Origin of the sequence: Paenibacillus sp. MMS20-IR301 (genome assembly GCF_032302195.1) — a bacterium.
Classification (GTDB): Bacteria; Bacillota; Bacilli; order Paenibacillales; family Paenibacillaceae; genus Paenibacillus_AQ.
Map to the genome: position 1 here is coordinate 5,147,672 of NZ_CP135275.1, position 57,069 is coordinate 5,204,740.

56 protein-coding genes and 1 pseudogene (2 of these 57 only partly in view) are annotated in these 57,069 nt (G+C 53.1%); 13 read left to right on the forward strand and 44 right to left on the reverse strand.

Annotated elements, in window-relative coordinates; genetic code table 11:
• From queG to LOS79_RS21925, 3 genes and pseudogenes are all read right to left on the reverse strand, one after another.
• Positions 1-206 (reverse strand): annotated as a pseudogene (queG, locus tag LOS79_RS21915) (tRNA epoxyqueuosine(34) reductase QueG); its annotated part reaches 988 nt to the left of the window's first position; the annotation flags it as partial.
• A gap of 48 nt (positions 207-254) precedes the next feature.
• Entirely contained in the window at positions 255-884 is a 630-nt protein-coding gene (lepB, locus tag LOS79_RS21920; RefSeq protein WP_315412315.1) for a signal peptidase I, read from the reverse strand.
• Between the two features lie 200 nt (positions 885-1,084).
• Positions 1,085-1,504, reverse strand: a complete 420-nt coding sequence (locus LOS79_RS21925; RefSeq protein WP_315412317.1) for a GNAT family N-acetyltransferase — start codon at positions 1,502-1,504, stop codon at positions 1,085-1,087.
• A gap of 479 nt (positions 1,505-1,983) precedes the next feature.
• Between LOS79_RS21925 and LOS79_RS21930 the strand changes: the two genes are divergently transcribed.
• Positions 1,984-2,592, forward strand: a complete 609-nt coding sequence (locus LOS79_RS21930; RefSeq protein WP_315412318.1) for a superoxide dismutase — start codon at positions 1,984-1,986, stop codon at positions 2,590-2,592.
• Positions 2,593-3,174: 582 nt separating this feature from the next.
• Here LOS79_RS21930 and mutY read toward each other — a convergent pair.
• Both mutY and acpS read right to left on the reverse strand, forming a co-directional pair.
• The gene (gene mutY, locus LOS79_RS21935; protein WP_315412320.1) at positions 3,175-4,449 is read right to left on the reverse strand and encodes an A/G-specific adenine glycosylase; all 1,275 of its coding nucleotides are present in this window, start codon (positions 4,447-4,449) and stop codon (positions 3,175-3,177) included.
• A 647-nt stretch (positions 4,450-5,096) separates the two neighbouring features.
• Positions 5,097-5,501, reverse strand: a complete 405-nt coding sequence (gene acpS, locus LOS79_RS21940; RefSeq protein WP_315422375.1) for a holo-ACP synthase — start codon at positions 5,499-5,501, stop codon at positions 5,097-5,099.
• Positions 5,502-5,643: 142 nt separating this feature from the next.
• Between acpS and LOS79_RS21945 the strand changes: the two genes are divergently transcribed.
• Positions 5,644-6,462, forward strand: coding sequence for an alpha/beta hydrolase family protein (locus LOS79_RS21945; RefSeq protein WP_315412322.1), 819 nt, complete (start codon positions 5,644-5,646; stop codon positions 6,460-6,462).
• Between the two features lie 265 nt (positions 6,463-6,727).
• Here LOS79_RS21945 and nadE read toward each other — a convergent pair whose 3' ends face one another.
• From nadE to LOS79_RS21960, 3 genes are all read right to left on the reverse strand, one after another.
• Positions 6,728-7,537, reverse strand: coding sequence for an NAD(+) synthase (gene nadE, locus LOS79_RS21950; protein WP_315412323.1), 810 nt, complete (start codon positions 7,535-7,537; stop codon positions 6,728-6,730).
• A 129-nt stretch (positions 7,538-7,666) separates the two neighbouring features.
• Positions 7,667-8,101 (reverse strand): BrxA/BrxB family bacilliredoxin, encoded by a 435-nt coding sequence (locus LOS79_RS21955; RefSeq protein ID WP_315412324.1) that lies wholly within the window; start codon positions 8,099-8,101, stop codon positions 7,667-7,669.
• Positions 8,102-8,286: 185 nt separating this feature from the next.
• Positions 8,287-10,002 carry a two-component system sensor histidine kinase NtrB gene (locus tag LOS79_RS21960; protein WP_315412326.1) on the reverse strand — a complete coding sequence of 572 codons (1,716 nt, stop codon included), beginning with the start codon at positions 10,000-10,002 and terminating at the stop codon, positions 8,287-8,289.
• Between the two features lie 176 nt (positions 10,003-10,178).
• Here LOS79_RS21960 and LOS79_RS21965 point away from each other — a divergent pair, with 176 nt between their 5' ends.
• A complete protein-coding gene (locus tag LOS79_RS21965) occupies positions 10,179-11,444 on the forward strand; it encodes a BaiN/RdsA family NAD(P)/FAD-dependent oxidoreductase (RefSeq protein WP_315412328.1) in 1,266 nt (421 codons plus the stop codon).
• 98 nt (positions 11,445-11,542) lie between these two features.
• Here LOS79_RS21965 and LOS79_RS21970 read toward each other — a convergent pair whose 3' ends face one another.
• Entirely contained in the window at positions 11,543-12,793 is a 1,251-nt protein-coding gene (locus LOS79_RS21970) for an ABC transporter permease (RefSeq protein WP_315412329.1), read from the reverse strand.
• Positions 12,790-13,545, reverse strand: coding sequence for an ABC transporter ATP-binding protein (locus LOS79_RS21975; RefSeq protein ID WP_315422377.1), 756 nt, complete (start codon positions 13,543-13,545; stop codon positions 12,790-12,792). Before LOS79_RS21975 ends, LOS79_RS21970 begins: the two co-directional genes overlap by 4 nt.
• Positions 13,546-13,868: 323 nt before the next feature.
• Between LOS79_RS21975 and LOS79_RS21980 the strand changes: the two genes are divergently transcribed.
• Entirely contained in the window at positions 13,869-14,336 is a 468-nt protein-coding gene (locus tag LOS79_RS21980) for a MarR family winged helix-turn-helix transcriptional regulator (protein ID WP_066374506.1), read from the forward strand.
• A 171-nt stretch (positions 14,337-14,507) separates the two neighbouring features.
• Here the strand turns inward: LOS79_RS21980 and LOS79_RS21985 are convergent, their stop codons facing one another.
• From LOS79_RS21985 to LOS79_RS21995, 3 genes are all read right to left on the reverse strand, one after another.
• Positions 14,508-16,013: an MDR family MFS transporter gene (locus LOS79_RS21985; RefSeq protein WP_315412333.1), complete on the reverse strand. Its 1,506-nt coding sequence runs from the start codon at positions 16,011-16,013 to the stop codon at positions 14,508-14,510.
• Positions 16,010-16,600, reverse strand: coding sequence for a GNAT family N-acetyltransferase (locus tag LOS79_RS21990; protein ID WP_315412335.1), 591 nt, complete (start codon positions 16,598-16,600; stop codon positions 16,010-16,012). The genes LOS79_RS21985 and LOS79_RS21990 overlap by 4 nt, the downstream gene beginning before the upstream one ends.
• A gap of 164 nt (positions 16,601-16,764) precedes the next feature.
• A complete protein-coding gene (locus LOS79_RS21995; RefSeq protein WP_315412336.1) occupies positions 16,765-17,064 on the reverse strand; it encodes a hypothetical protein in 300 nt (99 codons plus the stop codon).
• A 217-nt stretch (positions 17,065-17,281) separates the two neighbouring features.
• On the opposite strand from LOS79_RS21995, the gene LOS79_RS22000 reads away from it, so the two are divergent.
• Positions 17,282-17,761, forward strand: coding sequence for a GAF domain-containing protein (locus tag LOS79_RS22000; RefSeq protein WP_315412337.1), 480 nt, complete (start codon positions 17,282-17,284; stop codon positions 17,759-17,761).
• Between the two features lie 87 nt (positions 17,762-17,848).
• Here the strand turns inward: LOS79_RS22000 and LOS79_RS22005 are convergent, their stop codons facing one another.
• The 3 genes from LOS79_RS22005 to LOS79_RS22015 all read right to left on the reverse strand — a co-directional run bounded on the left by LOS79_RS22005 (position 17,849) and on the right by LOS79_RS22015 (position 22,678).
• Positions 17,849-20,281: a glycogen/starch/alpha-glucan phosphorylase gene (locus tag LOS79_RS22005; RefSeq protein ID WP_315412338.1), complete on the reverse strand. Its 2,433-nt coding sequence runs from the start codon at positions 20,279-20,281 to the stop codon at positions 17,849-17,851.
• Between the two features lie 105 nt (positions 20,282-20,386).
• Positions 20,387-21,490 (reverse strand): glucose-1-phosphate adenylyltransferase subunit GlgD, encoded by a 1,104-nt coding sequence (gene glgD, locus LOS79_RS22010; protein WP_315412339.1) that lies wholly within the window; start codon positions 21,488-21,490, stop codon positions 20,387-20,389.
• 24 nt (positions 21,491-21,514) lie between these two features.
• Positions 21,515-22,678, reverse strand: a complete 1,164-nt coding sequence (locus tag LOS79_RS22015) for a glucose-1-phosphate adenylyltransferase (RefSeq protein WP_315412340.1) — start codon at positions 22,676-22,678, stop codon at positions 21,515-21,517.
• 460 nt (positions 22,679-23,138) lie between these two features.
• Between LOS79_RS22015 and LOS79_RS22020 the strand changes: the two genes are divergently transcribed.
• The 3 genes from LOS79_RS22020 to LOS79_RS22030 all read left to right on the forward strand — a co-directional run bounded on the left by LOS79_RS22020 (position 23,139) and on the right by LOS79_RS22030 (position 26,025).
• On the forward strand, positions 23,139-23,825 hold the full coding sequence (locus LOS79_RS22020) for a response regulator transcription factor (protein ID WP_315412342.1): 687 nt from the start codon (positions 23,139-23,141) through the stop codon (positions 23,823-23,825).
• The gene (locus LOS79_RS22025) at positions 23,822-25,396 is read left to right on the forward strand and encodes a sensor histidine kinase (RefSeq protein ID WP_315412344.1); all 1,575 of its coding nucleotides are present in this window, start codon (positions 23,822-23,824) and stop codon (positions 25,394-25,396) included. The genes LOS79_RS22020 and LOS79_RS22025 overlap by 4 nt, the downstream gene beginning before the upstream one ends.
• A 62-nt stretch (positions 25,397-25,458) precedes the next feature.
• The gene (locus tag LOS79_RS22030) at positions 25,459-26,025 is read left to right on the forward strand and encodes an FAD-dependent oxidoreductase (protein ID WP_315412345.1); all 567 of its coding nucleotides are present in this window, start codon (positions 25,459-25,461) and stop codon (positions 26,023-26,025) included.
• Positions 26,026-26,162: 137 nt separating this feature from the next.
• Here LOS79_RS22030 and LOS79_RS22035 read toward each other — a convergent pair whose 3' ends face one another.
• The 10 genes from LOS79_RS22035 to LOS79_RS22080 all read right to left on the reverse strand — a co-directional run bounded on the left by LOS79_RS22035 (position 26,163) and on the right by LOS79_RS22080 (position 36,112).
• On the reverse strand, positions 26,163-27,149 hold the full coding sequence (locus LOS79_RS22035) for a glycosyltransferase family 2 protein (RefSeq protein ID WP_315412346.1): 987 nt from the start codon (positions 27,147-27,149) through the stop codon (positions 26,163-26,165).
• A 79-nt stretch (positions 27,150-27,228) separates the two neighbouring features.
• Complete coding sequence (locus LOS79_RS22040) at positions 27,229-29,283, reverse strand: glycosyltransferase family 39 protein (RefSeq protein WP_315412347.1); 2,055 nt, start codon at positions 29,281-29,283, stop codon at positions 27,229-27,231.
• A 266-nt stretch (positions 29,284-29,549) separates the two neighbouring features.
• A complete protein-coding gene (locus LOS79_RS22045) occupies positions 29,550-30,095 on the reverse strand; it encodes a DUF1697 domain-containing protein (RefSeq protein ID WP_315412348.1) in 546 nt (181 codons plus the stop codon).
• Positions 30,096-30,140: 45 nt separating this feature from the next.
• Positions 30,141-30,965: a phosphotransferase family protein gene (locus tag LOS79_RS22050; protein ID WP_315422379.1), complete on the reverse strand. Its 825-nt coding sequence runs from the start codon at positions 30,963-30,965 to the stop codon at positions 30,141-30,143.
• On the reverse strand, positions 30,955-31,251 hold the full coding sequence (locus tag LOS79_RS22055) for an antibiotic biosynthesis monooxygenase family protein (RefSeq protein WP_315412349.1): 297 nt from the start codon (positions 31,249-31,251) through the stop codon (positions 30,955-30,957). The genes LOS79_RS22050 and LOS79_RS22055 overlap by 11 nt, the downstream gene beginning before the upstream one ends.
• Before the next feature lie 22 nt (positions 31,252-31,273).
• Positions 31,274-31,900 carry a BTB/POZ domain-containing protein gene (locus tag LOS79_RS22060; protein WP_315412350.1) on the reverse strand — a complete coding sequence of 209 codons (627 nt, stop codon included), beginning with the start codon at positions 31,898-31,900 and terminating at the stop codon, positions 31,274-31,276.
• 164 nt (positions 31,901-32,064) lie between these two features.
• Positions 32,065-33,180 (reverse strand): GerAB/ArcD/ProY family transporter, encoded by a 1,116-nt coding sequence (locus LOS79_RS22065; RefSeq protein WP_315412351.1) that lies wholly within the window; start codon positions 33,178-33,180, stop codon positions 32,065-32,067.
• A 27-nt stretch (positions 33,181-33,207) separates the two neighbouring features.
• Positions 33,208-33,411, reverse strand: coding sequence for a hypothetical protein (locus LOS79_RS22070; protein ID WP_315412353.1), 204 nt, complete (start codon positions 33,409-33,411; stop codon positions 33,208-33,210).
• Positions 33,412-33,413: 2 nt separating this feature from the next.
• Entirely contained in the window at positions 33,414-34,568 is a 1,155-nt protein-coding gene (locus LOS79_RS22075; RefSeq protein ID WP_315412354.1) for a Ger(x)C family spore germination protein, read from the reverse strand.
• Complete coding sequence (locus LOS79_RS22080) at positions 34,565-36,112, reverse strand: spore germination protein (RefSeq protein ID WP_315412355.1); 1,548 nt, start codon at positions 36,110-36,112, stop codon at positions 34,565-34,567. The genes LOS79_RS22075 and LOS79_RS22080 overlap by 4 nt, the downstream gene beginning before the upstream one ends.
• Positions 36,113-36,346: 234 nt before the next feature.
• Here LOS79_RS22080 and LOS79_RS22085 point away from each other — a divergent pair, with 234 nt between their 5' ends.
• Positions 36,347-36,739 carry an MGMT family protein gene (locus LOS79_RS22085; RefSeq protein ID WP_315412356.1) on the forward strand — a complete coding sequence of 131 codons (393 nt, stop codon included), beginning with the start codon at positions 36,347-36,349 and terminating at the stop codon, positions 36,737-36,739.
• Here LOS79_RS22085 and LOS79_RS22090 read toward each other — a convergent pair.
• From LOS79_RS22090 to LOS79_RS22125, 8 genes are all read right to left on the reverse strand, one after another.
• Entirely contained in the window at positions 36,715-37,416 is a 702-nt protein-coding gene (locus LOS79_RS22090) for a DUF1361 domain-containing protein (RefSeq protein ID WP_315412357.1), read from the reverse strand. The genes LOS79_RS22085 and LOS79_RS22090 overlap by 25 nt on opposite strands.
• 267 nt (positions 37,417-37,683) lie before the next feature.
• Positions 37,684-39,462: a SulP family inorganic anion transporter gene (locus tag LOS79_RS22095; RefSeq protein ID WP_315422381.1), complete on the reverse strand. Its 1,779-nt coding sequence runs from the start codon at positions 39,460-39,462 to the stop codon at positions 37,684-37,686.
• 117 nt (positions 39,463-39,579) lie between these two features.
• Positions 39,580-39,906, reverse strand: a complete 327-nt coding sequence (locus LOS79_RS22100; RefSeq protein ID WP_315412359.1) for an ArsR/SmtB family transcription factor — start codon at positions 39,904-39,906, stop codon at positions 39,580-39,582.
• Between the two features lie 112 nt (positions 39,907-40,018).
• Positions 40,019-40,396: a hypothetical protein gene (locus LOS79_RS22105; protein WP_315412360.1), complete on the reverse strand. Its 378-nt coding sequence runs from the start codon at positions 40,394-40,396 to the stop codon at positions 40,019-40,021.
• A gap of 212 nt (positions 40,397-40,608) precedes the next feature.
• Positions 40,609-41,796 carry a pyridoxal phosphate-dependent aminotransferase gene (locus tag LOS79_RS22110; RefSeq protein WP_315412361.1) on the reverse strand — a complete coding sequence of 396 codons (1,188 nt, stop codon included), beginning with the start codon at positions 41,794-41,796 and terminating at the stop codon, positions 40,609-40,611.
• A 78-nt stretch (positions 41,797-41,874) separates the two neighbouring features.
• Positions 41,875-42,171: a putative quinol monooxygenase gene (locus LOS79_RS22115; RefSeq protein ID WP_315412363.1), complete on the reverse strand. Its 297-nt coding sequence runs from the start codon at positions 42,169-42,171 to the stop codon at positions 41,875-41,877.
• 69 nt (positions 42,172-42,240) lie between these two features.
• Positions 42,241-42,876: a nitroreductase family protein gene (locus LOS79_RS22120; RefSeq protein ID WP_315412364.1), complete on the reverse strand. Its 636-nt coding sequence runs from the start codon at positions 42,874-42,876 to the stop codon at positions 42,241-42,243.
• A 39-nt stretch (positions 42,877-42,915) separates the two neighbouring features.
• Positions 42,916-43,344, reverse strand: a complete 429-nt coding sequence (locus LOS79_RS22125; protein ID WP_315412365.1) for a MarR family winged helix-turn-helix transcriptional regulator — start codon at positions 43,342-43,344, stop codon at positions 42,916-42,918.
• Positions 43,345-43,453: 109 nt separating this feature from the next.
• On the opposite strand from LOS79_RS22125, the gene LOS79_RS22130 reads away from it, so the two are divergent.
• Positions 43,454-44,233, forward strand: coding sequence for a carbon-nitrogen family hydrolase (locus LOS79_RS22130; protein WP_315412366.1), 780 nt, complete (start codon positions 43,454-43,456; stop codon positions 44,231-44,233).
• Between the two features lie 1,145 nt (positions 44,234-45,378).
• Here LOS79_RS22130 and LOS79_RS22135 read toward each other — a convergent pair.
• Entirely contained in the window at positions 45,379-46,266 is an 888-nt protein-coding gene (locus LOS79_RS22135; RefSeq protein WP_315412367.1) for a lipoate--protein ligase family protein, read from the reverse strand.
• Between the two features lie 441 nt (positions 46,267-46,707).
• Here LOS79_RS22135 and LOS79_RS22140 point away from each other — a divergent pair, with 441 nt between their 5' ends.
• Complete coding sequence (locus LOS79_RS22140) at positions 46,708-47,607, forward strand: CHAD domain-containing protein (RefSeq protein WP_315412369.1); 900 nt, start codon at positions 46,708-46,710, stop codon at positions 47,605-47,607.
• A 97-nt stretch (positions 47,608-47,704) separates the two neighbouring features.
• Here LOS79_RS22140 and LOS79_RS22145 read toward each other — a convergent pair whose 3' ends face one another.
• The 4 genes from LOS79_RS22145 to LOS79_RS22160 form a co-directional block, all read right to left on the reverse strand.
• Positions 47,705-48,046, reverse strand: a complete 342-nt coding sequence (locus LOS79_RS22145) for a thioredoxin family protein (protein ID WP_315412371.1) — start codon at positions 48,044-48,046, stop codon at positions 47,705-47,707.
• Between the two features lie 36 nt (positions 48,047-48,082).
• A complete protein-coding gene (locus tag LOS79_RS22150) occupies positions 48,083-48,499 on the reverse strand; it encodes a MerR family transcriptional regulator (RefSeq protein WP_315412372.1) in 417 nt (138 codons plus the stop codon).
• 188 nt (positions 48,500-48,687) lie between these two features.
• Positions 48,688-49,323 carry a ThuA domain-containing protein gene (locus LOS79_RS22155; protein ID WP_315412374.1) on the reverse strand — a complete coding sequence of 212 codons (636 nt, stop codon included), beginning with the start codon at positions 49,321-49,323 and terminating at the stop codon, positions 48,688-48,690.
• A gap of 57 nt (positions 49,324-49,380) precedes the next feature.
• Entirely contained in the window at positions 49,381-50,103 is a 723-nt protein-coding gene (locus LOS79_RS22160; RefSeq protein ID WP_315412375.1) for an SDR family NAD(P)-dependent oxidoreductase, read from the reverse strand.
• 225 nt (positions 50,104-50,328) lie between these two features.
• On the opposite strand from LOS79_RS22160, the gene ytxJ reads away from it, so the two are divergent.
• Both ytxJ and LOS79_RS22170 read left to right on the forward strand, forming a co-directional pair.
• Positions 50,329-50,655 (forward strand): bacillithiol system redox-active protein YtxJ, encoded by a 327-nt coding sequence (gene ytxJ, locus LOS79_RS22165; RefSeq protein ID WP_315412376.1) that lies wholly within the window; start codon positions 50,329-50,331, stop codon positions 50,653-50,655.
• Positions 50,652-50,894: a glutaredoxin family protein gene (locus tag LOS79_RS22170; protein WP_315412377.1), complete on the forward strand. Its 243-nt coding sequence runs from the start codon at positions 50,652-50,654 to the stop codon at positions 50,892-50,894. The genes ytxJ and LOS79_RS22170 overlap by 4 nt, the downstream gene beginning before the upstream one ends.
• A gap of 352 nt (positions 50,895-51,246) precedes the next feature.
• Here the strand turns inward: LOS79_RS22170 and LOS79_RS22175 are convergent, their stop codons facing one another.
• The 5 genes from LOS79_RS22175 to LOS79_RS22195 form a co-directional block, all read right to left on the reverse strand.
• The gene (locus LOS79_RS22175) at positions 51,247-51,435 is read right to left on the reverse strand and encodes a hypothetical protein (protein WP_315412379.1); all 189 of its coding nucleotides are present in this window, start codon (positions 51,433-51,435) and stop codon (positions 51,247-51,249) included.
• 139 nt (positions 51,436-51,574) lie between these two features.
• Positions 51,575-54,352 carry an alpha-mannosidase gene (locus LOS79_RS22180; RefSeq protein WP_315412381.1) on the reverse strand — a complete coding sequence of 926 codons (2,778 nt, stop codon included), beginning with the start codon at positions 54,350-54,352 and terminating at the stop codon, positions 51,575-51,577.
• A gap of 15 nt (positions 54,353-54,367) precedes the next feature.
• Positions 54,368-55,189 carry a carbohydrate ABC transporter permease gene (locus tag LOS79_RS22185; protein WP_315412382.1) on the reverse strand — a complete coding sequence of 274 codons (822 nt, stop codon included), beginning with the start codon at positions 55,187-55,189 and terminating at the stop codon, positions 54,368-54,370.
• Between the two features lie 21 nt (positions 55,190-55,210).
• A complete protein-coding gene (locus tag LOS79_RS22190; RefSeq protein ID WP_315412383.1) occupies positions 55,211-56,077 on the reverse strand; it encodes a carbohydrate ABC transporter permease in 867 nt (288 codons plus the stop codon).
• Between the two features lie 66 nt (positions 56,078-56,143).
• Positions 56,144-57,069, reverse strand: partial view of an extracellular solute-binding protein gene (locus LOS79_RS22195; RefSeq protein ID WP_315412385.1) — the 3' portion only. Its footprint extends 454 nt past the window's final position; only the last 926 of its 1,380 coding nucleotides appear in the window; its start codon lies off the right edge, out of view; the stop codon is at positions 56,144-56,146.

Genomic DNA, 57,069 nt, shown 5'->3' on the forward strand with positions numbered 1-57,069 from the left:
TTGTCCAAATCCGGCTCCTCAAACCCCGATTCGTACCCGTTATCCCGGTGCTCCTGCAAAATATTTTTCAAATATAAAAACGGCTCCGCTGTGGTGAACCCGATATCATCAATACCGAGCGCAGGTGCGGCAGCCTGGATTTCAGCCTTCAGATTCTCCCACTTGGAAGGGGGCGGTGCATACGGTGACTGGAAGCTGGTATTCATTCCCGCCTCTCCTTTTCTAATATTGTCTGTACTCATGTGCTGCATTTGTTAAAGAATTCTTATCTGCTTAAACGGCCACCAGATCACAGCAGCTTTACCAACTATACTCTCCTCAGCAACGGCACCGAAATAACGGCTGTCCTTACTGGCTCCGGCATGCCTGTTGTCGCCCATCACGAAGTAGGTCCCTTTCTGCACAGTCAGTCCGCTAAAATCAGGATCCTGAATGGGGGTATCAATGTATGGCTCATCCGTCAACTTGCCGTTCACATACAGCTGCCCGCCCCGCACCTCGACAATATCTCCGGGAATGCCGATAACACGCTTAACCAGATATTCTTTCCGGCCCGGCCCCGTGCTGGGATCATGCAGAACAACTATTTCTCCCCTGCCGGGTTTGCCGAAACTGAGGGCGATCTTATTGATAACCAGCCTCTCCCCTTCATACAGGGTGGGCTCCATGGACTGGCCGACTACAGTAGATATATTGAAAACAAAAATATTCAGCAGCGACATTACAGCAAATATAACCGCCGCCGTAATGATCCACTCGCGCATCCCTCTTGCCCATCTCTTCTTGACTTCCCGCTGAGCTTCCCGTTTGACTTTTCCGTGTGTGACGGATCTGTATCTGTATTTACGGCTCCGCATGAATTCTTCATCGGGTTCCCGGTTCATTGGCCACCTACTTGCTTCATTGGGATTTCAAGTCCATAACAATAGAAAAGCATATCTTCCGGCCATTTGCAATGGACACAGGGAAGATATGCTTTAGTATAATGAAACAGACTATGCAGATAGAACCTGACACTCAAGCAATCTGCAATAGTTCTCTACTCTAACGGTTGTTTCCGCTTACAGCACCAGTTCAATAACAACTAGCCTACAATGCTTAGCTTACGTACAGATTTGAAGATCTGGTCCTCGCCATAACCCATGGCCTCATACAGCGGCAGTGCGAAGGAATTATGCTCATCAACGGCTACATAAATCCCGCTGACCTTACGCGTCTGGAATCTGTTCTCCATTGCAGTTACAAGACTCTTGCCGACTCCTCTGCGGCGATAATCCGGATGTACAGCAATACGGAAATAACAGCCATGATTCTTCTCAATCGTACCAATCAGTGCGCCGATGATTTCCCCTTCGTCCTCCGCAACTACAATGAGATCCGAATCCCATGAAAGCTGCCTGGAGAAAGGCTCAATCGTGCTCTCGAAACATTCTTCCGATAATGCGGTCTGCAGCAGTTCAGTCACTGGAGTAACGTCGCTTAATTGAAAGGAACGAACGTGCATACTTAAAAGTCTCCCTTTTCTATGGCTTAGAATTTTACAAAAAGAAGGAGTTTCCATAACAGTATAAAGAGGAAAAAAGCATCAAAAACCGAGGAATACCTGCTTTTAAATCTATTAAAGCATACTTTTCTCGTGATATCATCAATTTTCTTTTGAAAGCGCTTGATATGAAGCGTTTTCATTGAATATAGTTTCATTTTTACATGATTTAGGAAAAAAATTAACTGCTTTGCTATGTGTAAAGGTAATCCCTGGGTTTAACACAGCCTTTACACTTGCCGTGAGATTTGGAGGGGACTCCGACTTTTTAAACATTCATGTTTGTTTAATGTTGCATTATTGTTCCAGATACGTTTTAATAATAGTATCTTATCGGATATATAACCAATAAGATACATTGGAAATAAGGGGTTTTGACGTCAAGACCGCCAAAATTCTTTATCTATACAAATTCTAATATACTCAGGAGGGATTTTTCCATGGCATTTCAATTACCGGCACTTCCTTATCCAAACAACGCACTTGAACCACACATCGATGCTCTGACGATGGAGATTCACCACGACAGGCACCATAACACTTATGTGACGAACCTGAACGCCGCACTGGAAAAGGCACCCGAACTGCAAGACAAGAGCATTGACGAGCTGCTGACTGACCTGAACGCTGTACCTGAAGCTATCCGTACTGCTGTCCGCAACAACGGCGGCGGCCATGCTAACCACACTTTATTCTGGGAAGTTATCGGACCGAACGGCGGCGGTGCACCAGCCGGAGCACTCGCAGCAGCGATTGACAGTGAACTGGGCGGATTCGATAAATTCAAAGAAGACTTCGCAACTGCAGCAACTACCCGTTTCGGCAGCGGCTGGGCCTGGCTCGTCGTGAAGGACGGCAAACTGGCGGTTACCAGCACACCTAACCAGGATAACCCGATCAGCGAAGGCGCTACTCCAATCCTCGGCCTCGATGTATGGGAGCACGCGTACTACCTGAACTACCAGAACAAACGCCCTGACTACATCAAAGCGTTCTGGAACGTTGTAAACTGGGAAGAAGTCGGCAAACGCTACGAAAGCGCAAAATAATAAGCTACGGCCACTGTGCCGCAGCTTCATAGCATAAGAACAACCGGGAGCCCCTACAGGGGACTCCCGGTTGTTTGTGTTGGGGTGTATTGCAGGGCGGGCCACTTGTTACTCAACCCCAGCCCCCGTGCGAGCCGGCAGCGATCATTTAAGTAACCAGCATCGTTCATGTCACCTTCCAGCTTCCTTGCGGACAGGAGATCCCTTATTCGGACGCAATATAGCATTTCGCAGGCTATGCGGACACAGATGCCGTTAAGCAACCTATTTCACTACATTTCGGGCTCAAACCAGCCATATAGCGTCTCCTGGATCCGCAAGAGGCAGAAAAGCTGGTTTTACCGCTAAATAACGTCAGCTGTGTCCGCCGAGATGGCAGAAGGTTGTTTCAGCTTACTCTCCGCCAAATACCTGTACTTTCACATACTTCACGTATCTCGACACTCCGCACCTTACGCCGCTCTCCGCCGTCCGCATCCCCATACATTCTGCCCATTCACACCTTGTGCTGCTAACCACACAGCACGCTACTCCAAGCTATGCCTTAAGCTATTCCGCTCATCGGGCCGCTGCAACCCCTTGTTACTCAGCCCCGCTCTCCTGCTCATCAAAATAGGCGTTGAGCAGCTTCAGGAACACATTGGGAAACGCATAATTGGCCATATCGCTGCGGCTGATCCACCGGACTGCACCTGCATCCTCTGGATTGCCTGCACCGTCTGCGAACCGCTCCGCCGCAGCAGCCTCTCCCGCGAATAGTCCTGAGGATCCGGCGGGGTCAGCAGCACTCGCTGCGGCGTATCCGGCACGCCCTTCCGCCGCCAGCGGCAGGGCTGCCTCCTCCCTACAGCGGTATACCTGCAGGGTCCACACAATATGGCTGAATGTGTGCTCCGCAGCCATCCAGTGCCCTTCAGGCCGGGCGAAGATCCCGGCCTGAAGCAGGGACCGGCGCAGCCGGTCCTGCGCTGCGCTCTCCGGCAGCAGCGCGCCGGAGGCGCCGCCCTCCGCAGGCTGCGCCGGGAAATGCGGCAGCTCCCACATGCGGGCCAGAAGCCCGCTCTGTGGCCGCTGCCGGATGAGCACCCGGCCCGCGTGCGCACCGCGGCCCTCCACCAGGGCCGCCAGCCGCTCTTCGGGACGCGGCGGCTTAGCCTTGGTCTTGACGGGCAGCGAGGTCTCGCAGCCCGAGAGGCGCGCTGAGCAGTGCTCCATCACCGGACAGGGCAGACAGCGCGGTGATTTCGGCGTGCAGATCAGCGCCCCAAGCTCCATCAGCGCCTGATTGAAGTGCGAGGCCTCCCCCTCCGGGATCAGCTCTGCCGCCAGGCGCTCCATCCGGATGCGGGTAGCTCCCTTGGCGATATCATCCTCAATCAGGAAGTAGCGGGACAGTACCCGCATGACATTGCCGTCGACCGCCGGCTCCGGCCGGTTGAAGGCAATGCTGAGAATAGCGCCTGCCGTATACGGGCCTACGCCCTTGAGGGCGAATACGGCATCACGGTCATCAGGAACCTGGCCGCCGTATTGTTCCTTCACCTGCTTCGCCGCATGCTGCAGATTCCGGGCACGGGAATAATAACCCAGTCCTTCCCAGCATTTCAGCACATCCTCCTCCGGTGCATCAGCAAGCGACTCTACCGTAGGGAAACGTTCTATGAAACGGTTGAAGTAAGGTATTACTGTATCGACCCTCGTCTGCTGAAGCATAATTTCTGAAATCCAGATATAATAAGGATTCCGGTGGCGGCGCCACGGCAAGTCCCGTTTCTGTCCGTGATACCACTCGAGCAGATTACGGCTGAAATACAATTTGGCTGCCTGCTGCGCATCGTGCTGTTCATTCGTTGTCATTATTGCCTCTCCTTGCCTGTTTATTTAACGTACAATATAACCAAGGCATTTCCTTCTATAATTCCTCAGCTATATAGGTTGGACTTAAGACTTATAGAAAAGGCTAGACCGCGGCGCGGTAAGTATTGGACTTCCGGCTGCTGCCCGCCCCCAAATTTCTTGATTTAGTTTGCGGCGGAAATCCGGTGACAAAGCCGAACGCCAGCGCTCTTTCCGGTTCCCAAATCCACTCCGCTGCACATACAACCCAACTCTGCTCTTATGGACACCACAGCTCTTATTCGCTCAAATCAGGTCATTTGGGCGGGCTTACGGACACGACAGCCCTTATCCGCCGCTTTTTATGGGCAAACTCCACCTTTCCGGTGAAATAACGGCGCTGATGTCCGTAAGACCGACACTCAAGTGCCTTTCCGCAGGCTTAACGTCTCTCATGTCCGTAACGTTTAGCCAGTCACTTGAACAACCGTTGCGTGGCTGGCTACTTTCTTAACAGGGAGCCCATTCAGTCCCTTTACCTGCGCGGCAGCTCATTGTACATGATTTCCGCTTAAAGGTGCGACTTCCGGCCGCTAGCATCATACAGTTCCAAGATTCCCTTGACTAGCTCTCCGTTTTCTAAAGTTTTATAGTTCAATCTATCGCTTCTATAATTCCGCCTGCTCCACCCGCTCCACTACAGCGAAGGCTGAGGCCAATTCGCCGCTGTGCGTAATCGTCAGATGGATGATATGCTGCGCCGCAGAGAGCTGCAGCCGGCCCCAGGCCTCCGCAGACAGCGAAACGACCGGCTTGCCCAGGCTGTCAGGGAGGATCTCGATATCCTGGAATCCCACCGCAGCCCCGATTCCGCAGCCCAGTGCTTTCACGACCGCTTCCTTGGCCGCAAACCGCCCTGCGGCGAATTCAGCAGCCTTTCCCTTCCGTGCTGCTGCGAGATCACGCTCACTTACTGTCAGAATACGCTGCAAAAATCCGTTTCCCGCCCCTCTTGACAGTACTGCTGCAATCCGCCGGATTTCCAGCACATCATTTCCGATTCCATAAATCACAATTCCCACTCCTTATGCTATCCTTAACCGCTTTATTAATGGTATGATCTTCATAATCATTATGGATAAATAATATAAATTATAGCCTTATATAGCTCTTCCTGCTATCCGTTTCAAATGATATAGAGAGGGGACTCAATGGATGAACCGTAATTTCCAGCTGCCCGCCGGAGAAGACGCAGTGCTGCGCTGCTCGCATTTCCCCGCCCGGGATACAGCCAAAAGCCTGATTGTAATTGCCCACGGTTATAAGGGCTTTAAGGATTGGGGAATGTTTCCTTATGTTGCAGCAGCACTCAGCCAGGAGCATGAGGTAATTACCTTTAATTTCTCGCATTCCGGCATCGGAGAAGATCTGCTGAATTTCACCGAACTCGACAAATTCGCCCGCAACACCTATAGCCGCGAAATCAAGGATATGGAAATCCTGTTATCTTACCTTAGCCAGCACCACAAATTCGGCAGCCTGCCGCTGTTCCTGCTGGGCCATAGCCGCGGGGGCGGCGATTGCCTGCTGTATGCACTGGACCATCCGGGAGACGTTACCGGTGTAATCTCCTGGAACGGCATTACCGACCTTGACCTGTTCACGGAAGAACAGAAGGTTGAGATGCGCGGCCGCGGCCGCGCCTTCGTGCTTAACGGCCGCACCGGACAGCAAATGCCGCTCGACGCCGTACTCCTCGATGACCTGGAGCAGCAGGCTGAGCGCTATAACCTGCTTAAGCGGCTGTCCGCCTCCAGCTTCCCGGCAGTCCTGATTCAGGGCAGCCGGGATGGTGAACGGCTTCGCCGCGGCTCAGAGCAGCTGACCGGGCTGCGTCCGGATATCCCCTGGGTCCAGATTCCCGGCGGCGACCATACCTTCGGAAGTGTACATCCGTTCGCGGGCACGACTCCCCAGCTGGAGCAGGCGATATCCGCCTCGCTGGAGTTTATCAGCCGGGTTTTGGCCGGATAAACCGGCAAGCCTCAGCAGAAGCCCATTGCCATCCGTATTGTCATCTTTATTACCGTCATTATTATTCGCTATAATGCAGTCACTGCCGCCTGAAAGCCGGAACCGCCGGAGCCTCTGTGAACAATCACAGAAGCTCCGGCGGTTCTTTTCATCCAGCAGCATATTATTTTCACAATTGAATCACAGACTGAGATAACTGGCCTGCTGCACTTGTGTAACCCTGATCTAGTACACCGGCCCCGCAACACAGTTCCGGTTATACAACTTAGATCCCCGGTATGACATTACGCTTATGCGCCGTTCTGCGGTAATACGCTTCAAGCTTCTCTGCCACTCCGGCAGGCACTGCTTTGCCCTCCAGATAATCGCTGTTATCCTCATAGGTCAGGCCAAGCTCCGTCTCATCCGTCTGGCCCGGCCAGAGTCCGGCTGTCGGTGCTTTGGTCACAATATCCGCAGGAACACCAAGAGCCGCAGCCAGCTGTCGCACCTGCCGTTTGTTCAGTGAAGACAGCGGAGTAATATCAACTGCCCCGTCGCCCCATTTCGTATAAAAGCCTGTTATAGCTTCGGAAGCATGATCTGTTCCAACGACCAGCAGGTTGTTCTCGAAGGCCAGTGCGTACTGCATAACCATACGTGTTCTCGCCTTCACATTCCCTTTCCCCTGGTGGGTAATATGGCGGTGCTGCCCCAGCGCCTTCAGGCTGTGCTCGACCTCCAGCGCAATTTCATTCACAGCTTCCTCAATATTGGTCTCCGCGGTGTGCGTTAAGGCAAAGGCCTTGGCCACAGCATAGCTGTGCTCAATATCCTCCTGCTCGCCGTAAGGCTGGAATACGCCAAGTGTGATATATTCCTGTCCTTCTTCTGCGGTCAGCTCGTCCGTTGCCAGCTTGCACAGCCCCGCTGCTACAGCACTGTCAATGCCGCCGCTGATGGCGATCAGCAGCCCTTTTGCCCCGGCCTGACGCGCATACGCTTTCAGAAAATCAACCCGTTTGCGGATCTCCGCCTCGACTTCAATTACCGGCTTGACACCCAAGGCGGCAATAATCTCTTCCTGCATACTCACAAGCCACACCTCACCCTCATAGGTTGTTGAATCACTTGAATCATTTTTACAGGCCTATATTGTCAGAGAAAATCCCGCATAAGCCAAGCGTCCGGCTGATGCGGGATTATAGATTCCTGAATATAATCTCTAGTTGCACAGACGGTCGAAAACATCCTTCAGCTCCGCAGCAATCTCGGCAGCCGAACGGTCTTCAACGCCATGGCGTTCAATGAAATGAACCAGCTCGCCGTCCTTCAGCAGTGCGATGGATGGTGAGGATGGCGGATACGGAGCGAAATACTCACGCGCCTTGGCTGTAGCTTCCTTCTCCTGGCCGGCAAACACGGTGAACAGGTGATCCGGAAGGATCTCGTTCTGCAATGCCTGAGCTACTCCAGGACGGCACTGGCCGGCAGCACAACCGCAGACGGAGTTAATGACTACAAGCGAGGTTCCTTTGGCAACCGGAAAAGCAGCTTCAACATCCTCCGGAGTCAACAGCTCCTGAAACCCGATACTTGTCAGATCATCGCGCATAGGCTGAATGGAATCTCTCATATATTGATTAAAAGACATGGACATTTCTCTGCACTCTCCTTTACCTTTTAAATAGTGTGTCAGTAGCCGGAACTATCTGCCGCGTTACTGCACTACTTGCTAACTTTATTATACATACATACTCTGCGAAAGCAAGAGAAGCAGACTGCTGCAAGCAGGCTTTTCCGGGACGGACTTTCCTCTTCCTCGGAAACTGAATCCCTCTATATTCAGCCGGATTTCTCCGTAATTTCTCCCTTTTCTTCTATAGGAATGGTTACGACCACTGAGGTCCCTCTCCCTACCTCGGATTCCACATGAATGGTCCCGTTATGCCGTTCAGCGATGCTGAGGCACAAGGACAGCCCCAGTCCGGTACCCTGGCTCTTAGTGGTGAAGAACGGAGTGAACAGCTGCTGCAGCTGGCTCTGCGGAATTCCGCTACCGGTGTCGGAAATAATCAGCTGCACAGTATCATCATGCACACTGGTCGACAGTGTCAGCACACCCTTCGTATCCATTGCTTCCATGCCGTTGCGGACCAGATTAAGCACCAGCTGCTTGATCTCGCGGATATTCAGGCGCAGCAGCGGCATCACCGGGCTGAGCTTCAGCTCCACACTCTGGCCGCGAAGATTGGCATCCGCCCAGATGAGCGGAGTAAGCTCTTCCATAATCAGATGAAGCTGAACCGTTTCTTTATCGGATACCCTGCTCTGGGCCAGCGACAAAAAGTCATTGATAATGCTGTTGGCCCGGTCCAGCTCCTCCATAACGATATGATAATAGGAATGCAGGTCCTCCGGACTCTTTTCACGCATCAGCTGCAGGAATCCCCGTACTACCGCCATCGGGTTACGGATTTCGTGGGTAATCCCGGCAGCCATCTGCCCGACCAGTGTCAGACGTTCGACATTATCGAGCTCGCTGCGGATTTTCTCCTCTTCGGTCAGATCCTGAATGATCACCACAATCCCGCTCGGCACATCTGAATCATACTGCAGCGGCGCAGTGAAGACCTGGTAGGTCATGGATTCCAGCTTAATCTTGGCATTGGTGCGCTGTCTGCTCAGCAGGATTCCCCGCAGGCGTTCGAAGGTAACCTGATCCATCACGCTGCCGAATACCTGCTCTGCCGGCTGGGATAATATAGCTTCTCTGGTTAACTGGGGGTAATGCAGCCGGATCAGGCTCAGCATATACTCATTCAGCTCTGACACACGGCCGTTATTATCAAAAGACATAATGTTGAGCGGCACTACATTCGTAATCTGCTGCAGCTTCTCGGATTCCCGCTGGAGCTTCTCGGAAATGCCTTTCATCCGTTCCTTCACCTGCAGCTTGTCCCAGGCCGTTTCAATATATACTATAAATAGAGCGCCCAGAATTACAGCCGTCACAATATACGCTCCTGCAAGGAGCGCTTCCCTGTCGAAGGCTTCAAAGATACTCTGGCCATGCAGGCCGGGTATAATGACTATAAACAGCATACTGGGAAACAAAGCGCCCCAGAGCATGCTGATTTTGTGGGTGAGCCCCGCTTGCTTGAAGGGCTTCGCCATGCCAAAGAGCAGCGGGTACAGCAGCATTCCCGTATGCAATACGATTTGATTAAGTCCTGAGGATACTGAGAACAACGCCGTGCATGCAATGAAATAGATTGTCAGATAAGCGCCTGAACGAAAATTCCCGTACAAGATCCCTATATACGCCGGAAGGATAGCCAGATTCAGATATACTACTCCGAACATTGTCGTCGATAATGCCATGCAGAGCGTAATGCTCAGTGCACAGCAGATCATGAAAAAAGTCTGGTCATCCGGAAATCTGCGGTTTCTGCGTGTGGAATGGCCTATGTCCAGCCGCCACTGAAACAGAAACAGGAAGGTGCACGCAGCCGATATTTGCAATAAAATATCCTTAACTGCATGAATGATTGCAATCACTCCCCAAATTGGACAAAATACCCTTTCCCCTTAGATTAAAGCATAACCGCGCAGTCCTGACAACGATAATCACAGCATGCAGTGAAAGGCCCCTGGCTACACTGCAGCGGGAATGGTATGATGCCGTTAGCAGAGTGCCGGACAGAGTGCGTCAACAAGTATAAAGGAGCAGATGGATGAGTAATTATGATGTAATTGTTATTGGCGGCGGCCCCTCCGGGCTGATGGCCAGCGTAGCCGCAGCAGAGCACGGGGCCGCAGTCCTGCTGGTTGATAAAGGGGCCAAGCTTGGCCGCAAGCTCGGCATATCCGGCGGCGGACGCTGCAATGTCACCAACGTTAAGGAAACTCCGGAGCTGATCGCCCATATTCCGGGCAACGGCCGTTTTTTATACAGCTCGTTCGATCATTTCAATAACTATAATATTATTGATTTCTTCGAAGGACTGGGCATTGCCCTGAAGGAAGAGGATAACGGGCGGATGTTCCCTGTGTCCGATAAAGCCTCAAGCGTAGTGTCCGCACTGGTCGGCAAGGTCCGCAGCCTGGGTGTCCAGATTATGACAGACAGTCCGGTCCGCGAGGTGCTCTATGAGGATGGAGCTGTCCGGGGCATCCGTCTGCAATCGGGCAAAGCCTACAGTGCAGATTCAGTTATCATCGCCACCGGCGGCAAATCCGTGCCGCAGACCGGCTCTACCGGTGACGGATACCCGTGGGCAGAAGCCGCAGGGCATTCAATCACGGAGCTGTTTCCGACCGAGGTCCCGATCGTCTCACGCGAGGAATGGATCAAGTCGGGTGAGCTGCAGGGCTTGTCGCTGCGGGACGTAACCCTTACGGTCTGGAATCCCAAAGGCAAGAAGGTTATTGCCCACCGGGGAGACATGATCTTCACCCATTTCGGCCTCTCCGGCCCGATCGCCCTGCGCTGCAGCCAGTTTCTGCGCCAGGTTCAGAAGAAATCCGGAAGTGAGACGGTGGAGATGTCCATTGACCTGTTCCCTGATCTGCATCCGCAGGAGGCCGAGAACATGCTGCTGAACAAGCTGGAGCAGGAGCCCAAAAAGGCGCTCCGCAATTCGCTCAAAGGCCTTCTGCCAGAGCGTCTGATCCCGTTGCTGCTGGAGAAGGGCGGGCTGGACAGCGAGATCACCGGCCAGCAGCTGCAGCGGGCCGGGCTGCAGGCGCTGGCTGCCCTGGTGAAACGGATGCCGGTGCATGTTCATGGAACACGCTCCCTGGCCGAAGCTTTTGTGACCGGGGGCGGAGTGAATCTGAAGGAGCTTGATCCGAAGACGATGGAGTCGAGGCTTACGCAGGGGCTGTATTTCTGCGGCGAGGTTCTTGATATTCACGGCTACACCGGCGGCTATAACATTACAGCCGCCTTCTCAACCGGTTATACGGCAGGTAAACATGCAGCGGTGAGGCGAGGATAAACGCTTCTTGCTTCTTTCCCTGCATATATAGAACAAGCCTTCCCTCGGATTAACGGAGGAAGGCTTGTTCTATATTCAGCTATACCCTTAACTCCCCGTTACCTGGCAAAACGCATGGCACTGAAGACATTGGCGATGCCGTAGGCAGCGGCAGCCCCGACCGGTACGAAGAGCAGCAGGCCCCACCAGCTGTAAGCCGGAATGCAGACTGCTGCAGCACAGAGTACGGCAAACGGCATCAATAGAATAGGCATGGCCTTCGAGCCGGCATCCGCCTTCTGCCCTTTGGTGAACGGCAGAATGCCGATATAATCATCGCCGGAGAACAGCAGCCAGAACGAGGACAGCCAATAAGCCATAAGTGCTGTCAGTACGGCGAATAGGAGCCATTTCAGCACGGTAGGAACAATTAAGATTGCGATCAGCGCCACACCTGTAAACTGCAGATACAGCTTAAAGTGTGCCGGATTCCGCAGCAGCCCCTTGATTGCCGCAGCCGCGAAGCGGCTCTCCGGCTCCTTCGCGGCCAGCAGCGGCTGCGATTTGCGGAAGATCCACGGCTTGTACCGTGTAGGCCGCGGCTTATCCAGTACACCGCGCAGCATGATGGCCGCAATCTTCATCCGCTGCTTATAATCTTCACGGACATCATTTATGAAGGTACCGCGCAGCTGCAGACGGGCGCGGAATGCGGCGGCAGCCACTGCTGCAAAGCCGGCCGCAACCGCAAACAGCTGCAGCGGGCTGTCTTTGTAGACAACTGCAACCCGCAGGTAGATTCCGCAGGATACAGTGACTGCCGGAATCAGCCAGAGCCAGCGGCGGAAGCCCTGACGCTGCACCTTAACAAGATGGGCCAGCAGTTTGATGCACCAGCTGCTGGTTACTGTCAGCGCGAGCAGGCCATAGGCCCCTGCTGCACTTATGCCATAGCCCTTAATCAGAAAGGGCAGCAGCACAGCATAGGCTGCGGCCATTTTCAGGGAAGTTACAATGAGGCTATAGAGCATCCCCCGCGCGATAATCGTACTGATCCAGTCCTGCCGCTGCCTGAGAAAGAGCAGATCCCCCTCCTGGAGCAGGAGCACGATCCCTCCGGTCGCAAGCAGCAGTGCAAGCAGTATCGGTGCGGCCATAAACGGTACTGAGCTGATCCAAGCCGGCAGCTCACCTTTCCAGAAGCCATAATAGAAACGCCCGCCCAGCAGTCCTCCCGGGATAATGATGTACAGCAGAACTGTCCAGTCCACAGCAGTACGGATAATGGTAGTCTGCTCGCGGAAATGTGAGGCCAGCCGGCGCCGGAACAGACTCCCGGCTGTGGAGAAAGCGAAAGAATTTCTGCTCATGTCAATTCGTCGAAGCAATCAAACAACGACCCCTCCGGCAGACCAGCGTCACCGCGTATCTCTTCCAGTGTTCCTTCAGCAGCTATTCTGCCGCCGGAGATCAGTACGAAGCTGTCGCAGATTTTCTCCGCTGTATCCAGCACATGCGTAGACATCAGCACACCGGCCCCGCGCTGCCGCTCTGCTTCAAGCAGGCGCAGGAAATCCTTCGTCGCCCGCGGGTCCAGCCCGATGAACGGCTCGTCTACAATATAGACATCCGGCTGCACCAGGAAACCAAGCATCAGCATCATTTTCTGCTTCATTCCTTTGGAGAAGCCCGCAGGCAGATCATCGCGCACACTGTCCATACCGAACTGGGTCAGCAGCTTCTCAGCCGTAGACTCAAAGGCCGCGTAGTCCAGGCCATAAGCAGCCGCGGCAAGATCAAGATGCTCCCATAGGGTAAGGTCTTCATAAAATACCGGCTGCTCCGGCACATAGGCATAGGACTTATGCTCTCCGCCGAGCTTCACCTTTGCTTTGGCATGCTTCAGCAGACCGAGCAGTGTCTTGATAGTCGTGCTTTTCCCGGCACCGTTCGGCCCGATCAATCCAAGCAGCTCCCCCTTGCGGACCTGAAAGGAAATCCCCGAGATGCGTTTATCCCCTGCTTCGTACCCGGCTTCCTCAATAACAACATCGAGCACGATGTCATGATTATCCTCGTCTTCACGATCTTCATAATACTTTGTAATCGGGTCCTGCTCCATATAGCGCTCCCATCTCCTAAGCAATCATCTATAATAATGTGATCATAACACCATGCTTAGCCCTCTGCTGCAAAAAAATTCACCCGTACTGTCTGACGGCAGCCTGTTAACTCATCATACGGACTATCGGAACCGGTTGAAACCGGCAGTATTGACGCACCATTAAATAATTGTTTGATTTTTAATAATTAAAACTGTGCTTATTGTGACAAATGACATGTTCTTCATGCTTTGTTTGACGTATTGTAAAGCTAGATCAAGTAAAGCCAGTATTCCAAACCGTACGGGGAAGCCCGGACGATTAACAATAGAGGTGGAGAAGCATGATACAATCTTATGAACGCGATACTCAATTGACACTGCATCTGTACAGGGTTTTTGCCAAATCATTCAAGAGCATCAACGAGCATGCCGTTACCGGCAGCAAGATCGAAGGCTTCAATCCAACAGCCTTCGCTGTTATGGAAGTGCTTTATTACAAAGGGCCTCAGCCGATCCAGCAGATTGGCGCCAAGCTGCTGCTGCAGAGCGGCAATGTTACTTATGTAATCGACAAGCTGGAAGAACGCGGTTATCTGCAGCGCAAGCCTTGTCCCAGCGACCGCCGTGTGATCTTTGCTGAGCTGACTGCAGAGGGTGAACGCCTGATGAATGAGATGTATCCGAAATATTCGGAACGCCTGCATCTTGCCTTCAGCGGACTAAGCGATGAAGAGAAGGAACAAATGATTGTGCTGCTTAAGAAGATGGGCCTGCAGGCTGAGAAGCTCTCCCCCCTTCCGCGTAAATAGCTGAATTAAGGCCGGAGCGGTTGTGAATCTATTCACTAATCTGTGGTATAGCAATAATAAGAGAACGGCTGCGTCATCCTGATGGATGACGCAGCCGTTTTTGAGTTACAGAAGTGCTGAAGCTAATAGTATCCCTGAGTAGTACTCCGCTGATTATTCAAAGCTGAACAGTTAATGCTTAGCCCCCGCAGCTCTTTCTTGAATCGCCGGCACTCCCTTGTTCAGACCGGCTGATATCAAGAGTGAGATCACAGCAAACACGGCCATTACAACGAACAGGGAGTGCAGGCCGTTCTCCAGCGCATCCCGCAGACTGCTCCAGGCTTCGCTGGACAGAACACTTCCTCCATGCGGGTTAAGCAGCTGGTTAATATCCGCTCCGGCAGCGGAAGCACCTGGCCCCTCCCCCAGCTTCCGGTCGATACTATAGTTCAGCCACGACCCGAAGATGGCTACCCCAACCGTCTGCCCAAGCGAACGGGTGAAGGTGTTCAGTGCAGTAGAGGCTCCGCGCTGCTCATGCTCTACTGAGGACTGGGCGATGATGGTGAAGACGGTTGAAGCATAGCCGAAGCCTATACCGCAGCATGACATCAGTACCAGCAGCAGCAGCTGGGATGAATCTGCATTCATCAGGGTAAGTCCTGCAGCGGCAGCCACAATCAGTGACAGCCCCAGCATTGCCGTAAAGCGGGAACCGGCACGCAGAATTAGTCTTCCGCCTGCGATCGAGCCCAGCATCCAGCCGACGGACATCGGGGCCAGCAGCAGGCCTGAGAGGGCCGCGCTTTTGCCGGATACGCCTTGTACCCATAGCGGCACATAGGTCGACAACCCGATAATCAGTGTACTGACCAGCAGATTAGCGCCTGTTGAAACCGCAATATTGCGGATGGAGAATAGCTGAAGCGGCAGCATCGGCTCCTCTGCGCGCCGCTCCACAAGCAGGAATGCCGCCAGCAGCACAGCAGCAGCACAGAGCACGGCCAGCAGCAGCGGTGAATTCCAGGCCAGACTCTGCCCTCCTGACGTAAGGCCAAAGAGCAGCGCGCCCATACCTGCCGCGAACAGCAGCACCCCGGCCACATCGATTTTCGTCTTGCGCCGCACCTTCTCTTCCTTCAGGTAACGCCAGATAAAGATAATGGACAGCAGGCCAAAGGGCAGATTGAACACGAATACCCAGCGCCAGCTTAAATAATCAACCACATAACCGCCAAGCAGCGGTCCAACCAGAGAGGATATCCCCCAGACTGAGCTAAGCAGCCCCTGTGTCTTCGCCCGTTCTTCAATACTGTAAATATCGCCGATAATCGTAAAAGTCATAGGAATTAGCGCACCTGCACCAATTCCCTGAATCCCCCGGAATATAATCAGCTGCTCCATGCTCTGTGAAATTCCGCATAACAGTGAGCCCGCCAAAAAGACCACAGCACCGCCAATAAACACGGGCTTGCGGCCGATCAAATCACTCAGTTTGCCAAAAATGGGCGTCGTAACCGCCATCGCCAGCAGATAGGCGGTGAATATCCAGCTGAGCCATTGCATGCCCTGGAAATCGCCGACAATGGCCGGCCCGGCTGGTCCGGTTACCGTCCCTTCAATCGCTGCCAGAAACGTAGCCAGCAGCACTCCAATAAAGATTAACTTCCGTTCTGTTTCTCCTGGTGCCTTCACTCTGTCCCAATCCTCTCTTCATATTCTCTGCGCGGTAACTGCTCCCCGCGCAGCAAGGCATACATTACGGCGTCCTGATAGCCGGAAGAGGTATGCAGATACTCCCGCAGCAATCCTTCCTTCTTGAAGCCAAGCCCGGTGACCAGCTTCCCTGCACGGAAGTTATCCGGATGACACAAGGCTTCGATCCGGTTCAGCCCCATCGTACCAAAGCCGAAGTCCAGTATCAGCTCCAGCGCTTCCCGCATATATCCTTGCCGCACCGCAGCAGGGGACAGCTCAAAGCCGATCTCCCCCCGGTAAGCCCCCTGGAGCTGCCAGTAATTGAACCCGCAGCTGCCGATTACTTCCCCTCCGGGTCCCCTGATGCTCCAGCGCAGGCTTTCCTCCTCGCAGGCCATTTGTGCCAGCAGAGCAATCAGTGCTTCAGCATCACGGGCTGAGGAGAGCGGAGGGGAATTCAGCCAGGGGGCAACCGCAGGATGCTGCCAAATCTCAAACAGCGCTCCTGCATCTGCTTGAGCCATTGCCTGCAGCCGCACTCTCCGTCCGCTTAAATCCGGAATGACTCCACCGCATTCATACATGTCCCAGCCCCCTTCCTTCTTATAAGTATACATCAGATGTCAGCATTCTCTTAAGCGAAATCTGTACACAAAATAGCGCCTGCCCCGTGCGGCTTGCTGCCGCGCGATCAGACGCTGTACGATATTTTTAAGTACAAGCTGTCACCTGCCCGAGAAATTGACGGTTAACCTGATGCCCCCGCGGCCTTAACGGGCTTAAGCACCTCGGCACACAGCACTCCAAGCTTAGCCTGAATCGCCTTGAATTCCTCAATTCCCGTTCCGGTAATACTGTATGCTTCACCATGGGCTGTAAGAAAATTCTCCTGGGTCAGCCTTTCCAGCTCCTGTTTCACTTCGCGTTCAGCTACCCTGTATCCCAGTTCCTCCAGCTCAGGCTGCATCTCCGTCAGTGTCAAATTCCTCTCATGTGCACAATACAGCATATGGATTCCTATAAACAAGTTCTGTACATCGGCGCGCATATTCCACTCCTTCCGGCTACAAGCCTGTTGTATTTATAAAAGCATTACCCGGCACAGGGATGCCGGAAACATCAGCAGACGCCCATCATACTTCTCCCTGTTCTTCCATGAACCGGAAAATACCGTTAATGCTTGACGTATTGCATTCCGCTGTACTATCTTGTAAGTTAACAGTTATGGATTCATACTGACTCAAGCTACAGGAAGGTGATGCTTCATGTTTCAAGCTATGCCTTATGACGGCACGCGCAGTGAACGGCACGAAGCCGTTCTCGGCCAGCTCGCGGCACTCATGGAAGGGGAGCCGAATGTTATTGCCAATCTGGCTAATGCATCGGCGCTGTTAAAGCTTTCTCTGCCGGACACCAACTGGACCGGTTTCTACTTATTTGACGGCAAAGAGCTTGTTCTGGGTCCTTTCCAGGGACTGCCGGCATGCATCCGCATTCCGCTTGGCCGCGGTGTATGCGGCACAGCTGCTTCAGAACGCCGGACGCTGGTTGTAGGCGATGTTCACGCCTTCCCCGGGCATATCGCCTGTGATGCTGCATCGAACAGTGAAATTGTGGTTCCGCTGATTAAGGGCGATACGCTTTATGGCGTACTGGATATTGACAGCCCGCTTAAACACCGCTTCGACGATGAGGAACGCCGCTTCCTTGAGCGGTTCGCAGCGATGGTATCCGAGGTACTCTAGATTATCCTCCGCCTTGTCCTTAAGGTACAAACAGAGGCCGAAGCAGCTGCTATAGCAGTGCTTCGGCCTCTATTTGGTCTGCAGTGGTTATACCCGGAGCGGATGGATGTTCCAAATCTCCGCAGCATAGCGGCTGATCGTATTGTCACTGGAGAATTTACCGGAATGGCCGATATTGATAATTGACTTCTTGAGCCATTCCTTCTGGTTGCGGTAGGCCAGGTCAATCTTAACATGTGTCTCCACGTAGCTGGCGAAGTCCTTAAGGACGAAGAACTCGTCATTATGGTCAATCAGCGACTGGTAGAGCGCATCGAACTCCTGGCTGTTGGAGCAGATCGGCCCCGGGTTAACCAGCTGGTCCAATACTTCCTTCACCCGGCTGTCGCCGTAGTAGATGTCACGGGAGTGGTACCCGCCGTACTGATAATAATCCAGCACCTGCTCAGCCCGCAGGCCGAAGAGGAACATGTTATTATCCCCTACCATTTCATGCATCTCTACATTCGCTCCATCCATCGTTCCGATGGTCAGGGCGCCGTTCATCATGAATTTCATATTCCCGGTACCTGAGGCTTCCTTACTCGCCGTAGAAATCTGCTCACTGACATCCGCAGCCGGAATAATCTTCTCCGCAAGGGATACCGAATAATTCTCCAGGAAGAAGATCCGGATCTTCCCGTTAATGTCCGGGTCATTGTTCACCACATCGGCTACGGTATTGATCAGCTTAATAACCCGTTTGGCCAGATGGTAGCTTGGAGCTGCCTTCGCACCGAAGATGAATGTGCGCGGCACGATATTCAGAGAAGGATTATCCTTGATCTGATTGTACAGATGCATAATATGCAGCACATTCAACAGCTGGCGCTTATAGGCATGCAGGCGCTTGACCTGTACATCGAAGATGGAATCAGGATCTACCTGGACGCCGTGCTTCTGGGTGATGTACTCAGCAAGCCGCAGCTTGTTACGGCGTTTGATTGCAGCAATCTGCTCCTGGAACGAAGCATCCTCACTGTACTTAATCAGTCCGATCATCTCTTGCGGATGATGAATCCAGCGGGTGCCGATAGCTTCACTAATCAGCCCGGCCAGCTCCGGATTGGCATGCTGCAGCCAGCGGCGGTGCGTTATCCCGTTCGTTTTGTTATTGAAGCGGTGCGGATACATTTCGTTGAACAGGCGCATCTCCCGCTTTTGCAAAATTTCGGTATGCAGCGCCGCTACACCGTTAACGCTGTGGCTGGCTACAATCGCCAGATGCGCCATCCGCACCTGATCATCGTGGATGATAGCCATCTGATTGATCCGGTTCTGATCCCCCGGATACTTGCTCATCAGCTCCCCGCAGAACCGGGCATTGATCTCCTCAATAATGAGGAAGATGCGCGGCAGCAGCTCTCTTACCATATTAATCGGCCATTTCTCCAGCGCCTCGCTAAGGATGGTATGGTTGGTATACGATACCATTCTGGTTGTCATGCCCCAGGCCTGATCCCAGCCGAGACCATGCACATCCATCAGTATACGCATCAGTTCAGGAATCAGCAGCGTCGGGTGCGTGTCATTAATGTGCAGGGCCACCTTGTCTGGCAGGCTGTCGATAGGAGCACCTGTCTTGGCGAAGGTCCGCATGATACTCTGCAGCCCTGCACTGCATAAGAAGTACTGCTGCTTCAGCCGGAGCAGCTTGCCTTCATATTCGGAATCATCCGGATAGAGGAATTCCGAGATTGATTCTACGGAGCGCTTGTATTCCAGGAATTTGTGATAATCCGTCCCGCCCCGGGAGCCGAACACTCTTGTAGGCTCAGTAATGGACTCAGCGCTCCAGTTACGCAGCGTATTCACATGTCTGCGGTCTGCACCAATTACGGGAATATCATACGGAACGGCCCGAACCGCTTCATAGCCCTTGTGCTCAAAGAACAGCTCCCCGTTCTCCCAGCGGGTCTCAACCTGCCCCCAGAACCGTACTTCAACCTGTTTGTCTTCACGGCGCACTTCCCACACATTATCATTGCGCAGCCAGTAATCCGGCAGCTCAACCTGATAGCCGTCCACAATCTTTTGCTCGAACAGGCCGTATTTGTAGCGGATGCCGCAGCCATGGCCGGCATATTGCAGCGAAGCCAGCGAATCCAGGAAGCAGGCAGCCAGACGGCCCAGACCGCCGTTGCCAAGCCCTGCATCGGCTTCTACCTCTTCAATATCCTGCAGACAGAAACCAAGCTCTGCGAGACCTTCACGGACAACCTCCAGCACACCCATATTGAGCAGGTTATTGCCCAGCAGCCTGCCGATCAGAAACTCCATGGAGAAATAATATACCTGCTTATCCTTATCAACTTTGAACTTCTGATTGGTGTCCGCCCAGTTCTTACCGGCATTCTCGCGGATCATATTGCCGAGGATATTATAAATATCGGCATTCGAAGCCTCTTCAAGCGGTTTGCCTAATTTTCCGATGAGTTTCTCGCGGAACACTTGTTTGAAAGTCTCTTTATCGTTGAACAACAGCAGGTTCCTCCTAACAGATAATTATATTTGTGGAAAAATATATCCTATTACAACACTGGATCAGAAGAACTGCCCTATAGCACAGTTCCTCTGATCCAGATATTATATCTTGCTGCTCTTGGCAATGACAAACGGCCGCCTGCTGTCGCCGACGAGAATCCGCTCCTTGCTCAGATGTACATCTTTATCCATGATCACATTCTCAATCACGGCATTCTCTTCAATTACACATTTCTGCATGATTACAGAGTTGATGATTTTGGCGCCTTTACGGACCTGCACGCCACGGAAGATTACGCTGTTCTCCACCGTTCCGGCAATAATGCAGCCGTTTGCTACCAGCGAATTACTGACCGAGGCGCTGTCCAGATAGCGGGTAGGCGCTTCATATTTAATCTTGGTCTGCACCGGATTCTCTTTGAACAGGCCGAAGTAATTATCCTGCTTCAGCAGCTCCAGGCTGTTCTTGTAATAGCTCTCCAAAGAGTTGATCACTGAATGGTAACCTTTATATTCATATGCGGAAATTTTGAATTTGTGGCGGTTCTTCTGAATCGCATCACGGAAGAAATAGCTTTCACCATGGGCAATGCAGTGCTCCACCTGCTCCAGGAACAGCTTCTTCTCCATAATGAAAATATCCAGATATACATTGGGATGATGCTTCTCGTGGTGGATATTCGTTACTTTATTATCATCACTGACCTCAACCCGCAGGCAGGGATCATGCTCCGGCTGGAGATGATCAATCTGCTTGTAGACCATGGTAACATCAGCGCCCTGTTCCAGGTGATATTGATAGACATCCTGCAAATCAACCGTGTTAATATGCTGGCTGCCGGAGAATACGATGTATTTGGCTGCTGCTCTTTTGAAGAAATCCAGATTGTTATGATAATGCTGCAGATCACCCAGGGAGGTGTCCGTAGGGTCGTTCCAGTCCGGCGGCAAAATGAATAATCCGCCATGCTTGCGGTTCATATCCCAGGACTTGCCGTCACCGAGATGGTCCATCAGCGAGCGGTATTTGCGCCGGACAAACAGCCCTACGCTCTCCAGCTCTGCATGCATCATGTTGGATAAGACGAAGTCAATCAGCCGGTAACGGCTGGCGAATGGGACCGCTGCACCACAGCGGAAGTAGGTAAGTTCATTTAGATTATCCAGTTCATGATCAAGATTAATGACGCCCATAAGCTCTTTCATCGGTATCCCCCGCCCTATTTGTGATTATATGGTTTTGGCTGCAGCTGATTTAGTCTTTTTGTTCCGTTTGTCGATCAGCAGAATTTCATCCTCATTCTCCCGTTCGACGCCGATTTCCATATAATCCTCAATGACTGTGTTCTCACTGATGATCGCTTTGTGAATTCTGACGTTTTTACCGATTTTGACCTTGGGCATAATTACGGAATCGGTAATAACACTGCCCTCGCCCACCTCTACCCCGTAGAAGAGCACCGAATGCTTAACCTCACCGTATACGGTGCAGCCCTCGTTGATAATGCAGCTGGAGACCTTCGCTCCCGGGGCCACATATTGTGCCGGCTGATTTGGATTGCGGGTGAAGATTCTCCAGCCGGTATCATTCAGATTCAGCGGAGGCACATCACTCAGCAGGTCCATGTTGGCTTCCCACAGGCTTGCTACGGTACCAACATCTCTCCAGTAGCCTTCGAATGGATAAGCATACAGCGAATTGCCGTCATCCAGCATCATCGGAATGATGTCCTTCCCGAAGTCATGCGAGGAGCCGGCATTCTCCCCGTCAGCAAGCAGATATTTACGGAGAACATCCCATTTAAATATATATACACCCATGGAGGCAAGTGTGCTTTTCGGCTTGGCAGGCTTTTCATCAAATTCGTAAATTTTCAGATCGTCTTCCGTGTTCAAAATACCGAAGCGGCTCGCTTCCTCCAGCGGAACATCAATGACCGAAATCGTGCAATCGGCATCCTTGGATTTGTGGTATTGCAGCATAGCATTATAGTCCATCTTGTAAATATGGTCTCCGGACAGAATCAGTACATGCTCCGGATCAAATTGATCTACAAATTTAAGATTGCGGTAAATCGCGTCTGCCGTTCCCCGGTACCAGCTGCTTCCATTCTCCCGCTCATGCGGCGGCAGGACAAATACTCCGCCATCCTTGCGGTTCAAATCCCAGTCACTGCCTACACCAATATACGAATGCAGCACCAGCGGTTCATACTGTGTCAGTACGCCAACTGTATCGATACCCGAATTGGAGCAGTTGCTTAAGGGGAAATCAATAATGCGGTATGTCCCCCCAAAATAAACAGCCGGCTTGGCAAGCGATTTGGTTAATCCCTTCAACCTTTTCCCTTGGCCTCCCGCCAATAGCATGGCTACCATCTCTTTTTTCTTCATGGAAGAGCCTCCTTGACATATGGGTAATGAAACATGTAATAAATAGGTTGAATGAATAGTGCGGTGAAGGTTAGACCCAATATAGAAACTCATAAGAAGTGAAGCGGAAAGAAGCAAACCATAAAAATTGCTTGTGACAGGGATAAATACGATGCAAAACGGGGAGAAAACAGAGATAAAAGAGAATTTGCCGTTTCTTCAGAAAAACCCCAAAAACCCGGCCTATATCCCTATTGTAAAGTGTTCTATATCCGCCGTCAAAACCCTTTTTGTCCGCTCCGAAACTTTTAAATTCTAACTGGATTCCTTATTAATAGTATAATTAGATTAACCATTATGATTAAACCTGAATTAACTTTCTGAATCGGAGGCTGGCCTGAATCCGCCTTTTTTCAGCAAACATTCAACGTCCGGAGATATAATGCAGGGATAATAATTACTGAATATGGAGGAAACGCTCATGAAAGCTGCACAAGGCGTAAGGCTGCTTCTGGTAGATGACGAACCTCATATACTCCAGTTTCTGGAGCTTGGATTAATTAATGAAGGCTTCGAGGTACAGACTGCCCCGGACGGGGCCAGTGCAGTTGCGCTGGCTGCCGAGTTCAAGCCGCATGTTGTTATTCTTGATGTGATGATGCCCGGGATGGACGGCTTCGAGGTCTGCCGTTATCTCCGCTCTGAAGAGGCGGAAATCGCCGTAATTATGCTGACCGCCAAGGATGAGGTGGATGACCGGGTCAAGGGCCTGTCCCTCGGTGCAGATGATTATATGGTCAAGCCGTTCAGCTTCGATGAGCTGCTGGCCCGGATTCAGGCCCGGCTGCGCAACCAGTTCCCTGGCCTGCTCGGTGAGGTGCGCTGCGGCCCGTTCCGGATTGACGGCCGCCGCAAGGAGATCCGCCACAAAGACGAAGTGCTGGAGCTGTCACCAACGGAATACGAGCTGCTGCAGTATCTGGTCATTAACCATGGGCTCGTGCTGAGCAAACCCATGATTCTGGACAAGGTCTGGGGCTATGATTTCGGCGGCGAGGAGAATATTGTCGAGGTCTATATCCGCTCCCTCCGGGAGAAGCTCGGTGACAAGGAGCACCGGATTATCCGCACCCTTCGCGGTGCGGGGTACCGGGTAGACCTCATATGATTAAGCGGACTCTGGGCATTGTCAGCAAGCTGCACGCGCCGCGCTCTCTTCGCAAGCAGCTGCTGGCCACCTCGCTGCTGATCCTCTCCGCTCTGCTCATCCTGATCGGGGTGCTGCAATACGCGCTGATGCGGAATTTCATCTACAGCAACCGGGCTGAAGCGATGGAAACACAGATGCGCTCTGTGCCGCGCGATTTATTTTTTAATAATCTCTTAATGCCTGACGGCAATACCGCGGGTATGGGCAATAACACGGGCAGCAGTCCCCAGAACGGGGCAGCTCTCCCGGGCGGCGACAATGCCGGCATCACGCCCGGCAACAAGCGGTTCTACGGGGACCGCCGTCCGCTGCTGCTTGATGCCCATACCACCATAGCCATCTACAGCTCTGATGGCAGCTTCAAGGATATGCAGGAAGAAACATTGTCCGCTTCGGCAGCGCCCAGAATGAGCAACGCTGAGTATAACGCCCTTCTGAAGCTGAAGACGGACAAGGTCACCGGGAAATACCGGCTGATCACCGCGGCAGACGGCAGTGAGCATTTGGCCGTTTTCATGAACCTGGGTATGCCGGGAGAAGGCAAAATGCTGCTGCAGATGAGCGTGGAAACCGGACCGCTGCGGGATGTGATTGTACAGCAGCTGTTTATTTTCGGCGCATTATCTGTAGTCGCCCTGCTGGCCGGATTGTTCCTGTACCTCCCGGCACTGCGCAAGACGCTGGTGCCTTTATCGAATATGGGCGAGTCTGCCCAGATTATCGATGCGGGCAATCTGAATGTGCGCTTTCCGGTAGACCAGGGCCAGCTTGAAATCGACAAGCTCTCCCAGTCATTCAACGGAATGCTGGAGCGGCTGGAAATTTCCTTTCACAATGAACGCGAGGCCAAAGAGCAGATGCGCCGGTTCGCTGCTGATGCCTCCCATGAGCTGCGGACACCGCTTACTTCCATTTACGGATTTCTGGAGGTGCTGCTCCGTGGGGCCGCCGATAACCGTGAACAGCTGTACAATGCACTGAACAGCATGCACGGGGAGGCCAAGCGGATCAACAAGCTGGTAGAGGATCTGCTGCTGCTGGCCCGGATGGACGGTGCCCCGCAGCTGAGGGTTAAGGAGCTGCTGCTGGGTGAGCTGGTTGATGAAATGCAGCCCCAGCTCAAGGTGCTGGCGGGGAACCGTGATGTGAAATTCGACATTTCCTATGGCATACGCGGTTCTTTCGATCCTGATAAAATCAAGCAGGTTATTCTGAATCTGTTCCATAATGCCGTACAGCATACAGATGCCGGCTCCGGTGCAATCCATGTCTCGCTGCATGCCGAAGGCCGGGTGGCCGAGCTGGCCGTGAAGGATAACGGTCCCGGCATCACAGCGGAGCATCTCCCGCATATCTTCGAGCGTTTCTACCGCAGCGATTCATCCCGTACCAGGAAATACGGCGGGTCGGGCCTTGGATTATCCATCACCAAGTCGATTGTTGAGGCGCATCTGGGTGAAATTACTGTGAGCAGCACTCCGGGCAAAGGCAGTACCTTCAAAGTCTCCCTGCCCTGCCTGACAAATTAGCTAATGATCCGTAATTAACGATATAATACTATAAGCTCACAAAACTTTTAGGAGGTTACATCATGTACGAAATCGCCATTATTGGAGCCGGTCCTGCCGGGGCAAGTGCCGCTTTATTCGCCGCCAAGGCAGGCAAAACCACACTGCTGATCGACAATGACAAAGGCATGACCCGCAGAGGCTGGTATGAGAACTATTACGGAATCAGCGAAATCGGCGGACCGGACCTCGTAGAAACCGGACATAAGCAGGCGGTGAAATTCGGAGCCGAGCTGGTTGAGGGGCAGGCGGTCAGTCTGGCTGCAGGCGGGGAAGGCTTTATTATTGAGACGGAGAGCGGGGCTTCCTACGAGGCTAAGCATGTGGTTCTGGCTACAGGCGTTCTGACGGATCTTGCTGCCAAGGCCGGGGTAGAAACCAAAGACGGCACAGAGCCGAGAATCAAAACCGTAATCGCTGTTACCGCTGAAGGAAAAACTAATATTGAAGGCATCTGGGCAGCCGGAACCGTTGCCGGTGTAAGTGTTCACGCGATTATTACTGCCGGAGACGGTGCCAAGGTGGCCGTCAATATCATCAGCGAGCTGAACGGCGCGCGGTATGTCGATCACGACCTGCTCAAGGCGTAGCTCTCCATTATTTATTATCCATAACAAACCGCCCTTCTCTACAGCAGAGGGGGCGGTTTATTTTTATTTTTATAGAGAAAATCAAGTGTCTCCCCGGTCCGTAGCAGCCGCTCCAAACTGAGAATTACTGCACTGCCTTAGGATTTGTTCAGATGGGCAACCCGGTGCTTCCGCGCATTGGCCTGTGGCTTACCGCCGTAGAAATCCTGAACAATGTAGAGCGGACGGCCCTTCGACTCGTCATAAATCCGCCCGACATACTCGCCAAGCACGCCCAGCATGATCAGGACGAAGCCGTTGAACGTGAGGGTAATGCCAATCATCGACGCCCAGCCTTTAACGGCTGCGTCCGTAAAGATCGCCAGGTAGAGCACATACATAAGGTACAGAAATCCTGAGGCAGACAGCAGCGCTCCCAGATATCCGGCCAGCTTCAGCGGTTTATAGGAAAAGGAGGTGATCCCGTCCAGTGACAGCTTAATCATCCGTTTGAGCGGATATTTGGTCTCGCCGGCCAGCCGCTCCTCACGCTCGTATTCGATAGCCTTCTGGCGGAAGCCGACCCAGCTGACCAGGCCGCGGACAAACCGGTTTTTCTCCGGCAGACGTTTCAGCTCATCACAGACCTTGCGGTCAATCAGGCGGAAATCACCGGTGTCGACAGGGATAGAGATGTCTGTTGAATAGCGGAGCACCCGGTAAAAGAGGCTGGCGGTCCATTTCTTGAACAGGGACTCTCCCTTGCGTTTAACACGTTTCGCATATACGACCTCATAGCCTTGCTTCCACTCCACAATCATATCCAGGATCAGCTCCGGCGGGTCCTGCAAATCCGCATCAATAATGACGACAGCATCGCCCAGCGCGTAATCCATCCCCGCTGTAATGGCAATCTGGTGGCCGAAATTCCGGGACAAATCGATCAGCTTCACACTCTCATCCCAATAGCTGTATTCCTCAATCATCTGGGCACAGTTATCGGTGCTGCCGTCGTTGACGAACAGCAGCTCATAGGATTCTCCGGTCATGCCCATGACCTTTTTCAGCCGGCGGTAGGTTTCCTGAATGACAGCTTCTTCATTGAACATCGGTATAATTATGGAATAGCGCATGTTCATACTCATGGCAGCTCCTCCTCAAATGTAATAGGGAAGCGTACGGCCTCAGGATGATGCGCGCACACTCCGGGTGTAGCCTGGTATCTTAGTTAAGGGTCACTTCGTATAATGTACCGCTTCCGCCGCTTTCTGTCCCCTGCCAGTCTGCTGCCGGAACCTCTGTGCCATTCCCGGTAATCCAGGAGGTGATTTCAGAGTTGCCGCCGCCACGCCCGCCGCCGTTTCCGCCGCTGCTGACCAGGAAGTACTTCACTTGACCGCTCGCAACAAGCGCCTTAAGGCTGTCTACCGTGTAGGGTGTGTCCGATGCATTGAAGCCGTTAAGAATTACAACGGACTCATTCTCGTCAATAATATAAGGACCGGCGGTGCCGTAATCCATAGCGGCGAACAAGTACTTCTCACCGCTGTTATGCTCCTTAAGATAAGCCAGTAAGCTTTCATTGACGCCCGGCGAGCTGTTTCTGCCGCCGCCCATGCCGCCAAAACCGCTGCTGTCCGGACCGGCTGCCGGGGTCATGCTGTTATTCCCGTAAACAATCGGGGTAAAGGACCAATACAGCGGGCCAATCAGCAGCACGAGAAGCCCGGATACTGCTGCTGCACGAAGTACAGCCGTCTTGTTCAGCTTGAATATCCGCATAAGCAGAAGCAGCACGGCAGCTGCGGCTCCCGCAATCAGCACACCGGCGGACCAGCCGCTGCCGATGGTATCATCATACGGCCGGATAATATACACCTGGAGTGCAGTGGTCGCCAGTACGGCTGCCGGCAGCAGCCAGGACAGCCAGCCCTGCCGCTCCTTATAATAGCTCCAGAGCTGCAGCCAGCCTGCACCGGCCAGTGCCGCCACAGGCGGTGCCATCATAATCAGATAGTACTGGTGGAAGAATCCGGCTATGCTGAAGAAGCCCATGGCCGGTACCAGCCAGGCAAGCCAGAACAAGGCTTCTTTATGCTTCTGCGTAAAGTTCCTCCGGCGCAGGCTGGCGAATATGGAGATGCAGCCGAACAGCACGAACGGCAGCAGCCAGCTGGCCTGACCGGACAGCTCCGATTGGAACAAGCGCAGCGGGCCGGCTGTACCTGTGTTGAACATCCCGCCACCGCCGCCGTTCATACCGCCCCGTCCATCCTGCCCGGCTCCGCCGCCGAACCCGCGTCCTCCGCCATCAGTCCGGCTGCCGTCATCTCCGCCCTGCATTCCGCCGGTTTGTCCCGGCGCCATACCACGGCTGCCGGTTCCGTTCATGCCCGGCATTTCACCGCTGAACTCCGGCATATTCCCGTTCATCGCGGGCATTCCTCCGCCGTTCATCCCTCCGCCATCACCGCTGCCGCCTGTGCTCCGGTTACCGGTCAGGCGGGAGACACCATTATAGCCAAATGCCAGATTGAGCACTGAATTGGTACCGCTGCTCCCGATATATGGCCGCTTCTCCGCAGGTATGGAATCCACGATGACCGCCCAGGAGAGCGAGACTGCCAGCAGCACAGCGGTTGAAGCCGCAAGTGTAGCGATTCTCTTCTTCCAGCTGGCCCTAGCTGCCAGGAGGTAGAAGAGATAAAAGGCCGGCACAACCATATAAGCCTGCAGCATCTTCTCATTGAAGGCTACACCGATCAGCCCGAATGCAGTGAGCACACTGCCCATCCGGTGAACCCATGTGCCTCTGAACAGAAACCATGCCGCCAGCAGCAGGGTGAATACCAGCAGCGCATCAATATTATTCGTGCGGCTTACCGCCGCCGCTACCGGCGTCGCTGCCATAGCCAAGGCTGCCAGCCGTGCAGCAGCCAGACCAAAGGACGGCTTCACCAGCAGATAGACAAGCAGGACTGAACCTGCACCGCCCAGCGCCTGGGGCAGAATCACGCTCCAGCCGTGCAGGCCGAAGATCAGTGCGCTAAGACTCTGAATCCAGAACGTTACCGGCGGCTTATCAACGGTTACGGAACCGGCAGAATCAAGAGAGGCAAAGAAAAAATTGTGAAAGCTTTGCAGCATGCTCCCTACTGCGGTTGTATAATACGTATTCACATATTGATCATTCCAGATTCCATATCCGTACAGAACAGCCGCCAGCAGCAGAATACCCAGCAATACGACATCAGAACCCAGCTTTTTAAGTACATTCATCGGCTAACCACTCCAATCACTGCTTCTTGAACAGCCGGCCGGGCCTCGCCTGACCGGGTTCGCCTTCTACCTTACTCTAGGTGTATTATGGCATCCTTACCTTAACTCATAATGAATACAAGCTGAATGTTTGCTGAAACAAGGGTCTCCACAATGCATAACAAACAGCCCCGCCCGATCCTCCGCACCGCTCAAACAGCGGCAGGTCAAAGGATAGAAGCGGGGCTGCAATATATAGTGTAGAGCTTAGCCTCCCTGAAGCAGGGCTACGGCTTGCGGGCTAATGCCGCCACCTTATTCAGCGTATTCCAGTTGCGTGCAGTCAGGGTTGTTCCCAGCAGTTTATCGAGCGGCACCTTGAACAGCGGCGACTCGCTTACACTTACCTCATATAGGGTGTACATTTCTTTACCGTGAACACACAGCTTGTCCGCGCCGTCCTCGTAGGGGCGGATCTTCTCCAGTGCCTCAGCCGCCGGCTCAGTCTCCAAAAAGGAAACATACAGGCGTTTGAACTCCTCCGGCTGTGTCAGTGGAAACGGATTGCCGGCAATTGCTGCCTCCAGCTCCTCCAGGGTCCGGATGATTACGGGCACCTCGAAGCCGAATGTCTCCTCAATCCCCCGGCTGATTGCCTCTGCCAGCTGCCCGGCTGAAGTCTCACCGCTCTCAAATACCACATTGCCGGACTGAATATACGTCCGCACATTCTCGTACTGCAGCGAGCTGAACAAAGCCTTCAGCTCCTGCATCTTGATCAGCTTGTGTCCGCCGACATTAATCCCGCGCAGCAGCGCAATATATGTAATCATTAGCTCACCTCCCATTTCTCTGTAGCATTATTTGCCGGAAGGCAATCATCTCAGCCGTCTGCGGATCTCGCGGACAAGCTGCTCTTTCTCGGATACGGGCAGCCATTCTACCAGCCTTGCCGCTGCTACCGGCAATACCCAGGGATTAATGTCCTTCATGGATAATCCCGATAACCGCAAATATTCCCGCAGGTACTGGCTGGTCATCCGCTTCCTGGCGATTCCGAGGAACAGCTTGCTGAAGAATGAGGCATGCTTAGGTACGGCTCCTATGCTGAACATAATCAGGGTCCGTGCAGCATCAGCCGCCGGCTCTCCTGGAACAGCAGTCATCCAGTCAATAATCCACAGCCTGTCATCCTTCAGTACATTGTCCGGATGGAAATCCCCGTGACACAGCTTATTCCCGTCCGGGAGCAGTCTCAGCTGTGACAGGATCTTCGACTTCTCGTCCATATCCAGCATTGGAGCTGCTATAATATTCTGCGCAAGCCGCTTCTTCTGTTCTCCGTCCTCCCCGATACCCTCAAGCTGATGAAGGCTGTGGTGCAGAGCCGCCATCTGCCTCCCGCAGCTGGCAATAAGCCACGGCTTCGCACCGATCAGCTTCAGCAGCGAAGGCCCATGGATCTGCTGATAGACAATGCCCTGCCTGCCTTCCGCCGTAATCTGCCCGTAAGTCTTCGGGGTACTTACGCCTTGTTCATATACAAAGTTGCTTATACGGTATTCCCAGTCCACATGATGCCCGGGGACCTCCTCCCGGTAGAGCTTAAGAATTCTTCCTTCCCCGTACTCCAGAACCTCCGCCGTCCGGCCTTCCCCGATTACGTTCCCTAACAGCCTGCTCGCCTCTTCCTTACTCCAGATTGACCCGGGTGAAGTGCTCCACTACCGGGAACGGACTGTAATAATGATGCAATAGCGCCTTCCACTGCTGATACTGGGCCGATTCCCGGAAGCCGGTCGTATGGTCCTCCAGGCTGCGCCACCAGACGAGCAGCAGGTATTTATGCTCATCCTCGATACAGTGCTGCAGCTCATGCCCCAAATATCCCTCGATAGAGGAGATCAGCGGCGAGGCTTCCCTGAAGCTCTGTTCAAACTCCCCCGCCAGCCCCGGCTTCACCTGCAGCATTGCCGCTTCCATAATCATTATTCTTTCTCTCCTTTACGGCTTATTCCTCCAGTGAATCCCGGAAAAACTCATGATAGAAGTTGATAACTACCAGCAGCACAGCCAGCGATTCATTGACACTGCCTACCTCCAGCGAATGATTGGCATCATCAATCCGGTATACGCGCATCTGCTTCAGGCCGCCAAGCTCAGCAGAATGCTGCTCAGTGAACAGCGGATCGCTTCCGCCGTAAATAACGCTGCCCCGGCTCTGCTTCATATAAGGAAGCCCGTCTGCCGTGGGTGTGAGGAACAGGTGGGAGATTTTTTTACCTGTGCCGGCCTCTTCCGCCACCTTGCCTGCAATAACCGCCCCCATGCTTTTGCTGATGAACAGCAGCCTCTCGTATTCAGGAAGCGAAGCCAGCGCCACCCTGCACTCTGCGGCAACAATATCCATCTCCTCACGCTTGAAGGCCGCCCTTGCACTCTGATAGCCGTATTCCAGCAGCAGCAGGTCACAGCCGTATTCCCGGGCCAGCTTGCCCGCATACTCCAGCAGCGGACGTTCGGCCGAATAGTTTTGTCCCGGGAACACAACGGCCAGCGTCTTTGAGCCTTGAGAAATATACTTATGTCTTACGTCCCTGCCCCAGTTCGAGGACATCACGATACCTGATACACTCATTTGCGTTCACGCCTTTCATCTACCTGTGCAGCTGCACTCTCTATCTCTCATTATAGCCAACTTCCCAAAAGGTTGGTAATACGAATAACCCCGCAAAGCGGGGCTGGCTCATACGTTGATTCAGTTACTTCACGGAGACCGCAAAACACTATATTCACCACATGCTAAGGCTGCTGTTGATTTGAGGCCGCCTGCCTGCGGCCGGCTCTGCGGGCCAGAAGCTCCGCAATAATCCACAGAGTGACCGGGATAAACACCTCGAACGGAAGAGCATACACCTTATAGATGTGATAGGCAAACTCCTGCATCTGCATAATATTAGTGTAGATAAAATCCGAAAGATACACCATTATGAGTCCTGTCTGCAGCACAACAGACCGGTAGCTTTTCAGACCAAGCACCTTGCTTAGTCCGTTACAGGTTACATACAGGCACAGGCTGACCTTAATGAACAGCGCCGTCACAAAGACTATCGCTGCCGAGCCTTCAATCCGGCTAAGGAAATCGCCAATATTAATCCGGCTGACCGCCACGTAAGAGGGGAAATACAGGCTGGACAGGATGTCCGGCCCCAGCACAAGTATATTGCGTATCGTAACAATAATAATGATGCCCCCGGCAATCAGCATACCGCTTAGCATTACCCGCTTGGCTGAGCCTTTGGCCGGCAGTCCGTTGAATGCCCCCAGGAAGACCACTATCTCTGCAAAGGGGAAGGTGAAGGCACCGGCTGTATCTGCAAAAATAGGTCCCCACCCGCCCCCGAGCAGCGGCTTCAGGTGATGATATTCATATCTCGGAATGGACAGCAGCTGAATAACCACGATCACTATTAAAGAGAACAGCAGCAGAAATTTCGCACTCCGCCCCAGCACTTCAAGCCCGGCAATGACCACCCAGATGCACAGCAGGCCAATGACCAGCATCGGGGCAATCATTGGAGTAGAGGTCAGAGCCACCGTCTTGCTGAATTCACCGAAATTCCGCAGCACCAGTGCTCCCAGATGGAGGGCATACCATATATAGAGGCAGGATAACACGCGCCCCGCGACTCCCCCGAATACTTCAATCAGCATTTCAAACAGATCCTTGCCCGGGAAAAGAACATGGAGCCGCGCGTAGATAAGCATGAGCGGGACCGCCAGCGCGATAGCAAAAATCAGCGCAATCCAGCTGCTGTTGCCGGACTCCCCCGACGTTCCCATGAACAGCGAGCTGCCGCTTATAAACAATACAACTATGCTGATGGATTGTCCTGCCGGTATAATCTCCTTGCTCATGCGTACCGCCTCCTTCTGGAGCGTGCTCTAGTATAGCTTTTTAATCCAACTGACAAACAGCGGCGAAGGGCTTGGAATCTCCCAGTGCATGGCCAGGGCAAACGCCAGCGAGAATGAAATCAGGAAGAGTGCAGAGCAGACGAAGAAATCCCGCTTCATCCCCCGCTTCAGCAGCCCGTAAGGGTCAAGCACAGCCATAACCCCATACAGGATCACGATAAAAATCAACATGACTAATCCCCCAGTCTGATGGCCCGCGATGTTTTGGCTGTACTCTGGATGACCACTTTAGAGCTGACCGTCACATCCATTTCAGCGAATCTTTGCGGCCAGTTCCCTTTGACCTTTTTCCAGATACCAGGATTGTTCTCATGAATCTTTTCGCCAAAACCACAAATATCAGCATCATACTCCCGCTGAATCTTATGAATAACCGCCAGCAGCTTCTCCTGCAGATCCCGGCCGGCTCTAGCCTCAATATCATCAATGCTCTCACCTGCCAGGAAGCCGTCAGCGTTCATCACTTCGTCCAGTCCGGTTTTGGTCAGCGACTTAATCTGAATCTGCAGCTCATCCCCTGCCATGCTGGGCTTTACCTTTGTCTGATTCGAGATCACCTCAAGAGAATAAGCAGGCTTGCCGTGCTTATCCTCTACTGCAATTACCCCGCCCTGCAGCGCATTTTTGATTACGAGCATACTCTTGCTCTCTTCCCCGTCCAGCCGGCCGACCATTCTGTCCTTCACGAAGATGGCGGTTCCCTCCACCTTTTTATACTGGCCACCGTCTCTCTCATGGATGTGCACCATTGGCGCGATTGCACTGTTTCCTGATGTTTCCAGCTTGTCGATGAAATCCCAGATTTCCACAACCGGTGCCGAGCTGGTAAATTTCTCGTCCCGCATGATCTGGGCCAGCTCAAAAGATACGATCTCATTATTCTTGCTGTTCGGCTTGAGAATCTCACGGGCAGTCTTCCCACCTGACACAAAAATAAATACATCCGATCTTGTTTCCGTATCCCGGCTGTACCAGTCCACTACCTTGACCAGACCCTCCCTGGCCAGCTCCTCGCTGATAATAATGCATTTGGCATGGCTCCAGAACAGCTTCTTGCCGGTCAGGGAAATCATGTTGCGGACAATTTCGAACATGGTGTCACCGCTGAGGCTAATGACTTTGACCCCTGCCTCAGCCCTGTCCGTTCCTCCGTTAGTATCCACAATCTCCGCTGTCAGAAGCAGCTTGCCGTCCGCTTGGTTCCGGTCAATGGCCACGCCGGCCACGATCGACATATCATCAACTTCACTGTAGTTCCAGCAGCCCGGGAGACAGAACAGCAGCAGCAGGACCACCGGTACAAGCAACAGCCGCCGCTGGTTCTTCATATCCGCTTAACCGGCTTGCTGCTCTTCTTCCGCTTCATGTTGCGTGCCCCGATGATCGCCGGACGCAGGTACATATCCCACCAGGGTGCACGGACTGCAGTATCCTTAATATCCTGCGGCCGGATGGAGCCGACTCCCAGCATATAGGGGACACCGAAGGAGCGCAGGCTCATCAGATGAACCACCAGTCCAAGCAATCCGAAGAAGTATCCATAGGTTCCCAGGAAAAAAGTACTGGCGAGCAGCCCCAGCCTGACGATAATCAGCGGCCCGGTCAGCCTTGGATTCAGCAGGGTTGTAATCCCTGTCAACCCGACAACAATGACCATCGGCGCACTGACAATCCGCGCATCTACAGCCGCCTGTCCCAGCACAAGCGCCCCAACGATACTGACGGCCTGGCCGATGGAGGTCGGAATCCGTGCCCCCGCTTCGCGCAGCACCTCGAAGATCGTCAGCATAATCAGTGCCTCAACCACGGTAGGAAACGGAACAGACAGCCTGGCATTGGCGATGCTTAATAGCAGCAGTGTAGGAACCATTTCCTGTGCATAGGTCACAAGCGCGACATAGCCGGCCGGGATCGTGATCGACATGAACGCCCCCAGAACCCTGAGCATCCGGTTGAACGAGGCATAATAATAGTTGATATAATAATCCTCGCTGGCCTGAAAGTTCTCCACAAATACATAGGGCAGCGTTAAAGCAAAGGGGGTACCCTCAATCAGCAGGCCTATTCTGCCCTCCATCATTTTGCTTACCAGCGCATCCGGCCGCTCGGTATTGCCGATCATCTCAAACGGGGAATACGGCTCATCCCGGATTAACTCCGCCAGATATCCTGTATCCAGCACATGGTCAATCTCTACCCGCTCCAGCCGGCCGTAAAGCTCCTTAAGGATATCGGGAGAGGCCAGACTCTCCATGTAGCAGATACAGGTCTGCGTTTTGGACCGCGTTCCGACATTCGTGAATACAAATTTCAGATCAGAGTTCTGTATTCTGCGGCGGATCAGTGTCAAATTGACCAGCAGCGATTCGGTGAAGCCCTCCCTTGGCCCCCTTACCGCTCTTTCCGTCTCAGGCTCCGTTATGGCTCTGGTCTCCCAGCCCTGGGCATTCACAATCAGCGCCCCGGCGTAGCCGTCCAGAAGGAATACCGTTTTGCCGCTGACAATGGCTCCTACCAGCTCATCCTGATCCGTAGAGACCATAGTATCGCTGATATCAATAACCTCCTTGCGGATGACCTCCATCAGCCCGGCAGCATCGCTGCAGTCTTCTTCTCTGAACTTATGGCTCATTACCGGCCTCGTGATCCCGTTCTGAATAAGATCCCTGTCGATCATTCCATCCACATAGACCAGGCCGCAACGGACCGGCAGCTCATTCCTGCTCTCAATCACCCGGACCCGCAAGGTTCCGTCATTGTTAAATATCGTCCGGAAAAGCGCCACCGTATCATCGAGCAGGGGACTCAACGGCTGAGTGGACAATACTTTGCCCGCAGGCTTACTGTTCATTGCAGCATTTTTATTCTTCACAGCTGTCACTCCTGTCCGTTCCTATTGATCTGATTATCCCCCGCCGCCCCTTCTCCTATTCGCCATAATTATGCTCCGCAGGAAGAATACAGGCCGCAGTGTATAGCAGAAACAGCCCCCTCTGCCAAGAAGGGGCTGTTCAGATTAGCTGGCTGTCAAGCCGAGCTGCTGCGCCTGTACAGCAGATGAAGCCGGCGGCTGTTTTATGTTATCGTAGAGAGAAAGGAGGGCAACATGAAGCCATTCACCAAACAAGTTATTCTCATTATCCGGTCTATTCCGGAAGGTTCTGTGATGACCTACGGCGGAATTGCCCGCGCGGCGGGCAGCCCCAGGGGGGCCAGACAAGTGGTTCGTATCCTGCACTCCATGAGCCGCAAATACAAGCTGCCATGGCACCGGGTCATTAATTCTAAAGGAATGATTTCACTTACCGAAGATGAATCCGGTTCGCTTCAGCAGCTGTATCTGCTGGGGGAAGGAATCGCTTTTGACGAACGCGGTGTAGTTGACCTTGCCCGCTACCAGTATGAGCCCGGCCCGGATCTGGATCTGGATTTGGATCTGGAACCGGAAACAGGTGTCAGCCTTGACCCTGAAGATCATTTCCTGCCGCCCTTCGAATAAGCCCGGCGGCTGCCGCTGGCGAGTCCGTTCAGCAGACAATACAGCGTGGCATAGATCACCAGCAGTACAAAGGCGATGAACAGGCTGAAGAACACCGACTGGCGGTTCAGACTGTCCAGTACCAGCTGGTACAGCTGATGGCGGTCTGTCAGCACATCCCAGCTGTTCAGGCGGTAGACTCTGCCGAGCAGGACACCGTAGCCGCCCAGCGCGCAGGCAACCAGCACGAAGATCCAGGAGAGCAGCAGATTGCTTTTGCGCAAGATCACATGCTGGAACTGATACAGGGAGAAGAACCCGGTCAGCCAGCCGCTCCAGGTGAACAGAAGCAGCATGACCAGATCGTACCAGTACCGGCTTTGAATCGCTCCTTCGGCGATATATCTGCTTTTGCGGACCGTTAAATGCACCAGATCTGTCATAATATAAGGCGCATTCGGAAAAAACAGCAGCCATGCAGCGCCCAGCGGCAGCAGCAGCCATCCGCCAATCCGCCGCTTGTCCAGCTCATGTGCCGCCATAGAGATGAAGAATGGTATCCAGGCCAGGAACAGATTCCAGAGCAGAAAGGCATAGAATGAATCCGTCTGAAGTGAGACTACGCGGTATACAGCAAGTGTGGCCGCTGTCGTGCCTGCCAAAAGTACAAAAACCTTCGAATAATTCAGTTCCTTCATGTTGGATAATCTCCTTAACATGGTATAGTCCCGCTATGTACATACCTGAAATTCAATTCTCAGCTGTTCTTAAGTATTGTACAAATATGGAACCGCTTCGTCCAATCCGGGTTGCTGCCGGGACCGGCCGCAAGCCGCAGCCACAGATTGTACAGCACCGCCGCTGTCAGCAGCCATAACCGAAATAGAGCATATCTCCGTCCGGGAGATATGCTCTATTCTTAGGCTTATATTAAATTAAGTCCATTATATGGCCTAACTGCGTGCCTATACCCCACCGCTCAGCTTCCTTGCAACTGCCGGTGTACGGCCCTTGAAGGCAGCGCCCCGCGGGGCTGCCTCTTCCAGTCCGCTCAATACGCTGCATTCCCTGAAGGCGGCATGCCTGCAGCCTTCACAGCGGGTATGGCTGATGCTGCCCAGCGCTTCATTAATCGCTTCCCCTGTATGCTCGTAGAACTGCGCGGCGCCGATTCTGTCATACAGCCCCGTCTTCTTCAGCAGCTCCAGCGGCTGACTCTGGATGCCGGCAATCATCAGCCGTCCGCCGTCCGCCTGCAGCTGCTTCACCAGGGAAGCCAGATTGGCTTCACCGGTAGTATCCATCAGCGGAACCTTGCTCATGCGCAGCAGGATCACCTTGGCCTGATCCGGTCCCGGCCCCGGCATCGTATGATCGAAACGGTAGGCGGCCCCGAAGAAGAGCGGCCCCTCAACATTGTAGATTCCAATCTGCGGGCAGTCATGGCTGTCCGTTACCATATGGGCCTCAACCTTCACGGAAGCAGGATCAGGCAGTACCTTGGAGACCCTGTGGACCTCGCCCATCCGTTTCACGAAGAGAATTACCGCAAGCACCAGGCCTACCTCAACAGCCACTGTCAGATCTGCAAATACCGTCAGCAGGAACGTGATGAACAGCACCAGCGAATCACCGGTCTTCAGCTTCAGCAGATGAAGAAATTCCTTCCGTTCACTCATGTTCCAGGCTACGACCATCAGGATCGGAGCCATCGCCGCCAGCGGGATGCTTGAAGCATACGGTGCAAATAACAGCAGAATCAGAAATACGACAACGCCATGGATAACGCCCGAGAGCGGGGAAGCTGCACCGCTGCGGATATTCGTAGCGGTTCTGGCAATTGCACCGGTAGCTGGGATACCGCCGAAGAGCGGTGCGGCAATATTGGCGATGCCCTGGCCGACCAGCTCACGGTTGCTGTCATGCCTGGTCCCTGACATGCCGTCAGCAACCACTGCCGACAGCAGGGATTCAATGGCACCGAGCATGGCAATGATGAAGGCCGGACGGATCAGCAGCTTGATCTTCTCCCAGGTAATAACCGGGAAATGAAAGCTCGGCAGCGTATTGGGAATATCCCCGTAAGCCGAGCCAATCGTGGTAACCTTGCCGCTGAAGAACAGCGCGGCAATAACCGTTGCACAGAGCAGCCCGATCAGCGAGCCCGGCACCTTCGGCGCAAAGCGCATCCCCAGTATCACAACAGCCAGACAAATGCCCGCTGTCAGGATACTGTAGAGGTTAGTAGTCGAGAGATGTGCACCGATTTCCTTCATATTATCCACGAAGCTCTCATGGCGCTCCATATCCCTCAGCCCGAGAAAGTTGGCAATCTGCCCGCTGAAAATAATCACGGCAATCCCCGCCGTGAACCCGATCGTCACCGGCTTCGGAATGAACTTGATCAGTACCCCGAGCCGCAGGACGCCCATTACCACGAGTATAACCCCGGCCATCATTCCGGCAATCAGCAGGTTCTCATACCCGTATTCCATGGCAATGGCAAACAAAATAGGAATAAACGCACCCGTAGGTCCGCCAATCTGAAACTTTGAACCGCCGAACAAGGAAATTAGAATACCAGCTACTATGGTTGTATAAATTCCGTACTCCGGCTTGACCCCGGAAGCAATAGCAAATGCCATCCCGAGCGGGATGGCAATTACGCCGACGATCGTCCCTGAAATGATATCCTTGCGCAGTGAAGCCATGTTGTAGCCTTTAAATCGGCTGAGCCCAGTCATCATCTAACCTTCTTTTCTTTGAATATCTGATTATTTGAATATAATAATCACATTACTCCTGCCCGCTGCTCTTGTCAACGGGGGAATCTGCCCTGGCGGCACCCCGGAAGGCCGGGGTTATTCGCTGCGGATCCCTTCAAGCAGGGATATCGTATTCACAAGATGGTTGTCGAATATTTGTCTGGCTACTGCCAGAAGATCTTTGATCAGGGGATCGCGGAGGGCATAGATTACTGTAGTGCCTTCCTTCACACTGGTTACCACATTCTTGGCACGGAGCACGGCCAGCTGCTGGGATACGGCGGAACCCTCCGAGCCAAGGATCGCCTGCAGTTCGTTCACATTCTTCTCGCCTTCACTGAGCAGCTCCAGAATACGAATCCGCATCGGATGAGCCAGCGCCTTGAAGAATTCCGTCTTAAATTGTTGAATATCGCTGTTCATTGGACCTCTGCTCCTCATGCTATACTATACAATCTATATTATCTTAGCCTATTTAGCGGCAGGTGGCTACGCCGCTACCGCAAAATGTCAGCTCTCCGTGCACCTCACCGGTTCAAAAATTCACCGGGTAGAGTCTGAGCTCCCGGGTGCGGATCTCTACAAATCCGCCCAGCGCCATCGGTTCACCAAGGCATTCAAACATAATTAAATCCCCGCCCAGCCGCAGATAACCGGTGCCGTCCTCCTCGATATTCTCCAGTATCCCCGTGAGTATGACCGCTTCACCGTCCATGCGGATCTTGAAAGTGCTGCTGCCGGCCGGTATAATATCAACCCATCTCATGAACAGCGGGGGCAGCTCAAATTCCACTGCACAGGTCTCCCCGGCAGCTCCGGAGGCGCCGCACCAGATCCCCCTGCCTTCACCAAACTCTGAGGCAAACCGGATCTCATCCTTCTTAAGGCCCGCTGCAAGTATGTTAATATTCATCTTCATTAGCTCCATCATCAATGTTATAACGCCCATTATACATGACATACGGCTGCGGGACATATTGTGTATGTGAAAAGCGTATGACAGCATCGCGGTTACATGTCCTGTAATGCTTGGGATACTGCGTAAGCAATGCAAACAGGGATGCTGCGGCAGCCGTCAGGACTGCCGGGCATCCCCGGGGTGTAGCTATAATCAGCAGCTTGTTATTATAACGCCTTCGGGTGAAAGATCCCCAGCCGGGCAATCCGCTCCACTGCCTCCGCCAGCCGGGCTTCATCACTGACCAGTCCTACCCGGACGTAACCTTCACCGTAAGCACCAAAACCGATCCCCGGCGCCACTACCACATGCGCCTTATCCAGCAGCAGGCTGGCGAAGCTCTCCGAGGTATAGCCTTTTGGGACGGGAAGCCAGGCAAAGAAGGAGCCGCCCGGAGCTTCTGCCTCCCAGCCGATGTTGTGCAGGCCTTGAATCAGCAGGTTACGGCGTGCTTCATAACGGGCTACATTCTCCTCTACCGGAGTCTGGGGGCCAAGAAGTGCTGCCCTCGCTGCCTCCTGGACTGCACCGAACAGACTGACGTACATGTGATCCTGCAGCAGGTTGATGCTCTCAATTACACTGGCATTGCCTACAGCAAAGGCGACACGCCAGCCGGCCATATTGTAGGTTTTGGATAGGGTGTAGATCTCGATACCCTGGGCTTTGGCACCCGGTGTCTGCAGATAGCTCAGCGGCTTCTGCCCTTCATACCCGATAGCGGCATAGGCGAAATCATGCACCACACAAATATTATGCCTGGATGCGAACTGCACCGTTTCCGCGAAGAACTCCCCGGTAGCAACAGCGCCGGTTGGATTATTCGGGTAATTCAGGAACATCAGCTTGGCTTTCGCAGCGGTTTCAAGGCCAATGCTGCTATAATCGGGCAGAAAAGCATGCTCTGCCGTCAGCGGCATCATCTCCATCTCCGCGCGGGCCAGTGCAATTCCTGACCAGTAGTCCGGATAGCCGGGATCAGGCACGAGCGCCGTATCTCCCGGATTAAGCAGACACTGGACCACCTCAACCAGCCCGGTCTTGCCGCCGAACAAAACCGCCACCTCACGGTCCGGGTCAAGCTCTACGCCATATTCCCGGCTGTAGAATTCAGCTGCCGCTTCCTTCAGATACCTGTACCCGCGAAACGGCGGATACCTGTGGTTCTGAGGATCGGCCCCGGCTGTCTGCAGTGCTTCAACAATATGGGCCGGGGTAGGCAAATCCGGATTCCCCTGCCCCAGATTGATTACATCATGCCCCCCGGCGGCAACCGCACCTGCTCTGGCAACAAGTGCAGCGAAGAACTGCCCCGGCAGGGACTTCAGCAGTTCTGAAGGTTCAAACAAGTTCACTGGCAGCTCACCCTCTTCGTTTCGGATTCAGCAGCTTATCCTTCAGGGCTGGTTCAGTTCGAGCCAGCGGCTCAACGTTTATCTGCTCAGCTCTTCAGCATTATACAGCTTAACATCAAGCGGCGCAGTCAGGAATTCTCCTGCCTTGGCGGCAAAACCGGTAAAGTGTGCGCTCGTGTTGTGAGCCGCTACAGCTGCCTGATCACGCCAGGCTTCAACCATGATGTAGGTATTTCCGCCGCCGGCATGCTTGTACAGCTCATATGACAAATTGCCTTCTTCTTCATGGGTTGCAGCAACCAGCGACTTCGCCGTTTCAAGGAACTCATCCTCGCGCGCCGGATTTACCTGAAGCAATGCATGAATAATAATCATTAGTATTCCTCCTGAAATGTAGTAGAGCACCGCTTTCTGCGATTGGTCCGCAGTTCGTTCAACTTCTGCTTATTTCCACTGGGCAACGGTGTCAACCGGCAGGCGTACCGACGCATAACCTGCATCAACCGCTTTACCAATCGAGATCAGCATAACCGGAATGTAACGTTCCTTGTCCATATCGAACAATTCAGCAATCTGATCCTTTTCGAAGCCGCCGATAGCATTTGTATCATAGCCGTGTGCACGGGCAGCCAGCATCAGCTGCATGGAGACCAGTCCGCCGTCGATCATTACGGTTTCTCTGTTCACCGCTGCCGGCAGATTGGCAAAATGGGCACCCAGCGCGGTCAGCTGTCTTTCTTTTACCTCAGCAGGCATCAGTCCGCGTTCTACCGCTGTTCCATAGATTTCTTCAGCATAATCAAAATTGTTCAAGTCGCCGAATACCGCAATCATCGCAGCAGAGGTTTCTACCTGAAGCTGATTGAATTTGGCAATAGTGGCCAGCTTGGCTTTGGCTTCCGGACTTTCAATGATCAGGAAACGCCAAGGCTGCATATTTACAGAGGAAGGGGCCAGTGTGGCTTCGCTCAGAATTTCGGTCATTTCCTCTTTGCTGATTTTGACAGCTGTATCATATTTGCGAATTGAGCGGCGTCCTGTAATAATGCTGGTGAAGTCGTTGGTTCTGGTTGTGTTCATGAATAATAAGCTCCTTTATAGTTTGATTATAGGTGAAGGCTACAGTAAATTAATATTATGCTGCAGCCGGGCAAGCATCTCTGCCAGTTCTTTGCGTTCCTGTCCGCTGAATCCGGTGAGCAGATCGCTGATGAATCTTGTCTTCTCCTCCCGGTAAGCATTAATATGCTCCCGCCCCTGATCTGTCAGGGAGACGAGGGTGACCCTGTTATCCGCAGGATTATTCCGGCGGGCAATCATCCCGCTTTCCTCAAGCCCGCGCAAATGGCGGGTGACCGCAGCGGCGTCGATCTCGACTGTTTTTTGCAGCGAAATCTGGCTGATCTCAGCCGTTTTGTACAGCTCTTGCAGCAGACGGAAACGGGTAGGCGTAATGCCGGCACAACGCTCGAATTTCGGGCTGATACCTTTATGCAGCGCCTGCAGCAGCTCGAAGATCAAATCTTCGTCGGGCAGATATTCAGTCAAAATTAACCCCCTTACGCAAATAGATTGTGCAAAATCTTTTTGACAAAATCCACTTTACACCGAAATCATTGACCCGTCAACTAATTTAAAATTCCAGAGGAGAGATTGTATGAAAATAGCGCTGATCCAGCTCGATATAGCATTTGGCAATCCGGAGGTGAATTATGCTGCGGCAGAACGCAAAATCCGCGAAGCCGCCGCGGGTAACCCCGACTGCATTCTCCTTCCTGAATTGTGGACGACCGGCTATGATCTGACCCGCCTCGATGACATTGCGGACGACGGGGGCAGCACTACAGCAGCTTTGATCTCCGGCTTAGCCCGGGAATACAGCGTCAATATCGTGGCTGGCTCAGTCGCGGTGAGGGGGGATGCCGGCATTACCAACACCATGCTCGTATTTGACCGTACCGGCGCACCTGCCGGAGAATACAGCAAGCTGCATCTCTTCAAGCTTATGGATGAGCATCACTACCTGCAGCCCGGCTCAGCCAAAGGATTGTTCGAGCTGGACGGGACACTATGCGCCGGACTGATCTGCTATGACATCCGCTTCCCGGAATGGGTGCGGGTCCACACGGCCGCCGGGGCCGGAGTATTGTTCGTCAGCGCAGAGTGGCCGCTGCCCCGCTTGTCCCACTGGCGGGCGCTGCTGATCAGCCGGGCCATTGAGAACCAGTGCTACGTTGTGGCCTGCAACCGGGCCGGTGCTGATCCGGCGAACACTTTTGGCGGACATTCCATGATCATTGATCCTTGGGGCGAGATTGTGTGCGAGGCCGCCGGGGACGAAGATATTCTGTACGGTGAGCTTAACCTTGCCATGGTGCAGGACGTGCGCCGGCAAATACCGGTCTTCGCCGACAGACGGCCGGAGCTGTACAGGTAATTGGTCATTGGTGACTGAGGTGATGAGGACTAGGCGTGAAGAGGGACGAGATTGTCTGGAGGGGTTGGGGATGAGTAGCTAGGTAGGGCGGGTGGCGAAGGTAGCGTGTAAATCGATGTCTGGGGAACTTGTGCACCTATTTTCCTTTCATCGCCCGCTTTTGGTGATATTAGGGGCACTTGTGCCCTTAATTTCCTTTTATCGCCCGCTTTCGGCGATATCAGGGGCACTTGTGCCCCTGATTTCTGCTTTCTGTTCCGGCCAGATTGCGGCGATTCAAAAACTCCATTTAAGTACGCCGGAATGTCATTTCGGAGTGGAATATAGAGGAAGAAACACTAACCACCCGATTCAAATGCGTACACCGTCTGGCGCACACTTCAGGTAATTTGGGTAATTTGGGTAATTTAGCTAATTTAAGGATTTTGGTTACTTGAGAGACTAGGGGCACTCGGGAGACACTTGGTAACTTTGAGGTGCTTTGGGTGCTTTGGGTGCTTTGGGTGCTTTGGGTGCTTTCGGATTCTTCAGTTACTTTGAACACTTCGGGTACTTGGGTGGATTGGAGACTACGGACACCACAGCTCTTATCAGCCCATTATTGCTCCACTTGACAAGTTTGCGGACACCATGGCCCTTATCCGCCACTTTTTATGTGCCAGCACCACTTTTCCGGCGAAATAACGGCGCTGGTGTCCGTCTAGGCGTGCATTCAGGCGCTTTTCCACATCTTAACGCCTCTCCTGTCCGTAAGCCTAAATTATTTACTTGAAAACCGGCGCATGACTGTCTACTTTATTGATTGAAATCTGCTTTTGCCCTTCATTTGCCCAAACGCCTGTTTCGCACGATTTCCGGGACACTTTTCCACTTCATCTGTTCCAAACAGTAGCGGCAGTAGCGTCAAAAAGTTAGTGTAAAAGAGCAGAAGTTACTCCACCGGAGCGGTAGCCTACTCAATTGCTCTTCCCTCTATTCCGTGGCTCAGCTTCTACAACACAGCAAAAAAGTGCAGATCCATTCAGCCGTCTGCACTTACCCGCATTCACATTCACTCACCCGTACTGTATACCCAAACCTCAACCTTCAAACCTTATTCCACTCTCCTCTGCGCACAGCACAGCAAGCTCCGCCGCGCGCAGTAATCAGCGCGCGTACCGCTCGCGCAGCACGCGCGCCGCCTCCAGCACCCGCGGGTCGCTGTACCGGAGGCGGAAGCCGGTCTCCTGCTGCACAAGTGCAGCAGGCTTCAACCGGGTGCCCCGGCGGGCAGCCGCCTGCCGGATGCCCTCGGCGAATACGGCGGCCGAAGCCGGGCCGCCAAGCTCACCGAGGGCAGCGATAGTCTCTGGACGCACCCGCGGGTAGTCCAGAGACTCATCCCCGGCCGCAGCTTCTGCATAGAAGCTGCGGATAAGTTCTCCGCGCTCCAGGCCGGAGCCGGATACGACCACGAACGCGTGAACGAAGTACGCGCTGCTCTGCCTCCGCTGGGCGATACCGCAGAATTTGCGCCCGCCGATGGACAGGTCGAAGTCTCCGGGACAGTACGACCCGGTGACTTCCTCGGCGCGGACGAACGCCGCTGCCTGGGGATGGCTTACGGCTACCGCCTCAGTAATCAGCGCAGCCAGCAGCCGGAAGTCATCGTGAAAGTCCAGCTTACCCGCAGGCTTAGGGAGCAGCAGAGAGACGTTGACGATTCCGGCATCCAGCGGCACCGCAGCGCCGCCGGAATGCCGGACCGCCGTGCGCATTCCCTGCCGCTCAAGGGCCGCCATCGCTTCTGCGGCACGGGGCAGCCTGCTGTCCCGCAGCCCCAGGGCTACACCGCCCGGGTGCATCCATAGATGCAGCACCGGAGCAATCACTCCCGCTCCGACATCACGGCAGAGCACCTCTTCGAAGGCGAACGGCAGGAGCATATCCTGAGCTGACTCTGCGTCCCCTTCCAAATGCGTGAAGAGGATCATCTCTCCGGGCAGCCCGCCCGCTGCTCCATGACCAAGCACAGTATAAGGCTCAAATCTCATTACAGCTTCCTGTATGTACCAATCTGATACCTCTTCCCCGGATACGGAGGCCTCAGCCTCAGCCTGCCCAGCAACTAACGCTGCGTATTCCGCTATAATTGTAAGTTCTCTGACTTCCTGTTCCAGCATCAGCTTATACTGCCTATTGTAACCGATTCAGGCCACCGGTGCGAAGCCGCGACTGTAAGCTCCTTTTAGTTATATGATCTTTCAGTTGTACGGTCTATGTTCCTTCAACTGCAAGCTCTTTTAGCTGTATGATCTTTCAGTTGTACGATTCTCCAGCTGTAAGCTCCTTTTGCTATATAGTCCTTTTAGCTGCATAATCCTTTATTTGAAAAGCTGGCCGGAACCCGTTATCCTAGAGGATAAGAAGATTATCCCATCAATAAAATCCGCCTTTATGCTCATGCTATACACAACCCTTAGGAGTGATGCCGCATGACCGCCCAACAACTGACAAAGGACAAGCAAGTAAGCAAAACCAGACAATGGGAACAGGCTATGAACAGGCTCTATATTAATTTTCAGGATTACAGCAAGGGAGCGCTCCAGGGCTTCGGGGATGAAGATATCCACCAGGCCAGAGTTAACAGCCGCAAGCTGCTGACCCTTCTGTCTATTCTGGATCCGGCGCATTCAGCCACGGAAGAGCTGTACAGCACCTTCAAGCAGGCCCAGAAAAAGCTCGGTAAAGTCCGGGACGCCGATGTACTGATTGCCTCATTCAAGGAGCGCCGCAAGGCAGCGAAAGAAGCCGGCGACACCAAAACTGCAGAGCTGCTGAAAGCAGTAATCCGGCACCAGAAGGATAAGCGGAAGGCGTTCCGCAAAAAGCTGGAGGAGGCCCTCCCCAAGCTGTCCGGCAAAACGCTTGATCTGCAGTGGAACCGCTTTATCAGTGAACAGCTGGAGCCTCTGGCCGCCAAAAAGGATGCGAATGTGGTCATGCGTGAGCTGGAGGTCGCTTTCGAGCAGAAGCAGAAAACCTGCAAGACCCTGTTCAAGGCACCGGGCGCTGCTGAGTCAACAGAGGCATTCGATGCGCTTCATGAGCTGCGGATTGCGGCCAAGGAGCTGCGTTATACAGCAAATGCAGCTGCGTTCGCACTGAATCAGAAATTCCATGCCCACGAAGCAATCTATAAGGATATTCAGGAGCAGCTCGGGGTCATTAACGATAAGCGGGTGTGGCTGGAAACCCTGAATGCCATAGGACGCGAGGAGCTGGATGTCGGCAAAAAAACATGGGCCGCATTCACCGAAGGCCTCAAGGCTGAGGTACTGGAAGCCCTGCATCAGAACGAGGTTGTTCCTGTAACCGTAAGCACGAAATTATAACAGATTATCTGCGTCCGCCATAATAATCAATGAAATGGAAACGGGTACTCTCTGCGTAAGAGGTACCCGTTTTTGCGGCTTGTTAAGCCTGCTATTTTTATATAGTATTCCGGAGCAACCCGGCAGTTTTGTTCAGCACGCCCTGATATACCGATTTCGGCCGCAGGCCGACCAGCTTCTCAACCGCCTGCCCGCCGCTGTAGACGATGACTGTCGGCATGCTCATCACTCCGGCTTCAGATGCCAGCTCCGGCAGTTCATCGCAATCAACCTTAATCATCTTTACCGCTTCCCCGTATTCCACATTCAGCTCTTCCAGAATCGGCAGCAGCGTTCTGCAGGGCGGACACCACGAAGCACCGTAATCCACCAGTACTGTTCCTTCAGCCTGCAGCTGTTCCCGTACACTTACGGCGTCCTCAGCAATAATGATAGCCATATCATTTCCTCCTCTTATCCGGGATATCACTCAATTCTACTTCAATTCATTCTCTCTGCCGCGGGCCGTCCTGTCTGCCAGTTCAACTGCTTCACCGGCTGCCTGCTGCTCCTCCAGGATGGAAGCCATCCGCTCCTGCAGATTCTGCTTAATCTGATTCAGCTGCACCAGCTGGCGCTCGATTTCTTCCAGCTTACTGCGGTACAGCGGCATGACTTCGGCACAGAAAGCCTCTTTATTCTTAAGAACACAATGCAGGAAGCCGGCAATCTCCCCGGTGGACAAGCCCAGATTCAAATAGAGCTTGATCGTCTCCACCGTCTCCACGGCCAGCGGCGAATATTCGCGGTACCCGTTATCCTGGCGGAGCGGTTTAATCAGTCCCTGAGCCTCATAATATCGTAATGAACGGACACTTACGCCCGTGCTTGCTGCGAGTTCACCTATCTTCATGGCATTCTCCCCGGGGTTCATGAGAAATGGTCTGCTTGTAGTATAAACCCTGACATTAGTGGAAGGGTCAAGGCTTTTTTTATCAGAGAATTTATCCTGCTAACCTGCCTCTGCACAAAGAAACCAACCAAAGCCGGGCTTCAGTTGGTCTCGCAGCTGCCTTTATTTCCTTCAGCGTTTATCTGTAGCTACAGTAACCCGGCGGCCCACAGCCCGCCTCTGCGGATCATCCTACGGAAAGGCTCTACCGAGAAAGACGGCAGATGATGCCCGGGCATCAGGTAGACAATCCGCCCTTGTCCGAACGGATGGCACCACGCTGCCTGTCTCATCGCCCCGCCGTGGGGATACTCCGCCAGCACTGTTGTTGCGAAATAGGGCAGCTGTTCGAAATAATACGGCTCATCCTCAATAACAAAATTGCTGATTCCGTCCATTATCGGATGCTCCGGAGCAGTGATGCTCATCTGCAGCGCGGTATAATCGGGATGGTGGGTGAAATGGGCCCCCAGCATCAGTCCAAGCTCCTGATTGCGCTGCAGGGAGATTCCATTGTGTATTACGAGCAGACCGCCGCCGCCCGCGACATAAGACAGCAGCGCACCGGATTCAGCAGCAGATAGCGGCTGATCCGAGAACTCCGTATACGAAACAACCAGGCTGCATTCAGCAAGCTGCTGCGGATTCATCAGCCCGTAATCCTCAGTAGAGATAACGTCGAGGTCCGGGGCCAGAAGCCCCTCAATCTCACGGTCCACACCTGCGAACGGATGATATTTCACTTCGCTGTAGCTGCCGAATGCCAGTGCTTTTAAAGAAGCCATTTCATCTACACCTCTCTTTGTCAAAATAATTCCGCTACCCTCTATTGCCTGACGCTGTTACCAGGGCCACAGATTGCCGTCAAGATCAATATAGACAGGCTCCTCACTCTGATACTTCTTATGCTCCTGGATGATGCCCATAAGCTTGTAAGCAGAATCCTCCGGAGCAATAGGCGCTTCAAGATTCTTCTCGCCGTGCATATAGGATTGCAGCCAGCCGGGATGATAGACCATGACCTGCCCGCCCATCACACGCAGATGATTATGCATCAGTGAGGACTGCATATTAAGCGCTGCCTTCGACATGCAGTAGCCGTACATATTAATCCGTTTGTTCTGCCCGATGCTGCCGGCCTCCGAAGAGATATTAACAATCAGCCGCTGCTTGCCCTGCAATAACAGTCCCATGAGCGCATTGCTCACTCTCAGCGAACCAAGCGTGTTCACATTATAGATCTGCGCCATGGCTTCATCATCCATATCTACAAGCATTGTAGCATCATCAGCCTCGTGAATTATAGCAGCATTGTTAATTATGAGATCAATATGCCCTGTACTCCCGGCTATGCTGCGTGCCGCCTTCTTCACACTCTCTACATTGCCGATATCCAGAGGAATCAGTATCAGCTTGTCCGGGTATTGCGCTTTCAGCTTATCCAGCTCACCCCAGTCCGCCAAGTACCGGCCGGCAAATACTCTGTACTTATTCTCCAGCAGCGAGCGCGCAAGGTGCAATCCCAGCCCGCGGTCAGCACCGGTAACACAAGCAACCTTTGTCATTCATTGTCCCCCTATTCCCACTTCCCGGAGCGCAGGCACCGATTTGCTTCTCACATTAGCATGACCCTCAGTACTATTCAACATCCTGCAAGGGAGGGGGACGGGACTTTCGAACATTCTTTTGCTTTAATTTTGAACTATGCTACAATCAAGAATAATAGTTGCTAACAACACAATTGCTGGCAAGATGCTTTTACAATTCTAACCCGGGAAGGGGAATCTCCAATGTCCATTCAACAAATCCATACACTGGATGAACTGCAGCAATACGTCGGCCAGCCCGGCAAAAAATTGCTTTTCAAGCACAGCACCACCTGCCCGATCAGTGCCAAAGCCCATGAGGAGTTCAAGGCGTATTCCCAGGATTCCGCTACTCCTGCAGCTATAGTACATGTCATTGAAGACCGTCCTGTATCCAATCAGATCGCCGAGGATTTCGGCATTAAGCATGAATCACCGCAAATTTTCCTGCTTGAGGATGGCGAGGTCCGCTGGAACACCTCCCACTGGAAGATTACCCGGAATGCCATCAAGGAAGCTGTAGAACAATGAGCGCAAACGTTATTGTCTATTCTACCTCAGGCTGCAGCGACTGCAATCAGGTAAAGCAGCTGCTTACAAGCAAGGGAGTACCTTTTGAAGTCAGAGATGTCATGGCGAGCGCCGCCTACCAGGATGAAGTAGAGCAGCTTGGCTTCATGGGGATTCCAGTCACCGTGTACGGGGGCCGGGCGGTCAAAGGCTTCAATCTTCCAGAGCTCCAGGAGCTTATCGACGCTGCCGCCGAGTAATATAGTATGAACCCAAAGGTACCGCCCTCTCCAGAAGGCCGGTACCTTTTATTTATCTGCTCAGCTCTTCAGAACGGGAAGGCTGCTCCAAGCATGCGGACCGTAGAGCGCTTATTTCTCACAAATATCGCCTTTTAGAGAGCCATGCGGACTCAGGTGCGCTTAACAAAGCCGTTTTCCGCCATTTCGAGCACAATTGAACAATATAAGAGCCCCTGTGTCCATAACGGGCAGAAAATTAGTCTTTTACACAAAATAAGGTCCTCTCTGTCCGTATGGCTTACATTGTATAGATGCCGGAACAACAAAAGCCGCAGCATCCGCCACGGCCCTCTATTTGCCCTATAATAATTTAGCGTTTCCCCTTGCCGCCCTTGGTAAAACGCACAAAAGCCATACAGCAGCCGAGCAGCCCGGCACCAAGCAGAATCGTCTGCAGCGCTCCCAGCCAAGCTGATTTGTCTGACGGGATCACACTGCTGATAATGATCAGCAGTATCGAGGCCGCGACCAGCGCAGGGGTTTGTCTACTCTTTTTCATAACAATCACCACTCCCGGATACTAATAGTACTAAGGTACACTATCTGTGGTGAATTAACCAGCTCGTGTATAAAAACATCCTCAAAGCCACTGTTCATCAGTCATGACCTTGAGGATGTATGGTTTGCTGCAAATTCGCCTACTTCAACTGATAGACCTGTGTAACGATCTTATAGCCGTCCACCTGCTGCTCCGCTGAATCCATTCTGGAGACCCGGCGTTCCAGGACGTCACTTGTGTATACCGCCTCAGCTGCAAAAGAGGTATCCACCTTAAGCTCAGCCGGCTCTGCACCCAGATTGTACCAGCGGGCAACAAGATCTCCGGTCTCCTCGGCGAATTTGAATGCAGAGAATGCCAGCGGGGAAGCTTCAGCGTTCCAGCTTAACCACTGGCCGGATAACGGAAGCTTAACGCCCTCACCAGCCTGCGCGTCCTTAGTTACCGGAGCAACTTTGGCGGCAGGGCCTTTGGTCTGGACAACGGTCCACGGAATCTGATATTGATATGCCTGTGCATAGGCACCGGATTCGGCTCCGTCACCTGTATACGGAATGATTGCATACTCAGCGCTCTGTGCGCCCAGGCACTGGGCTTCCGGCGTTTCGAACACGCCCCAGTCTCCCAGTTCAGAGGAGGAGCGCAGCAGCGTAACCGCGATTGTGTTGTGCCCGTCCAGCAGCACCTCGTATTCGTTCAAGCCCTTGTTCGCTACCGCAAGCCCGTTCACTCCGTCAGCAACGCTGGCGAACACCTGCTGATGCTGGGCATTGCTTGGATTGACCCATTCTGCTGCAGGCTTGTTGCTGCGTTTGGCTACTTCAAACACCGAATCCGCATAATGATGATCTGCAGCAAGACCAGTAGGGAATAACGCTCTCAGCCTATGGTCTTTGGCCTGATTATCGAAGCTTGTGCGGACCTGCAGCATACCGCTGCCGGCTTCAAGCGTATAACGGGTAGTCAGTACAAGCGGAACCATCCGGCTGGAACGGCTGGCCCGACGCTCTGTGAACGGCACCATTTCGCGTTTCTCTGTCAGGAAAGCCTCATCGGCACTGGCCGGAATTTCCCAGCGCAGGACCGACTCTACCACCGCACGGAACGGGGAGTCTTCCACCCATGTAATTTCTGCCTGCAAGCCTTCAGTAGTAAGCGCTGCTTCACCATCCGGCTGGCGGTACACATATTCATTGCCGATATCGCCGGTATTCTCATAAGCATTAAGACCTGCATATACAGCACCGGACGCCTTATCTGTCACCGTAACCGTACCGTTGGCAGCCACTGTAACACTCAGCTTGGCATTCTCCATCGTGTTGCCCTGTACCTTAACGGTATCCAGTTCTGCTGATGATGAAGCCGGTGCATCTGCAACCAGTGCATAGGTGCGGTATCCCAGAGCGGCAACATCCGCTGCCGGGAATGTAACCCGGACCTTGCGGGCCATATATGGCTGCCGGAAACGGTCCTTAGGCAGCTCATAGCCGAAGTGGACTCCCAGATCCTCGAGCTCGGCCGGATATACTTTACCTGCTTCATCCATAACCTGCAGGTTACCCTGCAGCTCCCGGGCCAATTCTTTGGCCAGAGCCTGCGGATTAGGGCCTTCAGGGAAATACTTCTTCGCCGTGATCAGCTCTACTGTAACCGTTCCGGTTCTTGTCCAGCCGCTCGTATTGAACACGGTAAACGGTACAGGAGCTTCACCCCATGCCGTCACACCGGCTACATCAATAGCTTCAGCCAATAAGCCGGCACTCTGTGCGGCGATGGCTTCCGCCATCTGGCTGCTCTTGGCGAAGCGGGTTACCATTTCGCGGTGCACTTCATCTACACTGCAGCCGCAAATGCTGTCATGCGGATGATTCTGCATCAGCGTCTTCCACGCATAGGTCAGAAGATGATGCGGATAAGCCTGCACACCTGCCAGTCCGGCAAATGCAGCCAGCGGTTCGGCAACCTTTTCAAGCAGGGTCTGGCCCGCCTGATTAAGCTGCTTCAGATATACCCGGGAGGATGCTGTATTCACCAGCGTTCCCCAGCCATCCGTATGCTGGCTGCGCAGCTCGCCTTCAACAGTCACCAGATCGCCGGGAAGATTGTCCTTCAGCGCCTCCAGATACTGGTCGAAGTTCGAATGCACAAATTCGACATCCGGATATAGTTCAGCTGCTGTCTGAATGGCCTGCGACAGATCGGTCTGAATCGGCTGGTGATCGCAGCCGTTCATGAACAGCAGATGCGGGGTAGAGGCGAATTTTTCGGCGTCCGCGAGATTTTTATCCCAGTAGGCTTTCGCTGCAGCCGGATCTGCCGGAACCTCCATCCCATTGCAGTACCAGTTGGCAAACAGCACGCCAAGCACTTCCGAGCCATCCGGAGAGCGCCAGATCATCTCTGAATAAGGCGATTCATAGCTGTCTGCTTCACCTACCGTATTATTGAAGCCTGTCGGCTTCACGCCGCGTCCGAAGATCGCATTACTAATACCAGCCTGCTGCAGAATCTGCGGCGCCTGGCCCATGTTTCCGAAGGAGTCCGGGAAATACCCTGTTTTGGAGATGATGCCAAACGGCTTGGCATCCACATGTCCGGTCAGCAGGTTGCGCAGATTAGCCTCACCGCTGGTAAGGAACTCATCCTGCAGCACATACCACGGCCCGAAGTGAATCCGTCCTTCACGGATATACTTATCCAGCCGCTCTCTCTGCTCCGGGCGGACCTGCAGATAATCCTCACGGATAATGGTCTGCCCGTCCAAGTGGAAATACCGGTAGTCCGGGTCCTGATCAAGCGTATCCAGCAGCTTGTCCATTAATTCAATCAGCAGCATATGATGATGCTCGTAAGGCATATACCATTCACGGTCCCAGTGGGTATGCGAGATGATGTGAGCCGTTTTCTTGTTAGTCATCCAGGTGAACCTCCATTATCCTTTAGTCGCTCCGCCCATGCTGAACCCTTTGGACATATAACGCTGGGAGAACATATACAGCACTACGGAAGGCATAGTGTAGAGCAATGAGAAAGCCGCGAGTCTTCCGTATTCAACCATACCGTGGCTGCCGAAGAACTGATAGATGGTAACCGATGCCGGCAGCTTCTCCGGTGTCTGCAGGAGAATGTACGGCACGAAGAAATTGCCCCAGCTGCCCGAGAACGTGAAGATTGCAATCGTTGCAATCCCGGGAAGCATGAGTGGAGCGACAACTTTCCGAAGTCCGCCCCAGATAGAGGCTCCGTCAATCCAGGCGGCTTCCTCCAGATCAATCGGCACAGAGTCCATGAAGCTCTTCATCATCCAGATGCCGTACGGCAGGGAGGATGAAGTAAGAAACAGCATAGTAGCGAAGATGGAGTTCTGCAATTTGAAGTAGAGAAACATCTGGAATACAGGAACCATGACCGCCGTAATCGGCAGCGCCGTCATGAACAGAATACTGAGCAGAAAGCTCTTTTTGAACCTCATCTCATAGCGGGATAACGGATATGCAGCCAGCACGGATGCGATTACGACCAGCGTAGCCTGGCCTCCTGAGAGGATAACTCCGACACCAAACGAACGCAGATTGCCGCTATCACCGAGTACTGCCGAGAAGTTATCCAGCGTGAAATTGGGGAAGCGTATGCCCTGCTGGGCATTGGTATCAAATGAAGCGAGCAGAATCCAGAATAACGGAACCAGGAAGCAGAGTCCCAGAACCACAAGAATGCCGTATTGTATATTGCGTTGAAGCCTATGCTTGACCACAGTGATGCACCTCCTTCAAGGTTAGACCTTGACCTTCATTGATTTCATATAGAACAAGCTTGCAACAATCCCGATAACCAGCAGCACCAGCGAGATGGCTGTACCGTATCCGAATTGATAATTGACGAATGCCTGGTTGTACATAAATACCGGCAGGGTCTGTGTGGACGTTCCCGGACCGCCTCCGGTCATCGTATAAATGAGCGTGAATACACCCAGCGTCTGCAGCGTAACCAGCATCATGTTGGTGACAATCGAACCTTTTACCATAGGGATGGTGATATAACGCAGAATCTTGAAATTATTAGCCCCGTCAATCGTGGCCGCCTCTTCAATATCCTTGGGAATTTCATCAAGAGCAGATTGGTATACCATCATTGAAAATGCAGTACCATGCCAAATATTGGCGATAATTACACTTACCATCGGGAAGCTGAACAGCCAGGATACCGGACTTATGCCGAACCAGCCGATGATCTGATTGAGCGTTCCGTTATCACTGAAGAAGGCCACCATACAGAAGGCCACTACAATTTCCGGAGTTACCCAGCCTGCGATAACGATGATGCCGATAATCCGGCGGAAGGTCACATTCTTTTCTTTCATTAATAGTGCCAGAATAAATCCGAGTATCACCTGGCCGATCACGGCCGAGAAAATCAGAAACACCAGTGTTCTCCATACGCTGATCCGGAAGTCCGGGTCCTGGAACATGTTGGTGAAGTTCTGGAAACCGATAAACTGCAGATTACGGGCAGCACTCCCCGTCAAGGCCATATTGGTAAATGCAAAGTAAATGGTCAGAATAATCGGAACAATAAAGAATATTAACAGCAGCAAGACAGAAGGCGTCAGAAATAAAAACGCACCCTTTGACTTCCTTTTCATAGGTCACTCCCCCTCCAAATCCGAAAGAGGAGAATTGCTTCTCCCCTTGCCGGATGTTCAAATCTTCTATTTAACTTCTACTTTATCTTCGCCGAGTGAACGGGTTACATTATCATTCAACTGCTGTACGGCAGCTTCCGGCGCCAGCTTACCTGATGCGACACTTTCCACCAGGCTTTGCAGCTGTGCCGATACGGTAGCATATTCATCATTGGCAGGACGGAATTGTGCAACCTCCAGCAAAGCCTGCGCCTCAGCGACAAACGTACGGTCGGTATATCCTGCTACATCTACTGAATCACTGCGCGGGCTAAGATTACCCTCTGCCACTACACGCGCGGTAGCATTCTCCTGGTTCATCAGGAACTCAAGGAATTTCCATGCTGCTTCTTTGTTCTGTGCTTCTGCCGGAATGGACCAGGCCCATCCGCCGGACATGGTGATTGCTCCAGGCTCCTGGCCGTTCTGCGTCGGGAATGGGGCGAAGCCCATTTTGTCGGCTACATTCTCGATAGGAGCTGCCCCGTTCTCGAACCAGGTCGATCCTGCCCAGCTTCCGTCAACCGCCATCGCCAGCTTGCCTTGCGGGAAGAGCTGCTGGAAGGCGATGCTGCCGGCTTGTCCGTTCAGCGCTACCTGCATAGTCGGTCCTGTTTTATCTACATTGAATACCTGGTTAATGAATTTGAAAGAGTCCAGCAGACCTGCGCTGCTAACAACCCACTTCTTGGTGTCGTTATTGTAAAGCGTATCATTGGTACCATACAGCAGCATCTCAAGCGTCTGCATAGTTACACCTTCACCGCTCGATTTACCGACGATCATATTAAGCGGGGTTACACCCGGAAGCTTGTCCTTAATCGTACGCGCTGCTTCAAGCACTTCTTCCCAGCTTGCCGGCTGGAACGGTACCGCGATTCCCGCCTCTGCAAGCAGCTCCTTATTGTACCAGATCCCGCGTGTATCTGAAGTTGCAGGGATGCCATAAATCT

What these genes read in the sequence shown, in the direction of transcription:
- LOS79_RS21975 (WP_315422377.1), bottom strand. Translation starts at nt 13,545, where the DNA reads ATGGAGCAGGACCCGATTACAAAGTATTATGAAGATCGTGAAGACGAG.
- LOS79_RS22060 (WP_315412350.1), bottom strand. Translation starts at nt 31,900, where the DNA reads ATGAGTGTATCAGGTATCGTGATGTCCTCGAACTGGGGCAGGGACGTA.
- LOS79_RS22040 (WP_315412347.1), bottom strand. Translation starts at nt 29,283, where the DNA reads ATGAATGTACTTAAAAAGCTGGGTTCTGATGTCGTATTGCTGGGTATT.
- ytxJ (WP_315412376.1), top strand. Translation starts at nt 50,329, where the DNA reads ATGTCCATTCAACAAATCCATACACTGGATGAACTGCAGCAATACGTC.
- LOS79_RS22095 (WP_315422381.1), bottom strand. Translation starts at nt 39,462, where the DNA reads ATGACTGGGCTCAGCCGATTTAAAGGCTACAACATGGCTTCACTGCGC.
- LOS79_RS22140 (WP_315412369.1), top strand. Translation starts at nt 46,708, where the DNA reads ATGACCGCCCAACAACTGACAAAGGACAAGCAAGTAAGCAAAACCAGA.
- LOS79_RS21945 (WP_315412322.1), top strand. Translation starts at nt 5,644, where the DNA reads ATGAACCGTAATTTCCAGCTGCCCGCCGGAGAAGACGCAGTGCTGCGC.
- LOS79_RS22180 (WP_315412381.1), bottom strand. Translation starts at nt 54,352, where the DNA reads ATGACTAACAAGAAAACGGCTCACATCATCTCGCATACCCACTGGGAC.
- LOS79_RS22100 (WP_315412359.1), bottom strand. Translation starts at nt 39,906, where the DNA reads ATGAACAGCGATATTCAACAATTTAAGACGGAATTCTTCAAGGCGCTG.
- LOS79_RS21965 (WP_315412328.1), top strand. Translation starts at nt 10,179, where the DNA reads ATGAGTAATTATGATGTAATTGTTATTGGCGGCGGCCCCTCCGGGCTG.
- LOS79_RS22135 (WP_315412367.1), bottom strand. Translation starts at nt 46,266, where the DNA reads ATGAGATTTGAGCCTTATACTGTGCTTGGTCATGGAGCAGCGGGCGGG.
- LOS79_RS22160 (WP_315412375.1), bottom strand. Translation starts at nt 50,103, where the DNA reads ATGACAAAGGTTGCTTGTGTTACCGGTGCTGACCGCGGGCTGGGATTG.
- LOS79_RS22085 (WP_315412356.1), top strand. Translation starts at nt 36,347, where the DNA reads ATGAAGCCATTCACCAAACAAGTTATTCTCATTATCCGGTCTATTCCG.
- LOS79_RS22025 (WP_315412344.1), top strand. Translation starts at nt 23,822, where the DNA reads ATGATTAAGCGGACTCTGGGCATTGTCAGCAAGCTGCACGCGCCGCGC.
- lepB (WP_315412315.1), bottom strand. Translation starts at nt 884, where the DNA reads ATGAACCGGGAACCCGATGAAGAATTCATGCGGAGCCGTAAATACAGA.
- LOS79_RS22055 (WP_315412349.1), bottom strand. Translation starts at nt 31,251, where the DNA reads ATGATTATGGAAGCGGCAATGCTGCAGGTGAAGCCGGGGCTGGCGGGG.
- LOS79_RS21930 (WP_315412318.1), top strand. Translation starts at nt 1,984, where the DNA reads ATGGCATTTCAATTACCGGCACTTCCTTATCCAAACAACGCACTTGAA.
- LOS79_RS22115 (WP_315412363.1), bottom strand. Translation starts at nt 42,171, where the DNA reads ATGATTATTATTCATGCATTGCTTCAGGTAAATCCGGCGCGCGAGGAT.
- LOS79_RS22155 (WP_315412374.1), bottom strand. Translation starts at nt 49,323, where the DNA reads ATGGCTTCTTTAAAAGCACTGGCATTCGGCAGCTACAGCGAAGTGAAA.
- LOS79_RS22170 (WP_315412377.1), top strand. Translation starts at nt 50,652, where the DNA reads ATGAGCGCAAACGTTATTGTCTATTCTACCTCAGGCTGCAGCGACTGC.
- LOS79_RS21970 (WP_315412329.1), bottom strand. Translation starts at nt 12,793, where the DNA reads ATGAGCAGAAATTCTTTCGCTTTCTCCACAGCCGGGAGTCTGTTCCGG.
- LOS79_RS22145 (WP_315412371.1), bottom strand. Translation starts at nt 48,046, where the DNA reads ATGGCTATCATTATTGCTGAGGACGCCGTAAGTGTACGGGAACAGCTG.
- LOS79_RS21990 (WP_315412335.1), bottom strand. Translation starts at nt 16,600, where the DNA reads ATGTATGAATGCGGTGGAGTCATTCCGGATTTAAGCGGACGGAGAGTG.
- LOS79_RS22030 (WP_315412345.1), top strand. Translation starts at nt 25,459, where the DNA reads ATGTACGAAATCGCCATTATTGGAGCCGGTCCTGCCGGGGCAAGTGCC.
- LOS79_RS22015 (WP_315412340.1), bottom strand. Translation starts at nt 22,678, where the DNA reads ATGAAGAAAAAAGAGATGGTAGCCATGCTATTGGCGGGAGGCCAAGGG.
- glgD (WP_315412339.1), bottom strand. Translation starts at nt 21,490, where the DNA reads ATGAAAGAGCTTATGGGCGTCATTAATCTTGATCATGAACTGGATAAT.
- LOS79_RS22020 (WP_315412342.1), top strand. Translation starts at nt 23,139, where the DNA reads ATGAAAGCTGCACAAGGCGTAAGGCTGCTTCTGGTAGATGACGAACCT.
- LOS79_RS22105 (WP_315412360.1), bottom strand. Translation starts at nt 40,396, where the DNA reads ATGAATATTAACATACTTGCAGCGGGCCTTAAGAAGGATGAGATCCGG.
- LOS79_RS22035 (WP_315412346.1), bottom strand. Translation starts at nt 27,149, where the DNA reads ATGAGTATGAACATGCGCTATTCCATAATTATACCGATGTTCAATGAA.
- LOS79_RS21925 (WP_315412317.1), bottom strand. Translation starts at nt 1,504, where the DNA reads ATGCACGTTCGTTCCTTTCAATTAAGCGACGTTACTCCAGTGACTGAA.
- LOS79_RS21995 (WP_315412336.1), bottom strand. Translation starts at nt 17,064, where the DNA reads ATGCGCGCCGATGTACAGAACTTGTTTATAGGAATCCATATGCTGTAT.
- LOS79_RS22130 (WP_315412366.1), top strand. Translation starts at nt 43,454, where the DNA reads ATGAAAATAGCGCTGATCCAGCTCGATATAGCATTTGGCAATCCGGAG.
- LOS79_RS22120 (WP_315412364.1), bottom strand. Translation starts at nt 42,876, where the DNA reads ATGAACACAACCAGAACCAACGACTTCACCAGCATTATTACAGGACGC.
- LOS79_RS22065 (WP_315412351.1), bottom strand. Translation starts at nt 33,180, where the DNA reads ATGAGCAAGGAGATTATACCGGCAGGACAATCCATCAGCATAGTTGTA.
- LOS79_RS22150 (WP_315412372.1), bottom strand. Translation starts at nt 48,499, where the DNA reads ATGAAGATAGGTGAACTCGCAGCAAGCACGGGCGTAAGTGTCCGTTCA.
- LOS79_RS22090 (WP_315412357.1), bottom strand. Translation starts at nt 37,416, where the DNA reads ATGAAGGAACTGAATTATTCGAAGGTTTTTGTACTTTTGGCAGGCACG.
- LOS79_RS22175 (WP_315412379.1), bottom strand. Translation starts at nt 51,435, where the DNA reads ATGAAAAAGAGTAGACAAACCCCTGCGCTGGTCGCGGCCTCGATACTG.
- LOS79_RS22075 (WP_315412354.1), bottom strand. Translation starts at nt 34,568, where the DNA reads ATGAAGAACCAGCGGCGGCTGTTGCTTGTACCGGTGGTCCTGCTGCTG.
- LOS79_RS21980 (WP_066374506.1), top strand. Translation starts at nt 13,869, where the DNA reads ATGATACAATCTTATGAACGCGATACTCAATTGACACTGCATCTGTAC.
- LOS79_RS21955 (WP_315412324.1), bottom strand. Translation starts at nt 8,101, where the DNA reads ATGTCCATGTCTTTTAATCAATATATGAGAGATTCCATTCAGCCTATG.
- LOS79_RS22070 (WP_315412353.1), bottom strand. Translation starts at nt 33,411, where the DNA reads ATGTTGATTTTTATCGTGATCCTGTATGGGGTTATGGCTGTGCTTGAC.
- LOS79_RS22000 (WP_315412337.1), top strand. Translation starts at nt 17,282, where the DNA reads ATGTTTCAAGCTATGCCTTATGACGGCACGCGCAGTGAACGGCACGAA.
- LOS79_RS22190 (WP_315412383.1), bottom strand. Translation starts at nt 56,077, where the DNA reads ATGAAAAGGAAGTCAAAGGGTGCGTTTTTATTTCTGACGCCTTCTGTC.
- mutY (WP_315412320.1), bottom strand. Translation starts at nt 4,449, where the DNA reads ATGACAACGAATGAACAGCACGATGCGCAGCAGGCAGCCAAATTGTAT.
- LOS79_RS22045 (WP_315412348.1), bottom strand. Translation starts at nt 30,095, where the DNA reads ATGATTACATATATTGCGCTGCTGCGCGGGATTAATGTCGGCGGACAC.